We start from the raw sequence: 57,671 nt of genomic DNA on the forward strand, positions 1-57,671 counted from the left end.
CCAGGTCCTGCAGTTCGTGTTCGAGATTGGGGCGGTGACTGCACAGGTTGGTCGCAATGACTTTGACGTTCATCTCCGGTTTCCTCCTATTGCCCGCGGAGCGGAAAACACGGCCCCAGGGCACTGATCCCGATATCCCCAAGGTAGTTCATCGGCCAGGCGTTTAGCAGGGCCACTGGACCCCCCTGGTCCCTCAGGGAGAGGGCTGGAGTGAGGGGATCATTTTCGCCCCTCAACGGCTACTGAAGTACTTGGGGGAGAGGGAGCGAGAAACCATCACTGCGCGAGCTATGGGCTGTGGGAACGGCCCGGAGGGAGCTCCGCCAAGGAGCCGATGCCGCGTTACGGAACTCCTTCCCTAGAGCCCGCCCTTCGGGCCCTTTGGTGGCAAGACGACAGCTCACTCTTCCTGACGGTTCCGGTACGTCTGCTCGAACGCGGCGAACTCGCCGACGTCCACTTGGCCATCACCGTTGCGGTCCGCCTGCTCCCAGTCGGCCTGCATCCGCTCCAAAAGGCGCTGGTGCTCGCGCAACTCTTCCTGGCTGACCAAACCGTCCCCATCACGGTCGATGCCGCGGTAGCCATACTGGCCCATCATGCCCTGCTGGTTCATGCCGGAACCCTGGCCGGGATCGCCCATGCCGCCGCCCATCCCCATCCCTCCGGGGCCGCCCATGCCTGGGCCTCCCATGCCTGGTTCTTGTGACTGTTGAGCCAACACCGATACAGGGGTGGCTGCCACGAAAAGGCCAATCAGAATACTTACAGAAAATCTACGCATGTCTGCCTCTCTTTGCTGCAAAGGGTGAGCTTCCGTCTCCAATCATCTAGCACCGGGAAGCGGAAGCGGCAAGCCAGCCAGCTAGTTTGTCTCGGCGCCCCCTGCCAATGCAGGTGCCTATGCTGAATGAATAGGCAGTGGGGCAGAGGAAAACGGGGAAAAGAGTGACTGGCAACGGAACCGCAGCGAACGCCGCTCAACGCGCAGATCTTCAGGTCGCCGTCTTCGACATGGACGGCGTGGTCACGCGCACCGCCGACCTGCATGCGGCGGCCTGGAAGCAGCTGTTCGACGACTACCTGAGCGAGCGTCAGCATCGGGGCCTCTCCGGCTTTCCACGCTTCCAGCTGGAGCGGGATTACCTCGCCTATGTCGACGGCAAGCCCCGCTATGAAGGGGTTCGATCGTTTCTCGCTGCCCGCAGCCTGGAGCTGCCCGAAGGCGATTCGACGGACGGCCCCGAGCGGGAGACGATCCACGGGCTTGGCAACCGTAAGGATCGATTCTTCGAACAGCGCCTTCATCACGAAGGTGCCTCGGTCTACGGCTCCACGGTTTCACTGATCCGTGAACTGCGGGCGACCGGTACTCGTACCGCCTTGGTGACTTCCAGCCAGCATGGCCGGGAGGTGTTGGCAACGGTCGGAGTGCTCGACCTTTTCGACGCTATTATCGACGGCAATGACGCCGCCGACCTCGGGCTGCGGGGAAAACCAGACCCCGATATCTTCATCAAGGCAGCAGTCCTGACGGGCAGTGACGCGGAGCAGGGCGTCGTGGTCGAGGATGCGGTGGCCGGCGTTGAAGCGGGGCGGCGCGGGCATTTCGGGCTGGTGGTGGGTGTGGACCGGGGCGGCAACCGCCAGGCGCTGGCGGAACACGGGGCCGATGTAGTCGTAGCGGATCTGGCCGAACTGAACGCCGAGGAACTCCAGGCCCGCTTCCGTGAACGTGCGGCGGCCCAGGCTGCAAAGACATTGGCCTCGCGGACGGCCGCGGCGTGGCGCGTCGAGCAGGAAGGTTTCGACCCGGCACGGGAGCACGGGATGGAGAGCCTGTTTACCGTAGGCAACGGCTACCTGGGCCTGCGCGGCGCTCTGGCGACACCGCTCCCCGGTTCCCAGGCGGATCTGTTCGTCGCCGGCATCTACGACCGCAAGCAGCCGAGCCTGCCCTATTCGGAACTGGAGTTCATGACCCAGGAGCGCGGCGATTACGCCTACAGCGAGATCGTGTCGCTGCCGTTCCCGCTGGCCCTGACGGTCAGTGTCGATGGGCAGCCACTCGACCTCGAAAAGGGCCCCTGGCGCGAGCACCGGCGCACGCTGGATCTGGCCAACGGCGTCCTGATCGGCGTTACCGAGTATGCGGACGAACGCGGCCGGCAAACCCGGGTCGAGACGCGGCGCCTCGCCTCCCTGGCCGATCCCCACCTGCTGATGCAGGAGGTGACGGTGACCTGCGCCAACCATGCGGGCCTGGTTCGCATCGAAGCCACGGTGCGGGAGACCCCCCTCAAGGTCAACCATCCGCATCTGCAGCGGCGTGAGCTTCCGGCGAGGGCGGGAGTCGACGTACGGGCCTATACGACGCGCGCCTCCGGCTATACCGTCGCGCTCGCCTCGCGCAGCCGTCTCGAAGACGATGTCGAGGATCGAAGCTACTGGCAGCGCGAGGCGAGCCCGGGGGCGCCCCTGCGGCTGCAACGCTACGTCGGCGTGTTCGACAGCCGCCACAGCGACGACCCGATCGCGGCCGCCGTGGCGCACGTTCAGGACAAGCGGTGGGAGTCGTTCGACCATGAGCGCCGGGACCACGAAGCACGTTTTGCCGAATTCTGGGAGACGGCCGACATCCGCTGCGAATCCAGCCCGGCGACCACCCAGGCGCTGCGCTTCAACGCCTATCACCTGCGCATCGCAGCGGACCACGACCCGTGGGTCTCGGTGGGCGCGCGCACCCTTTCCGGGCGCGCTTACGAGGGCCACGTCTTCTGGGACGTCGAGGTCTTCATACTGCCCTACTATCTGCGCACCGCGCCCGACGTCGCCCGGTCACTGCTGCTGTACCGTTACCACACGCTCAATGGCGCCCGCCAGCATGCACGTGAGCTGGGCTACCGCGGGGCCTGTTATGCCTGGGAGTCGACGGTGACCGGGGCGGACGCAACCCCCCGGCGAATCGTGCTCAAGAGCAGCGGGAAGGAGGTGCCGATCTATACCGGTTATGAACAGGTGCACGTCAGCGCCGATATCGCCTACGGCATCTGGCGCTACTGGCAGGCCACCGGCGATGCGGAATTCCTGCAAATTGCCGGCGCCGAGATCCTGTTGGAGACGGCGCGCTTCTGGGCGAGCCGCTGCGTGGCCGACGGCGGCCGCTACCACATTCGCGGGGTCACCGGGCCCGACGAGTATCACCACACCGTCAACGATAACGCCTACACGAACTGGATGGCGCGCTTCAATCTGGAGAAGGCGCTGTGGGTCAAACAGTGGCTGGCCGAACACCACCCTGAACAATGGGCGTCGCTGCAGGCCTCACTCGCGTTGCCAAACGAAGAGCTTGAGGCCTGGCAGACACTGATCCGGGATCTGTATGTGCCCGGCCCGAATGCAGAGGGCGTCATCGAACAGTTTGAGGGCTTCTTCGACCTGCGGGACCACCACCTGTCGGCCGCTGAACGGTTCCGGCCGCCCTTGCAGCGCCTGTTCGAGGCAGAGGCGACCAATGCCAGCCAGATCATTAAACAGGCCGATGTGCTGATGCTGCCATTTCTGTTTCCCGAGGCCTGTTCCCGCGAGGTGTCGGCCGCCAACTACGACTACTACGAGCCGAGGACCGATCACGGCAGCAGCCTGTCGCCACCGGTCCACGCGGCGTTAGCCGCGCGCCTCGGCCGTCTGGACGATGCGCAGCGCTACTGGCGCGAAAGCCTCTGGCTGGATCTCTCGAACACCATGGGCAACAGCGCACTCGGTGTCCATGCTGCCTCCATGGCGGCCACCTGGCAGGCGCTGGTGTTCGGCTTTCTGGATGTGCGGTTTTCCGAGCAGGGCCCGGTGGTCTCCGCGGAGGCGCCGCGGCGCCTGCTTAACGAGTGGGGTACGTTACACGTAACACTGCTGGACCGGGGGCGTGCCTTTGCCCTGGATATCGAACCCGGGGAGGAGCGGCCATGAAGCCGATCACCGACATCCTGATCCCCCTCGATGGTTCGCGCAGGGCGCTCGAAGGCCTCAGCGTTGCCATCTGGCTCGGCGCGCGTCTCGGCGCCAGATTGCACATCATCAACGCCGGTCCGCGCTGCCCGGTCGATGAGGCGCTGGTCCAGCTCGGCGTGGACGAGCACCAGCGGCTGCAGTTGGAGATTCACCAGATCGAGGAACCGGCAGCCGACGCGATCCTTTCTGCAGTCGAACGTTATCGGATCGGCCTGGTGATCATGACCGCCTTCGGCGAGGGCGGCCCGTCGGATGGCTCCCAGGCGGTCGGGCATGTCACCCGTGAGGTCATCGAGCGAGCAGCGGTCCCGGTCCTGGTCCTCCCACCCAATTACGAACCGGCGTTTCCCTGGCGCTCGACGCTGGTGCCCCTGAGTGGTGAGGCGACCACCGACGAATCCCTGACCACGGCCCTGCAACTCGCCCACCGGCTCGATCTCAACGTGGCCATTGCCCATGTCGCAGGCCCGGCCGGATCCGGGGAGAGCGCGATGCCGGGACGTTACGTCGACCAGGTGCACCACGAGTTCGCCCAGATGCTCAACCAGCTTGTGGCCAGCGCCTGTCCCATGTGTTCCGTCGAAGAGCGGGCCCGCATCGAAGCCTTTCACCTCACCCAGGGTGATGTCGGCGACGAATTGATTCGGTTGGTGGAAGAGAAGGGCGTGGGCCTGCTGGTGCTCGGCTGGCATGGCCGGTTCATGATCGGGCATGCCCAGGTCCTCAAGCGGCTTATGGGGCAGGTCCGCTGCCCGATACTGCTGGTGAAGCCGGCGCCCAAGCCCCGCTTCCGGCTTAAGGTGGGGGAGGAGTTCGAGTGACTCGAACGCCCCCGTCTGCACTATTGGGCATAGCCCCTGCCATGAACGGTGATGTAATCGAAGAGGAGGTCGATCTTGCGGGCGATTTCGTAAAGCTGTTGGTCTGCCGACGACGACCGGAAGCGACCATCGCTGAATAGATAAAGGAGGGTGTTCGTATGTGGGGTTGGGATCACATGAATGGATACGGTGGGTGGGGATTCGGCTGGATATTCATGATCCTGTTTTGGGTGCTCATTATCGTCGCTATCCTCGCCGTCGTCCGTTGGCTGTCGGGGGGTGTCGCGGGAGGATCCGGAGATAAGTCGGCTCTCAGAATTCTGGAAGAGCGCTACGCGCGCGGCGAAATTGGTGAGGACGAGTTTCGCCGGAAAAAGAAGGATCTCTCATCCTGAATCGGGTCCAGGGGGACGCCCTTGCGTACCGAATGCGTTCGGCATTGCTAGTCTGAAAGAGCCGCGCTCGCCTACGAGAGGCGCGTGCTCAGGAGGGGCTCTTACGCGATGTTTCGGCAACGGATATGGCTGTGGACGCTGCTTGCCTTGGTGGCCCTCGGGGCGGGGTCGTACCTGCTGTTCATTCTGTTGCGGCCGGAGCCGCTTCCGCCCGGGATTCTCTACGGCAACGGCTATATCGAAGTCACCGAAGTGGAGGTGAGTGCCGAAGTCACGGGGCGCATCGAGGAGAGCGGCCTGGTGGAAGGGCAACGTGTCGAGAAGGGTGATCTGCTGGTACGGATTCGAAGCGCCGACATTCGAGCCAACCTGGGGGAGGCGCGTGCTCAGGTGGAGGCGACCCGCGCGGCCATGGAGGCTCTCCGGCAGCAGTTGGCCACGGCCCGGCACCATCTGGGGACGGCGGAGTCGGAGGTCGCGCGGTATCGCGAGCTGCGGGGCCAGGGAATCGTGACCCCGGAACAGCTGGATCAGGTGCAGAACCGGTTCGAGGAGGCCCGAGGCCAGGTGCGGTCGCTGGAGGCGCAAATCCGCGAAAGCGAGGCCCGGCTGGAGGCGGCTCGCCGGCGGGTGGAGGGGCTGGAACTCCAACTGCAGAAGACCGAAATCCACGCCCCGATCAGCGGCAGCGTGCTCACCCGCGCCACTGAGGCGGGCGAACTGGCCGCCCCGGGCCGGCTGGTGGCGGTGCTCGGGGACCTCGCCCGGCCCGAACTGCGGGTATTCATCCCCGAGGGGGATATCGCCAAGGTGAAGCTGGGGGAACCGGCCCGGGTGCGGGTGGACGCCTTTCCCCGGCGCTACTTCCCGGCACGGGTGGTGCGCATCGACCAGCAGGCCCAGTTCACGCCCCGGGATATCCACGTACCGGAAGAGCGGGTGCGCATGGTCTTCGGCGTGACGCTGGCCCTGGAGAATCCCGAGGGCCTGCTCAAGCCCGGCATGCCAGCGGACGCCTGGATTCGCTGGCAACAGGACGCGGCCTGGCCCGAGCGCCTGACGGTGCCGGAGTGATCGGGGTGGCCTCCGCTGCAGCCATTCACGCGGAGGGACTGGGCCGGCGGTTTGGCCGCCAGAGCGCCATCGAGAATATCGACCTGACCATCGCCCGGGGCGAGGTGTTGGGGATCGTGGGTCCCGATGGGGCCGGCAAGACCACCCTGATGCAGCTCTTCGCCGCCATTCTGGATCCCAGCGCCGGCCGCTGCACGGTGCTCGGGCGTGACAGCGTGCGGGAGGCGGCCGCCATCAATGCCGAAGTGGGCTATCTCTCCCAGGGCTTTACTCTCTACGACCGGCTCACGGTGGAGGAGAACCTGACCTTTGCCGCCCGCATCCGGGACGTCTCCCCGGCCGCCTATCGCGACCGCCGCGGGGCGCTGCTGGCCATGGCGGACCTGGAGCCCTTCACCGGCCGGCGGGCCGGGCAGCTCTCCGGCGGCATGGCCAAGAAGCTCTCGCTCTGCACTTCCCTCATCCATGAACCGCCGCTGCTGCTGCTTGATGAGCTGAGCCTGGGGGTCGATCCCATCTCGCGCCGGGAGCTGTGGAAACTGTTGTACCGGTTTAGGGAGAGCGGGACCACTGTGGTGCTGACCACCGCCTACATGGACGAGGCCCTGCAGTGCGATCGCATCGCCCTGCTTCAGGAGGGTCGGGCGAGGCAATCCGGGACACCGGGGTCGCTCCTTGGCGAGCTACAGGGGCGGGTGTTCAAGCTGGCGACCGGGCGACCGGGCGACGCGCTGGCGCTCCTGGCGTCGGCGCCGGAGGTGCAACGGACCCATCCGACCGCCTCGGCGATTCGCATCCTGACCCATCCGGGCCGGTCACTGGGCGCGGAGACGGTGGCGAGCCTGGAAGCGATGGGGAAGGTGACGCCCGCCGTGCCGACGCTGGAGGATGTCTTCGTGGCGGGGCGGGGCGAGGCGCCGGCACCCCGGCCGCCGTTCGACCTGCCGGCGCCCTCGGGCATTTCCCGGCCGGCGGTGGAAACGGTCGGCGTCACCGTCCGCTTTGGGGCCTTTACGGCGGTCGACGGCGTGTCGCTTCGTGTCGAACCCGGTGAGGTGGTGGGGCTGCTCGGGCCCAATGGCGCAGGCAAGACCACGCTCATGCGGGTGTTGTGCGCGCTGCAGCCCGTCAGCGCGGGGCAAGCCCGGGTGGCGGGCCTGGACGTGACCGAGGCGCCGTATGCACTTCGCCAGCGTATCGGATACGTCTCCCAGCGGTTTTCGCTCTACCCGGAACTCACCACTGCGGAGAACCTCGCCTTCTTTGCCAGCGCCTACGGGTTGTTTGGCCGGGCCCGGCGCGAGGCGGTGGCCTGGGCGGCGGGGCAGACCGGGCTGACCGGCCGGGAGGGGGCCCTGACGGCGTCGCTTTCCGGGGCGCAGCGGCAGCGGCTGGCCCTGGCCTGCGCCATCCTCCACCGGCCGCCGCTGCTGTTCCTGGACGAGCCCACCTCCGGCGTCGACCCCCTTGCCCGGCAGCGCTTCTGGTCGCTCATCCTGGCGCTGGCGCGAAGCGGCATGGCGGTGCTGGTATCGACCCACTACCTGGAGGAGGCGAACTACTGCCACAAGCTGGCCCTGATGCATCAAGGGGCGCTGGTGGCCTACGGTAGCATCCCGGATCTGCGGGCCGCGCTCGCGATGCCCGCCGACGCCCCGGTGGAGGCGCTGTTTGTCGCCTATATCCAACGGGTCGGGAAGGGCGCGGCATGAAGGGCCATCGGATCGGGGCGGTGATCACCAAAGAGCGGCATGAAATCCTCCGCGACCCGGTGGCGTTGCTGGTGGCCCTGCTGCTGCCCATGGTGCTGCTGTTTCTGTTTGGTTACGCGATTTCGCTCGACGTAAAGAATGTCGACATGGGCGTTCTGGATCGCGACCGTTCCGCCGCCAGCCGTTCGCTGGTCGAGAGCTTCACCGCCAGCGGCTACTTCCGGCTGGAGCGCCGCTTCGCCGGCGACCGCGACCTGAACCGGGCCCTGCAAAGCGGCGAGGTGCGACTGGCCCTGGTGATCCCCCCGGACTTCCGGCGCCGACTGACGCGGCAGGCACCCGCCGAAGTACAGGTGCTGGTAGACGGCACCTATTCGGCCACGGCGCTGGTGGTGGCCAATTACGCCCAAAGCATCCTCGCCGCCTTCGGCGCGACGCCGTCGCCCCGTACCGTCCGTGCCGAGATGCGGGTCTGGTACAACCCATCGCTGCGCAGCGTGAACACCATTGTTCCCGGGCTTTATGCGGTAATCCTGATGGCGTTCCCGCCGCTGCTGACCACGCTGGCCATTGTGCGCGAGAAGGAGCGGGGAACGGTCCAGCAGATCTATGCCTCGCCCCTGACCTCGGCCGAGTTCATCATCGGCAAGCTGATCCCGTACGGCCTGATCGCCTTCCTCCAGATCGGCCTGGTGATGCTGGCCGGCTACTTCTGGTTCCGGGTGCCGCTGGAGGGGGCGGCGAGCTTCCTGCTGGCCACGGCACTGATCTACGTCTTCTGTACCGTCGGCATCGGCCTGCTGATCTCCACGGTGACCCGCACCCAACTCTCCGCTGTGCTGCTGGCGCTCATTTTCACGCTGATGCCGTCGTTTCTCTTCTCGGGATTCCTTTTTCCCATCTTCACCATGCCCTATGTGTTTGAACTCTACACTGCGCTGTTCCCGGCCCGGTACTTCGTGGTGCTCTCCCGGGGCGTGAGCCTCAAGGGCGCGGGCATCGGCGTGTTGTGGTTCAACACGGCACTGCTGGCGGCCTACACGCTGGCGGTCTTCGCCCTGGCGGCATGGCGCCTGAAAAAGAAGGTGGCCTGATGCGTTTTGCGAGCCTGCTGCTCAAGGAGTTGATCCAGTTCTTTCGCGACCGGGTGATCCTGCTGCTCATCCTCTGGCTCTACACGGCCGAGGTGATCATCTGCGCCTTCGCGCTCTCCTTTGACGTCAAAGACCTGCCTCTCGCGGTGCTCGACCTCGATCGCACGGTGGTGAGCCGTACGCTCATTCAGCAGTTCACCTCCACGGAGGCGTTTCGTCCCGTCGGGCGGCCGCGGAGCATGGCGACCGTCGGCGACTGGCTCGAATCGGGGCGCGCCCACATCGTGTTGATCGTCCCCAAGGGTTTCGGTGCCGACATCCGGCGCAATACGGCGAGCAACGTTCAGATTTTACTGGACGGCTCCAACTCCAACGTGGCGGCTACCGCCAGGGGCTATGCCGAGCGCATTATCCATGCCTTTCAGAATCGGGTAACCCAGGGGGCAGCGCCGCCCATGCAGGTGACCCCGGTTCTTCGCATCTGGTACAACCCGCGCCAGAGCTTCACGCCGTTCGTGGTGCTCTCCATGATCGCGCTGGCCGCGCTGATGGTGGGGGTGATCCACCCGGCCGCCTCGATCGTGCGGGAGAAGGAGGTGGGCACCATCGAACAGCTCCGGGTGACGCCAATCCGCACCAGTGAGCTGTTCGTCGCCAAGACCCTGCCTACCCTCCTTATGGGGCTGCTGTCGATCTTTCCCAGCTTGCTCATCGTCCGCGGGTTCGACGTGCCGCTCCGTGGCAGTCTGTTCCTGTTCATGGCCCTGAGCGCGCTGTTTCTCGTCAGCGCCATCGGGATCGGCGTGCTGGTAGCGACCATCTGCAAGACCCTGCAGCAGGCGTTGCTGCTCTCTTTTTTCGGACTGGTGCCGCTGATGTTTCTGTCGGGGACGCTGGTTCCGGTGGAAAGCATGCCCGAACCCTTGCAGGTGCTGTCGCTGGCCAGCCCCTTGCGTCACTACATGACCATCACCCTCGGTATCTTTCTCAAGGGCGCCGACATGACCGTGCTTTGGCCTGAAACCCTGGCGCTGGCGGTGATCGGTGCCTGCCTGTTCGGCGCCGCCGCCGTCATCTTCCGCGTGCAGTCCGGCGTCCCGCGGCGTTGAAGTGTTCAGGTCTGGAAACGGTTTTTCTCCTGGACGATCTGTGCCTGCCGCGCCGCAGCTCCGATGACGAAAGATCCTCCAAGGGAGAATCTCCCTGGACTTCGAATGTATTGGCTTGTTCCCCGTGCCTCGGGTCTCAACATGGGGCTACATTTTGCAAAAGAGGGTGGCTGCACGTCCGGTCAAATCCTTTGTAGGGCGTGCGTAACTGAACACTGGGCTGTGAGTCGTAGCGAAATGGTGGATCATCCCAAAGCCGGGTTCAGCCGGCGTAGGCTGTTGCAGGCTGGAGTCGCAGGGGCACTCGGACTGGGGCTTCAGCGGCTGCCAGGGGCTGAACCGAGCCAGGCGCAGGAAACGAAATCCTTCCGGCAAGTGCAACTGGTGGCCCGAGAAGGTGAAATCGAGCCGGCCCCCGGGCAGGTCTCGCGAACCTGGATTTACAACGACGCTTTTCCCGGGCCCGAGATCCGTCTCAAGGAGGGAGAGCGGCTTCGTGCCACGGTCGAGAACCTTCTGCCTTCCGGAACCACCATCCACTGGCACGGTATTCCGGTTCCGAACCCCATGGATGGCGTGCCGGGGTTAACACAAGAGCCTGTCGCACCGGGCGCGCGTTTCGAGTACGCCTTTCGGGCCGCACCGGCCGGCAGCTATCTCTATCACTCTCACGTCCACCTGCAATTGGATCGCGGACTGCACGGTCCCTTGGTGGTAGAGGAGACCACTCCACATGTCACTTACGATCGGGAGTCCAATCTGATCCTCGACGACTATCTGCCCGAGGCACCGCTCCCTTTAGAGCTCCTGGCGGAGCGTCAGCAGGGAAATGGTCGCGGGGGCATGATGGGACCCGGGATGATGGGGCGGGGCATGGGACCCGGGATGATGGGACCGGGAATGATGATGGGTGGGTTCCTGGTCCCTCCCTATGCCGGTTTGCTCATTAACGGCCGCCTGCCTTCCGCCCCCGCCGAGTTCGCTATTCGCCGCGGCGAACGACTGCGGTTGCGGCTGTTCAATCCCGCCTCTGCAACCACATTCAGGGTTGCCGTCGGAGGGCATCGGCTTACGGTCACGCACGCCGACGGCCGCCCCGTGGAGCCGGTGACTGTCGATGCATTGTTTATCAGCATGGGTGAGCGCTATGACGTGCTCATCGAGGGCGGGCGGCCGGGCCTTTGGCCGATTGTGGCGGCCACCGTTGAGGGGAACAGCCCCCCGGCAGTGGCGCTGCTGCGCTATGCGGGGGTGCGTGGTAACACGCCGGAGGGCTTCCCGCCCGTCGCGGGGCGCGTGCTGCGACTGGCCGACCTGCGCGCGCTGTCGCCCCTGCCGCCGGGCAGCCCGGACCGTGTTTTCGACCTGGTACTGTCGGGACGGTCGGCGAGCGAGTGGACCATCAACGGTGAAATCTGGCCCGACGCTGAACCGCTGCAGATAGGTGCCGGGGAGCGGATCAGATTCCGCCTTTTCAATCGCAGCTTCATGCTCCATCCGATGCACCTGCATGGTCACTTCTTCCAGGTCGGGGCGGCAGTGAAAGACACCGTTATCGTTCCCCCGCACATGGGTCGAATCGAATTCGACTTCATCGCCGATAATCCGGGCCGGTGGCTCTTCCACTGCCACAACCTCTATCACCTCGAAGCCGGAATGGCCCGGGAGGTTCGCTACATTTGAGCGTGAGCGGAAACAAACCGACGGGCAATATGCGCTGCAGGCGTACCGGATCTGGCCGCCGTGACTGTATTGCGCAGGAGGTTGTTGATGACGTGGTGCAGTATCAAGCGGTCACCCTAGATCGAGGTAGTGCGCCTCGTCTCAGAGCGCTTCGAGCGCCTGTGCCGGCGACTGGGGCTGAAGCATCGGCTGACCAAGCCGTACAGCCCCCGGACCAATGGCAAGGCCGAACGGTTTATTCAAACCGCTCTGCACGAGTGGGCCTGTGCGCGCTCGTACAAGAACTCAATGCAGAGAGCCGGGCAGCTTCCGGTTTGGCTACATAAATACAACTGGCACCGCCCCCATGCCAGTCTGGATTACAAGCCTCCGGTCAGCCGGTTGGGACTTTCCGTGAACAACCTAATGGGTTTACACAACCAGCGGTTGACGCCTCACTGGGCTCGATGCTGCAGCTCTCGGCAGACATCGGCGCCATGGCCGATCGCATCGGGGAAATGGCAGATCGAATTCTCGTAATGGCCGACAACATTGGAACAATGGCCGATCGGATCCTGCTGACCCAGGTCATCCAGAACGGCAATATCGAACTGGTCTTGAACGCAACCCTTGTTACTCAGCAGAATCTTCTGACTCTCGCCAACGACTACAATCTATAAGTAATCCACTGACGGTGGTGATAGCTGAAGAGGGAATATTCAGTTGTCATCGCCTCGTTCAAAACGAGAAAAGCTTCACGGAGACCACCTGAACAGTTTGTTGACCGAGAGGTGAAAACTACGACGCAGTTGTGGTGAGGTGTGCACCGGTACAGGAGTACACAGCAGTTCATGTGACTCGAGTTCGCCGGCGTTTACCAGGAATACTGTCCTCCTAATTTTCCGTTTCCAAAGATAATTCCACAAGCTAGGGCGAGCAGCGGAAGCAAGGCTTCGTGGCTGTACGTGGGCAAAAATGGATGTTCGCTTACGTCATTGGAGCGATCATCGGTACAGGCAGCTTCGACGGGCTGCTCAGGGTCGGCTTCCACCGGGAGGCCGCTCTGTGTGGACATTAGCTAAAGCATCGGTCTGGAACCTTCCCAGTGGATACACCGCTTTCCCAGGAAAAGGGGCGGGAGTCTCTGATGATCAACAACATGTGAGACCTGCCCCGATTTTCTACCATTAAGGCGTGGTTGCTGTCGTCGGAGCTTTTCGTCGACCCGTATTAAGAATGAAGGAGGCCCGAAACGTGGCTAGCGAAGCTCAATGCCCTGTTATGCAGACCCGCCGTAGCCTGACCAATCGCGACTGGTGGCCGAACCAGGTTGACTTGGACATCCTTCACCAGCACAGCCCGGCATCCAATCCGCTTGGGACCGATTTCGACTACGCCGAAGCGTTCCGCAAGCTCGACCTGAAGTCGGTAAAGGAAGACCTCTACAAGGTAATGAATGACTCCCAGCCTTGGTGGCCGGCCGACTACGGCCATTACGGGCCGTTCATCATCCGCATGGCTTGGCATAGTGCCGGTACCTACCGTATCGCCGACGGACGCGGTGGCGGTTCCTCGGGTGCGCAGCGGTTCGCGCCGCTCAACAGCTGGCCGGACAACGCCAACCTCGACAAGGCGCGCCGCCTGCTCTGGCCGGTCAAGCAGAAGTATGGCAAACAGATCTCCTGGGCCGATCTGATGATCCTTGCGGGCAATTGTGCCTTGGAGTCGATGGGCTTCAAGACTTTTGGGTTCGGCGGCGGCCGATACGACATCTGGGAACCGCAGAAGGACATCTATTGGGGCACCGAAGAGGAGTGGCTCGGCGATCGGCGCTACAGCGAGGGCCGTGCCCTGGAGACCCCCCTCGCTGCCGTGCAGATGGGCCTGATCTACGTCAATCCCGAGGGGCCCAATGGCATACCGGATCCGGCCGCGGCCGCGATCGATGTTCGTGAAACCTTCGCCCGTATGGCGATGACCGACTACGAGACCGTCGCCCTGATCGCCGGCGGCCACACCTTCGGCAAGTGCCACGGTGCCGGCGATCCGGCGCTGATTGGCTCGCCACCGGAAGGCGAGGACGTTGCCGCCCAGGGCTTCGGCTGGACCAGCCGTCACGGCAGCGGCGTGGGTGGACACGCCATCACCAGCGGCCTGGAAGGCCCGTGGACCCCCACGCCGATCAAATGGGACATGAGCTTCTTCGATATGCTCTTCGACTATGAGTACGAGCTGGTCAAGAGTCCTGCCGGCGCTTGGCAGTGGACCCCCAAAGAAGCACCCGAGAGCGGCCAGGCCCCGGCCGCCGATGATCCATCGAAGAAAGTCTCGACCATCATGTTGACGACCGACCTTGCGCTCAAGGTCGACCCGGCATACGAAAAGATCGCGCGCCGCTTCCATCAGAATCCGGACGAGTTTGCCGATGCGTTCGCCCGCGCCTGGTTCAAGCTGACCCATCGCGACATGGGTCCCAAGTCGCGCTATATCGGCCCGGAGGTACCCGACGAGGATCTGATCTGGCAGGACCCGATTCCTCCCGTCGATCACGAACTGGTCGACGTGTCCGACGTCGCCGAGCTCAAGAAGAGCGTTCTCGCCACCGGACTGCCGGTGGCGGATCTCGTCTACGTCGCCTGGTCATCGGCGGCGACCTATCGGAATAGCGACAAGCGCGGCGGCGCCAACGGGGCGCGCATCCGGCTCGCACCCCAGAAGGACTGGGAGGTGAATGAAGCGGAGAGGCTGGAAAAGGTGCTGAAGGCGCTCGAGCAGGTCCGGGCCGACTTCAACGACCAGCAGACCGGCGGCAAAAAGGTCTCGCTTGCCGACCTGATCGTGCTTGCCGGTTCCGCAGCCGTCGAGAAGGCGGCCGGGGACGCCGGCTTTGATGTGAGCGTGCCGTTTACCCCGGGCCGTATGGATGCCTCCCAGGAGCAGACGGATGTGGACTCGTTCATGCCGCTCGAGCCGCGCGCGGATGGCTTTCGTAACTATGTGCATGCGGACATGACCGTGCCGGTCGAACAGATTCTTGTGGACCGTGCCCAACTGCTGGCGCTTTCCGCCCCGGAAATGACGGTGCTGGTCGGCGGCCTGCGGGTACTGGATGCCAACTATGCCGGTGCCGCACATGGCGTGTTCACCGACCGCCCCGGACAGCTCTCCAACGATTTTTTCGTCAACCTGCTCGACATGTGTACGGCGTGGAAGGCTGCGCCGGACAACGAACATCTGTTCGAGGGCCACGATCGCGCGAGCGGCCAGACCAGGTGGACCGCCAGCCGGGTCGACCTTGTGTTCGGGGCGAACTCCCAGCTGCGCGCTCTTTGCGAGGTCTACGCACAGAACGATTCCAGGGAAAAGTTCGTCAACGACTTCGTCGCGGCCTGGACGAAGGTGATGAACCTGGATCGCTTCGATCTTGACCGAGCAGGATGAGGAAGGGGCCAAGAGCGGTCAGTTACCCCAAACCGGTTGGTGAACAACTCGCGAATCAGAGGTGGGCTTTGCAGGCGAGAAATTTTACTACGACCCCATGTATTCCGATTACATCTACATCGGTGGCCATGCAAAGCCCCTTCCGTTCAGTGCGTTTGCCTCGCAGTCGCTAGCTGCCTTGTGCCGTTCTCGCGCGCGGCTTGCGCATCGACCGCCTCGGCGGCCCGCGCGGCGCCCATCCGGGTGTGATATCGCCCGGGCCAAACGTCTTCAGCCTCGCGGTACGCTTCGAGTGCCTCGGCGGGACGGTCGAGTTCCATAAAAAGGTCGCCCAGTGCCTCATAAGGCGGCAGCAAGGCGCCGGGGCTCACCGGATGCTTTTCGACGGTCGTTTCCAGTTCGGCGGCCGAACGGGTAAGCGTCAAGGCCTCCTGACCGTCGCCCTGCGCGTGCGCTATCCGGCCGTCCAGCACCAGTCGGTCGATTTCTATATAGGTTGCAATGTCATCATCGCCAGCGGCCCTGGCATTTTCACGGAGGTCTCGAAGACGCGCCTCGGCCTCCCGCGCGAGCTCCAAATCTCCGGTGTGGACGGCACCGAGTCCCCGTGCGTACCAGGTCTGGCCTTCCGCCCAGGGCGATTCATCCCAGGGCAGATAGTCGAGCGAACGCGGCTTCAGGTTTACCGCTTTCTCCCAGTTACGCCGCTCCACGGCGAGCCGGGCCGGCATGGAGGCGGCGTGGAAGGCGGTGATGAAGTTCCGCTGGTAGGGCCCCTTGGCCAGTGCCTCTTCAACAACGGCCTCAGCCCGGTCCCAATTGCCGCGCTGCAGGTGCGCATAGACGAGGTAATCAGCAGCATGGATGTAATGGAGGGAGACGGCGCCGTTCACCGGCCGGTCGAGCGCCGCATCCGCCGATTCCCGGTTCCATTCGATCACCTTCGGCCACTCTCCAAGGCGGACATAGATATGCGAAGGCATGTGCATCGCATGGGGAACCTCCGGGGCGATTTTACGATAGGCTTCGACGATATCGAGCGCATTCTCCGCACGACCATCCGCGTCGGTGACATGGATGGTGTAGTGAATCGCGCCGGGATGTCTGGGGTGCTGTTCATGAATCTGCCGAAGGATGGTCTCCGCTTCGTCGAAAAGCGGATCACTGTCATCGACCCGCTGTGCGAGCGTAAGCCGGGAGAGGGCATACAGGGAGGCGATATCCGGATCATCAGGGTAGGCCTCGTATGGATCTTTCATTGCCTCGACCCAGCGGCGAAGCCGGGTGGGGAATTCCGCCGTACCCGGTTCACGGAAAAATGCGCCACTGGCTTCGATCAAGAGCGCTTCACGGCGCGAATCGGCCCTGGTCCGGGCCTGCTCGATCAGGCGCCAACCGCTTTGAACCTCTTCATCCGTCGGGCGGGTGGCCCAAAGCGGCTGAAACAGAGTGGTAGCTGCGCCCCAGTACGCCATCGCACAGGCCGGGTCTGCCTCGATGATTGCTTCGAACCGCTCCCGGGCCTCCTGGTACATCATGTGATGCATTAATCCCAAGGCATGGTTGAAATCAGGCTGGACGGACTCATCGCAGGCGGTTTCGAAATCCACTTCGCCGATGGCGGCCTGCTCGTTCGCGATTGCAGAAAGAGGCGATATGAGTCCCATTATCAAGATAATGGCCGCGATCTTCTTCACACCGAAGTTATCCCGAAGCATCTTTTAACCTCTCCTTTCCTTGTCGGGCCAGGCGGTCTCTCGTGCTCGTAAAAACATCACTTGCGTCGGAAGATAGACGGGGTGTTCACTCGGCACTATGCGTATTTTCCGGGACCGGAACGCACAATCGGACGACGACGAATTCAAAGTCGACTATGTCGGCTTGCCGTGGTGGTGCTCAGGAGCGTGTTGCGGTTGGGCGGTAGCCATCAGTGTTGGCGGCCGGCAAAGAATTCTCGCAGTTCATGTTCGCTAGGTTGGCCGCGGAAAATCACTTCGTCGTCGACGACCAGGTTGGGGGAGTGGCGGATGCCGTACTTCTCAATGACCTCCGGGTGCTCCTCCGCGATGACGAGTTCATAGTCAATCTCCAGGTCCTGCAGTTCGTGTTCGAGATTGGGGCGGTGACTGCACAGGTTGGTCGCAATGACTTTGACGTTCATCTCCGGTTTCCTCCTATTTGCCCGCAGAGCGGAACACGGCCCCAGGGCACTGGCTTACTGCCTCAGGGAGCGGGCTGTGTTTTCCGCCCCGTAACGGCTACTGAAGTCCTAGAGGCTTTGGTGGCAAGACGCCAGCTCACTCTTCCTGCCGGTTCCGGTACGTCTGCTCGAACGCGGCGAACTCACCGACGTCCACTTGGCCATCACCGTTGCGGTCCGCCTGCTCCCAGTCGGCCTGCATCCGCTCCAAAAGGCGCTGGTGCTCGCGCACCTCTTCCTGGCTGACCAAACCGTCCCCATCACGGTCGATGCCGCGGTAGCCATACTGGCCCATCATGCCCTGCTGGTTCATGCCGGAACCCTGGTCGGGATTGCCGCCGCCCATTCCCATCCCTCCGGGACCGCCCATGCCCGGACCTCCCATGCCGGGATTTTGTGACTGTTGAGCTAACACCGATACAGGGGTGGCTGCCACGAACAGACCAATCAGAACACTTACAGAGAATCTACGCATCTCTGCCTCTCTTTGCTGTGAAGGGGGAGCTTCCGTCTCCAATCATCGCCTGCACCTTTGTAGTGTAGCGACACGCGTTGTCCGCCCTGGTGGGTTGGTCGGCCGTGCTTCGGATTCGCCCCGAATCAATGAGGAACTCTTAGTCGTCATTGCGAACCGTACCCGCCGCTGCGCGGCCCCGAATCAATGACGAACTCTTAGCCGTCATTGCGAGGAGCCCCAGCGACGCGGCAATCCGGGGGTTTTGGGAGCAGGAGATTACTTCCTCGCCGGGGCTCGGCTTTGGCATCCTGCGTCGCTCTCCCACCTACATCCATGTAGGCGTCCTCGTAATGACAGCAGGGAAAGGCAAGTTCATCAGGAGGAGCCCCAGCGACGCGGCAATCTCGAGATTGGGAGTAGAGATTACTTCGTCGCCGAGGCTCATCGTAATGACAGCAGAGGCAAGTTCTTAAGGAGGAACCTCGGCGACACGGCAATCTTGGGATCAAAAGTAGAATCGGCCTAGCAGAAAATCTTGCAGGCCGGGCATATTCCACGGTAGCGGGGAATATGCGAACCCCCGCCATTGCTTTGCTCTAGCCGGCCAGCTCCTTGGTATCTTGGCCTTGCGCCATCGGCTACCGTCTCGGTCGCACGATCGGGAGGCAAGCAGTTCCGAATCGGCGGCGCATCCACTCGATGGATGCGCCGCCGCGTAAGCGCCTATTTCGAGGCGATCACCATCTTCATCGAGTGTGACTCGCCGGCCTTGAGCGCATAGGCGTTATCCAGGGCATTGGCCGCCTCGACACAGACCATGTGCGCGTACTGGTCGTCGGGCATGTCGGCAAAACCCCTGGCCCCTTCCGGGCCCGGATTCCACACCACCGTGCTGGCGCTGTTGACCTTCTCCATCACGATCTTGCGCTGGTTGGCACTGTCGTCGAGCACGACCGTGCCCTGCTGGTCTAGATAGATGCGCTCCATCGGCAGCTCCAGGTGCAATGGGTCTTCCTGAGTAAAGCGCTGACCATCACGGTCCTTGTCGACATAGGTGGCGTTCTCCAGGCCTTCGATGACCAGGTTCTCCGCCTGTCCGACCCGGAAATAGGTATGAAACGCCTCGGAGACCATCCAGTCGCGCTCGCTGCAGTTCTTCCCGACCAGTTCCATGGTCAGCTTCTCGCCCAGCGTGACGATGAGCTTCAGCTCGAACGGCAACGGCCAGGCCTGGCGAATCGAATCGTTGGGCTCCAGTTGCAGCACCACCTCGGTTGCATCGCCGACACTGCGTGCCGAAGCGACCTGCCAGAATTCATAGCGCGCCACGCCGTGGCCCTTCTTCGCCGCATCGCTTGGGTCTGCGCCCAGTGCCTGCGGGTCGTACGGGCCGAACCACGGCCAACAGACGGGCACACCGCCGCGCACCGGCTTGCTGCCGTCATACAGGGCCGTTTCGCTGACCCAGATCACCTCGTCGCCACCGGCGGGTATATAGCTGAGCAGGGTACCGCCGTGGTTGGTCAGGGTGGTCGAGCCGTATCGGTTGTTCAGCTCGATCATGAGCAGCTGATCTTTTTGGTGGAAGCGGACATCGGGGTGGGAAAAGCGTTGCTTGAGTTCGTCCAGCATGGAAAGAAACTCCCGGGTATTAATAGGCGTGCGGGTATCCTGCGCTGTTTCTCGCGCGAAAAAGAACTCGGGATTGTAGAAAAAACGAGGCACCGGGTCACTTCAGGCCACGCCTCGCCCGCCGTCTTTCACAAGACAGTCGGTGGATCTGTTTCAGTGAAAACCTGGCGCGAAACGCCGCCGTGACCGACTGTAACCCGGCGGGCAACAACGCCTCGACCTTTTTTGTTGTGGTCCATAAGTGGCCCACCAGTGTCCCATCAGGCGGAGGAGCATAGTCGAGGGTAGGGCGGAGAGGAACGTACTGAAAAGAGTGTGCCGAGGGTCGGACTCGAACCGACACTGGGTTGCCCCAACCAGATTTTGAGTCTGGCGCGTCTACCAATTTCGCCACCCCGGCATGAACCGCCACATTATAGGGATTAGCGCGGCGCAAACAAGGGCGAGTGGTCATTGAATCTGGTAATATCCTCCGCCCATGCAGCGTACTGACTTTCATTTCGACCTTCCCGGGGAGCTGATCGCCCAGCGTCCCGCCGAGCAGCGGACCGGCAGCCGGTTGCTGCTGCTCGATGGTCGGGACGGGCGTCTGGAGGATCGGTACTTCCCGGATATCGAGGCGCTCCTCTCTCCCGGGGACCTGCTGGTATTCAATGATACGCGGGTGATCCCGGCGCGGCTGTTTGGCCGCAAGGCCTCCGGCGGTCGGGTCGAGGTACTGGTGGAGCGGGTCGTTGACGATCGCCGGGTATTTGCCCACGTGCGCTCCAGCAAGTCGCCCAGGCCGGGCTCGATGCTGCGGCTGGAGGAGGCCGTGGATGTGACGGTCACCGGGCGTGACGGGGCGCTGTTCGAGCTGAGCTTTCCGGAATCGGCCCTGGCGGTTCTGGAGACCTACGGCCGCATGCCGCTGCCACCCTACATCGAGCGGGAGGCGGGGGAGGCCGATGCCGAGCGCTATCAGACCGTGTTTGCCCGGAAGAAGGGTGCGGTTGCGGCGCCGACCGCGGGGCTGCATTTTGACGAACCCCTGCTGGAGCGCCTGCGTAGTAAAGGTATCGAATTCGCTCATGTGACGCTGCACGTGGGCGCCGGCACCTTTCAGCCGGTGCGCGTGGACAATATCCACGAACACCACATGCACTCCGAGTACCTGGAGGTGCCTGAAAGTGTGTGCCGGGCGGTTGCCCGTACCCGGGAGCGCGGCGGCCGGGTGGTTGCCGTGGGAACCACGGTGGTGCGCAGCCTGGAATCGGCCGCCCGCGATGGGCTGGCACCCTTTACGGGGGAGACGGATATCTTCATCTACCCGGGATACCGTTTTCGGGTGGTGGATGCCCTGCTGACCAATTTCCATCTGCCCGAATCGACCCTGCTGATGCTGGTATCGGCCTTCGCCGGCCGTGACCAGGTGCTGGCCGCCTACCGGCATGCGGTGGAAGAGCGCTACCGCTTCTTCAGCTACGGCGATGCCATGTTCATCCTGCCCCAAAGGGATTGAACCACAGAGTGCACAGAGGTCACAGAGGGAATTCAGTATGGTACCGAATGTAGATCGTATCCCGCTGTGCGGGCGTAGAGGACTAGTTGTCATACAGCAACAAGTTTTCTCTGTGCCCTCTGTGGTTAATGTATGAAATTCGACTTACTAAAGACAGATGGTCCGGCCCGGCGCGGGCGGATGTACTTCGAGCGCGGTACGGTGGAGACCCCGGCCTTCATGCCGGTGGGCACCTATGGCACCGTGAAGGCGATGACGCCTGAGGAGCTGCAGGGGATCGGTGCCGAAATCATTCTCGGCAACACCTTTCATCTGATGCTCCGGCCGGGCACCGAGGTCATCGCCGCCCATGGCGATCTGCATGATTTCATGCACTGGGAGGGCCCGATTCTGACCGATTCGGGGGGCTTCCAGGTCTTTTCACTCGGAAAGATGAGGAAGATCACCGAGGAGGGCGTTCGCTTCCAGTCGCCGGTCGACGGTTCGCGGGTGTTCCTGGGCCCGGAGGAGTCGATGGCGGTGCAGCGCGAGCTGGGCTCGGACATCGTCATGATCTTTGATGAGTGCACCCCCTATCCGGCCGACGAGCGCCAGTCGCGCGCCTCCATGGAGCTCTCCCTGCGCTGGGCCAGGCGCAGCAAGGAGGCGCACGGGGAGAATCCCAATGCCCTGTTCGGCATCGTCCAGGGTGGCATGTACCCGCACCTGCGTGATGAGTCACTTGCAGGATTGACCGAAATCGGCTTCGACGGCTACGCCATCGGGGGGCTTTCGGTGGGCGAGCCCAAGGAGGAGATGCTGGCGATCCTGGACCACACCGGGCCGGGGATGCCGGAGGATCGACCCCGCTATCTGATGGGGGTGGGCCGGCCCGAGGACATTGTGGAGGCGGTGCTTCGCGGCATCGACATGTTCGACTGCGTAATGCCGACCCGAAACGCCCGCAACGGTCACCTGTTCACCCGCCGGGGCGTGATTCGCATCAGAAACGCACGCTATGAGAAGGATACGCGCCCGCTGGACTTGGAGTGCGGATGCTATACCTGCCAGAATTACAGCCGCGCCTATCTGCGCCATCTCCACCGGACCAACGAGATCCTGGGGGCGCGCCTGAATACGATTCACAACCTGTTTCATTATCAGGCGCTGATGAAGAGGCTTCGGGAGGCGATAGCTGCCGGTCGGCTGAAGGCCTTTGTGAGCGAGTTCTATTCCCGGCTGGCGGAAGGTGTTGCCTAGACGGGCAATGACGCGTGTCGGTATGTCATAATGGCGGTAGGGCACTTCTGATAATCCAACGCGGATTCTGTTGGCCCCAAAATCGCCGAGGCCAAGGCGCGCTGTGCAGGCAAGGGTGGTTCCCTTTTCAAGCAGCGCACAAATCCGCCGGGATCGGCGATTTTGGGGCCAACCTTCGGGCTGGGGCCGTTTTGTCCGCTGGACCGCGTTGCAGCTTGCTTATGTGGAACAACCACACATCGCTCGCTGCACCTTGCCAGCGAACAAAACGGCCGCGAGCAGAACCGTGTTGGATTATTAGAAGTGCTCTTTAGATCGGCGACGAATAAAACCAACCTAAAAGAAGGAAACCTTTATGAGCTTTTTCATCTCTGATGCCTTTGCTCAGGCAGCCGACGGCGCCCAGCCCAGCATTCTGGAGGCGCTGTTTCCTTTTATTATTCTCTTTGTGGTGTTTTACTTCCTGCTCATTCGGCCGCAGTCCAAACGGGCCAAAGAGCACAAGAAACTGGTTCAGGAGCTCTCCAAGGGCGATGAGGTGGTAACCCAGGGTGGCGTACTCGGCAAGATTGCCGAGGTCGATGAGAACTTCATCGTGCTTGAAGTTGCGGATAACGTGCAGATCAAGCTGCAGCGCCAGTCGGTCGCCAGTCTGATGCCCAAGGGCACTATTAAAAGTATCTAATTCATTCTGAAAATGCCCGACTGCGGCCCGGGCCGAAGGTCTGTGAATCCCCTGTGATTACTGAAACCTTCGTGCCAGGGCCACGCGCGGTGCGTTCTGCCTGAGATGTCCCATGAATCGATATCCGCTCTGGAAATACCTTTTGATCGTCGCCGTGCTGGTGTTCGGGGTGATCTACGCCCTGCCCAACCTGTACGGCGACGATCCGGCCCTCCAGATATCCGGTACCCGCATGGCGGAGGTCACTACCTCCACTTCCCGCCAGGTGGCCACCGTCCTTGAAGACAACGGGATTGCCTATCAGGACATCGAGTACGAGGAGGAAAACCTCCTGGTCCGTTTCGCTGACACCGATGCCCAGCTCAAGGCCTACGACCTGGTTCGTGCGGAGCTGCCCGAGTATGCGGTTGCCCTTAACCTGGCTCCGGCAACGCCCGACTGGCTGAGGAGCTTCAATGCGGCGCCCATGTATCTCGGGCTGGATCTGCGTGGTGGCGTGCATTTTCTGATGCAGGTCGATATGGATGCAGCGCTTACTCAGGCGGTCGAGCGCTACGTCAGCGATATTCGCACCCTGCTGCGCGAAGATCGAGTGCGCTACCTGAGCATCAATGCCGAAGATGGCCGGGTGGCGGTGAAATTCCGCGATGCCGCCGAGCGCGACAAGGCGGAACAGGCGGTGGCCGAGGAGTATCGCACGCTGGCCCTCGATACAGCGGAGCAGGGCGGTACGCCCTATCTGTTTGCCAGCCTGGACGATGCTGAAGCCGAGGAAGTGCGCAAGTTTGCCATCAAGCAAAACATCACCACCTTGCGGAATCGGGTGAACGAGCTCGGCGTTGCCGAGCCGGTGATCCAGCAGCAGGGCGAAGAGCGCATCGTGGTTCAGCTGCCGGGTATCCAGGATACGGCCCGCGCCAAGGACATCCTCGGGGCCACCGCGACCCTGGAGTATCGCATGGTGGATGAGGAGCACGACGTCGAGGCGGCGCTGCAGGGCCGGGTGCCTCCTGAGTCGCGCCTCTACAAGGAGCGCGACGGCCGGCCGATCCTGCTTCTGAAGCGAGTCATCATCACCGGTGACCAGATCATCGATGCGGCCTCGGGCATCGACTCCCAAAGCGGGAGTCCGATGGTGACCGTAACCCTTGATGGGCAGGGTGCGCGCAAGATGGCCGACAACACCCAGGCCAACGTCGGCAAGCGCATGGCGGTGGTTTTCATTGAAAATCGCCCCGAGATCCGCATCGTCGACGGCGAGCCGGAACAGGTCACCCAGCGGGTCGAAGAGGTGATCAGTGTCGCCGTGATCCGCGAGCCCTTCGGGAAACGCTTCCAGACCACAGGGCTGGACAGTACCGAAGAGGCCCGTAACCTGGCGCTGCTGCTACGTGCCGGCGCCCTTGCTGCCCCGATGAATATCGTGGAGGAGCGGACCGTCGGGCCGAGCCTGGGTCAGGATAATATCGATCAGGGCTTTGCCTCGGTGTTGATCGGCTTCGTACTGGTGCTGGCATTCATGGTGCTCTGGTACAAGGGCTTCGGCCTGGTGGCAAACCTCGCCCTGGCAGCCAACCTGGTGCTTATCGTTGCACTGCTTTCGATGTTGCAGGCCACGCTGACTCTGCCGGGTATCGCCGGTATCGTGCTGACGGTCGGTATGGCGGTGGATGCCAACGTGCTGATCTTCGAGCGTATTCGCGAGGAGCTGCGGGTGGGCAATACGCCGCATGCGAGTATCAAGGCGGGTTACGAGAAGGCCCTTTCCACCATCGCCGACGCCAATGTCACCACATTGATTGCCGCGGTAGTACTGTTCAGTTTCGGTACCGGGCCGATCAAGGGCTTCGCCATCACCCTGTCACTGGGCATCATCACCTCGATGTTTACCGCCATCATGGGGACCCGTGCCGTCATCAATCTGGCCGTCGGCAGCAAGCGGCTGAAGAAACTGTCGATCTGAGGAGTGCACCATGGAGATTTTTACGCAGACCAATGTCGACTTCATGCGGTTACGGAAGGGGGCCGTCGCCCTCTCGCTGTTCCTTATTGTGGTCGCGCTGGGCTCCCTGCTGGTGCGAGGTCTGAACTTCGGGATCGACTTCACAGGCGGTACCCTGCTGGAGGTCAGCTATGAGCAGCCCGCGGAGCTGTCGTCGATCCGCAGCACCCTCGAAGAGGCCGGTTACGAAGGGGCCGTGGTTCAGCACGTCGGTACCTCCCGTGACGTCCTCATTCGGCTGGCGCCGCGCGAGGGGATCAGTACTGCACAGCTCAGCGAGAAGGTCATGGTCGCGCTGCGCGCCTCCGATGAACAGCTGCAGATGCGCCGTCAGGAGTTCGTCGGGCCACAGGTGGGCGACGAGCTGGTGGAGCGGGGCGGTCTGGCCCTCCTCTACGCACTGCTCGGGATCCTCGTGTATGTGGCACTGCGCTTTGAGAAGCGCTTCGCCGTCGGTTCCGTCGCGGCACTGGTGCATGATGTCATTCTGACGCTCGGCTTCTTCTCGGTGCTGCAACTGGAATTCGATCTGACCATCCTGGCGGCGATTCTGGCAGTGATCGGCTACTCCCTGAACGACACCATCGTCGTCTTCGATCGCATCCGCGAGAACTTCCGCAAGATGCGCAAGGGGAGTTCGGCCGACGTGGTGAACGCATCCCTAAACCAGACGCTGTCGCGGACGGTGCTAACCTCCGGCACCACAGCATTGGTTCTTCTGGCGCTGTTTTTCCTGGGGGGTGAATTGATCCACGGATTCGCCACCGCCCTGCTGGTCGGCGTCGTGGTCGGTACCTACTCCTCGATCTACATCGCCAGCCCTGTCCTGCTTGCCCTGGGGGTCTCCCGCGAAGACCTGCTGCCGGTGGAAAAGGAGGGAGTGGAGCAGGAAGAGCCGCTGCCGTAAGCGTCCCCTCGACCCGCCGGGGATCTGGCTTCGTTCGTCACTCGGTAGGAGGGCCGCCCTCGGCGCGATGGTTGTTGCGAAATCGCCGCGGGGGCGCGCCTCCTACCGGGGATCGGCTTTTGCTCCTTCCGGGGTAGGAGGGCCGCCCTCGGCGCGATGATCCTGACGTCAATCGCCGCGGGGGCGCGCCTCCTACCGGGATCGGCTTTCGCTCTTTCCGGGGCAGGAGGGCCGCCCTCGGCACGATGATCCTGACGTCAATCACCGCGGGGGCGCGCCTCCTACCGGGGATCGGCTTTCGCACTTTCCGGGGCAGGAGGGCCGCCCTCGGCGCGATGGTCGATCTGACGTCAATCGCCGCGGGGGCGCGCCTCCTACCGGGGATCGGCTTGCGCTCTTTCCGGGGCAGGAGGGCCGCCCTCGGCGCGATGATCCTGACGTCAATCGCCGCGGGGGCGCGCCTCCTACCGGGGATCGGCTTTTGCTCTTTCCGGGGTAGGAGGGCCGCCCTCGGTGCGATGGTCCGGGCTATCGGCGCGCTTCTTCCGGAAGCTGGGGGCGAATCTTGCGCAGGATGACCGGGTGAAGCTTGATATTGCCTGCGATCACATTGCCGCTTTCCAGGTAATTGTCGCCACCGGCGAAGTCGGTGATCACGCCGCCGGCTTCCTGAATGAGCAGTGATCCGGCAGCCATGTCCCAGGGCGAGAGTCCGAATTCCCAGAATCCGTCCAGACGGCCCGCAGCGACATAGGCCAGGTCCAGGGCGGCGGAGCCGGCTCTTCGGATATCCGCCACCTCGCCGAACAGGATCTTGAAGGTATTCAGGTAGGTATCGAGGCGCTGCTCCTCGCGAAAGGGAAAGCCGGTACCAAGCAGCGCGCCCTCCAGATGCCGGCGCTGGGCGACCCGTATGCGGCGTCCGTTCAGCTGCGCACCGGAACCGCGGCTGGCCGTGTAAAGCTCCTGGGAAATCGGGTTATAGACCACCGCCTGTTCGGTGCGACCCTTGTGCTGGAGGGCGATCGAGACGGCAAACTGGGGGAAGCCGTGCAGGAAGTTGGTGGTTCCGTCCAGTGGGTCGATGACCCACTGGTACTCTGCGCCGGCTTTCTGGCGACCGCTCTCCTCGGCGAGGATGGCGTGGTCCGGGTAGGCCTTGTGAATGACCTGGATGATCTCCTGTTCGGCGACACGGTCGACCTCGGTAACGAAGTCGTTATGTGCCTTGCTCTCGATCGTGAACCGATCCACATGTTCGGCCGAACGGGCGATGAAGTTGCCGGCCTGCCGTGCAGCTCGCACGGCAATGTTGAGCATGGGATGCATGAGGAAATCTCCAGGTTTTAAAGAACGTTAAGCGTCTGCCCCGCCGACAGCGTCGTCTCGGGTTAGCTCCCCATTTTAACAGCCATGGGCTGATAAGTTGAGCCTTTGATGGGGCGATATCCAAAAAACTTGAGTAAAAGCGTTGACTTGTTGTTGTCAGGCGGTAACTTGCTCGCCCATGAAATTTCCCAAGCTGCGCATTGTAATGGTCGGGACCAGCCACCCTGGAAATATCGGGGCGGCCGCCCGGGCCATGAAAAACATGGGGATCGGGCGACTCTACCTGGTGGAGCCCCGCGAATTTCCCAGTCCCGAAGCGAGTGCACGCGCCTCCGGAGCGGACGATATCCTCGCCACCGCTACGGTCTGCGACACTCTCGATGAGGCCCTGACCGGCTGTTCCCTGGTATTCGGGGCCAGCGCCCGACTGCGAACTATTCCCTGGCCCCTGCTGAATGCCCGCCAGTGCGGCGAGGAGGCGGTAGCCCATCCGGGCGAGGTGGCGATTGTATTCGGGCGGGAGCACTCGGGGTTGAGCAACGAGGAGTTGGAGCGCTGTAATTACCTCGTGCATATCCCGACCGACGAGGCGTTCAGCTCGCTCAACGTGGCGGCTGCCATCCAGGTCGTCAGCTACGAGGTGATGATGGCGTCGGGCTCCGCTCCGGTCGAGGCCACACAGCGGGATGAACCGGCTTCGGCGGAGGATGTGGAGCGGCTTTACGCTCACCTCGAGGAGACGCTGGTAGAGCTGGATTTTCTCGATCCGGATCACCCGCGCAAGCTCATGCGCCGTCTGCGGCGCCTGTTCAATCGGAGTGCCCTGGAGGCCACTGAGGTCAACATCCTCAGGGGCATCCTCACGGCGGCCCAGAAGGCGGCCCGCTCCGACTAGGAGCCTGTCCGAGAAAGCGGCCGCAGTAGGTCAGTCTATTCCCGGACAGGCTCCCAGGTGTCGGCGACGCCTTGAATCCCCCTGTTACGCCCTCACGTTGTATGCCAGAATATGGCCTATCAGAAATGTCAGGAATTAAACGGTAACGTAATGTTCAAAAGGCTGCGAGAGGATATCGATTGCGTCTTTGAGCGCGATCCGGCGGCCCGAAATGTCTTCGAGATCGTCACCACCTATCCGGGTATCCACGCCGTCATCCTGCATCGGATGAGTCATTCGCTGTGGAATCGCGGATGGAAATGGCTGGCGCGGATGCTCTCGGTGTTCTCCCGCTGGCTCACCGGCATCGAGATCCATCCCGGAGCCAGTATCGGTCGGCGTTTTTTTATCGATCACGGCATGGGTGTGGTGATTGGTGAGACGGCGGTCATCGGTGATGACTGCACTCTTTATCACGGAGTCACCCTGGGCGGCACAAGCTGGGACAAGGGCAAGCGCCATCCCACACTCGGCAATGACGTGGTGGTAGGGGCGGGGGCCAAGGTGCTGGGCCCAATCACGGTCAAGGATGGTGGGCGCATCGGCTCCAATGCGGTGGTCGTCAAGGACGTTCCGGCGGGGGCGACGATGGTCGGCATTCCCGGGCGGCTGGTGCAGCCCAAGCGCAGCACCAAGGACCAGCAGCGCGCCGCCATCGCCAAAAAGATCGGTTTCGATGCCTATGGCACTGCCGAGGAGATGCCCGACCCGGTCGCCAACGCCATCGACTGCATGCTCGATCATATTCATGCCATGGACAGCAAAATGGAGGAGATGTGCAAGGCGATGCGCAGTATGGGTGCGGAACTTCCCGAAAAGGAGTTGCCGGAACTGAAGAGCTGTGAGATCGGGAACGGCGAAACGGAGGCGGAGAATTCTGCTGAGCGTACCCGGGAGCCCAAAGCGGGCGAAATTAATAGTTGACTAAAATGCTAGGTATTGCTAATTTAGGTGGCAATTGTCGTTAAACACGATATCTGGGGATCAAAGGCAATGAGACTAACGACCAAAGGCCGCTATGCGGTGACCGCGATGCTGGATCTCGCGCTGCACTACACCAACGGTCCGATAACTCTCGCGGACATTTCCAAGCGGCAGGGTATTTCGCTGTCCTATCTGGAACAGCTCTTCTCCCGACTGCGCAAAAACGGTCTCGTGGATAGCGCCCGCGGTCCGGGTGGCGGCTACAAGCTGAGTCGTCCCGCCGGCGAGGTCTGTATTGCCGACGTGATTACCGCCGTTGATGAAAAGGTCGATGCCATGCGCTGTGGCGGGAAGGGCGATTGCCAGGACGGCGGTTCGTGTCTTACCCATGAACTTTGGTGTGAGCTGAGTAATCAGATTTACGACTTCCTCAAGAGCATCACCCTGGGCGACCTGGTGGAGCGCAAGGAAGTTCGCGATGTGGCGGCCCGTCAGGACCGACAATCGCAAATCATTCAAGAGAAGAAGACAGCCTCAATATAACGAGGGTAATCCGGTGCCAGCCTATCTCGACCACAATGCCACGACACCGCTGGACGAGCGGGTGTTCGAGGCGATGCTCCCGCACCTTCGGGACGGCTTTGGCAATGCTTCGAGCCTGCACGCCTTCGGCCGTTCGGCGCGCAGTGCGCTGGACACCGCCCGGGAGCAGGTGGCCGAGTTGGTCGGAGCACATCCCTCCCAAGTGGTATTCACGAACGGTGGTACAGAGGCTAACAATGCGGCCCTCAAAGGTGCCGCGTTTCGGCGGATGCCGGGTGGCCTGGCGATCAGCCCGGTGGAACACGCCTCGGTGCGGGAGCCGGTGGAGGCTTTGGCGCGTCACGGCTGGCGGCACGAGCGTCTGCCCGTGGACAGTGAAGGACGCGTCGAAACGGAGGCGGTACGCCGCAGCAGCGCCACTCTCGTTTCGGTGATGTGGGCCAACAACGAAACCGGTGTCTTGCAGGACATTTCGGCTCTGGCCCGGGCGGTACGCGAGCGGGGTGCAGTGCTGCACACCGATGCGGTCCAGGCCGCCGGCAAGGTGCCGATCGATTTTAGCGCGGCGGGCGCACACCTGATGAGCCTGTCCGCCCACAAGCTCTATGGCCCAAAAGGCACGGGTGCACTGATCGTGGACAAGTCGATCGATATCGAGCCCCTCGTGCACGGCGGCGGCCAGGAGCGGGGGCGTCGCGGCGGGACCGAAAATGTCGCCGCTATCGTCGGTTTCGGCAAGGCCGCCGAATTGGCCCACGGCGAATTGCAGAGCCGCGCTTCCCGACTGGAGCAGTTGAGAGAGCGGTTCGAGGCCGGGTTGAGAGAGCGGGTGCCGGATGCAGTGGTGTTTGGAGCGGGCGCGAAGCGCTTGCCGAATACCAGCTTCTTTGCGCTCCCCGGCATTGAGGGCGGCACACTGGTGCTGACGCTCGACCGGCAGGGGCTGGCACTCTCCAGTGGCTCGGCCTGCGGTAGTCGGAATGACGAACCGAGCCCGGTATTGCGGGCGATGGCAGTACCTTCGGATTTGGCAAGTTGCGCGGTGCGGGCGAGTTTCGGCACCGGTAATACGGAAGCGGACGTGGATGCCCTGGTGGGTGCGTTGGCAGCGGAAGCTGCCTTGTTGCGGAAGATGGCGAGCAGCGCCTGGGCATGAAACAGGCCGCAACAGACTCACCGCCGGGGGTTCAGGAGCGTTCTTTGGTAAAGGCAGGCTGCTGGCGTGGAGTAATGGCAAAGCTGCAGGATAACTATGTACTGGTTGCTTTGCGCTCTTTGCGTCCCGGCGGTGAATTATCCGGGTTAACTTCGGAGTCGACAGAACATGAGTAAACCGATTTATTTCGACTATTCGGCCACCACCCCGGTGGATCCGCGTGTCGCCGACCAAATGTGTAAATATCTGCGGCCCGACGATAGCCTCTTCGGCAATCCGGCTTCCCGTTCGCACAAGTACGGGTGGGACGCCGAGGAGGCGGTTGACAAGGCGCGCCGGGATGTGGCGGCCCTGGTCAATTGCGACCCCAAGGAAATCGTCTGGACCTCCGGTGCGACCGAATCCGATAACCTGGCGCTGAAGGGCGCTGCCCATTTTTATGCCAAAAAGGGCAAGCACATCATCACCTCCAAGACCGAGCACAAGGCGGTGCTGGACACCTGCCGTCAGCTCGAACGGGAAGGTTTTGAGGTCACTTACCTGGATCCCGAGCCGAACGGCCTGATCTCGCTGAAGAGCCTCGAAGAGGCGATCCGGGAAGACACCATTCTGGTCTCGATCATGCACGTAAATAACGAGATTGGTGTCATCCAGGACATCGCCGCCATTGGTGAGTTGATGCGGGAGCGGAAGATCCTGTTCCACGTCGATGCCGCCCAGAGCGCCGGTAAGGTGCCTATCGATCTGAAGAACATGAAGGTCGATCTGATGTCCTTCTCGGCCCACAAGATTTACGGTCCCAAGGGGATGGGTGCGCTCTACGTGCGTCGCAAACCACGCGTGCGCCTCGAGGCGCAGATGCACGGTGGCGGTCATGAACGGGGCATGCGTTCCGGGACACTACCCACCCACCAGATTGTCGGTATGGGTGAGGCGTTCCGCCTGGCTCGCGAGGAGATGGCGAGTGAAAACGAACGAATTCGTGCACTCCGCGATCGGCTGCTCAAGGGCATCGAGGACATCGAAGAGGTCTTTGTCAACGGTGACCTGGAGCATCGGGTCCCCCATAACCTGAACATCAGTTTCGCCTATGTGGAAGGCGAATCGTTGATGATGGCGCTGTCGGACCTGGCAGTCTCCAGTGGTTCGGCCTGCACCTCGTCCAGTCTTGAACCGTCCTACGTGCTGCGCGCACTGGGACGCTCCGATGAACTGGCGCACAGCTCTCTCCGGTTCAGTTTCGGCCGCTTCACCACGGAGGCCGAAATCGATCGGGCTATCGAAATGATTCACGGCAAGATCGCCAAATTACGCGCTCTGTCACCGTTGTGGGAAATGTACAAGGAAGGCATTGATCTCGATTCGGTGCAGTGGAGTGCTCATTGATTTACCATAACCGGCCCTCAGCAGAGAGGTACAGACGATGGCATATAGCGACAAGGTAATTGACCATTACGAGAATCCGCGCAACGTGGGTTCATTCGAAAAAGACGAGAGCGAAGTGGGCACCGGAATGGTAGGCGCACCCGCTTGCGGCGATGTCATGCGTCTGCAGATCAAGGTGAATGACGAAGGCGTGATCGAAGATGCCTGTTTCAAGACTTACGGCTGCGGTTCGGCCATCGCTTCCAGCTCCCTTGTGACCGAATGGGTAAAGGGTAAATCCCTGGCGGACGCCCTGACCATCAAAAACAAGGACATTGCTGAAGAGTTGGCCCTGCCACCGGTGAAAATTCACTGTTCGGTTCTGGCCGAGGATGCGATTCGGGCGGCGATCGACGACTACAAGTCGAAGCGCGGTGAAAAGTCCGGAGCGGATGCCTCGGCCGGTACCGAAGCCAACAGCGCTTAAGAGGCTATAGAGATGGCAATTACCATGACCGAGGCCGCGGCGGAGCGGGTCAAGACATTCCTCGCAAATCGCGGCAAGGGCGTTGGCCTGAGGCTGGGGGTGAAAACCTCCGGCTGCTCGGGCATGGCCTATGTGATCGAATTCGCCGATGTGATCGACGATGACGATGAGATCTTCGAAGGGTATGGGGTGAAGGTGATCGTCGACAAGAAAAGTCTTGTCTATCTCGACGGCACCGAGCTCGATTTCGCCAGAGAGGGGCTGAACGAAGGGTTTCAGTTCAATAACCCGAACGTGAAGGACGCCTGCGGCTGTGGCGAAAGCTTCAACATCTGACGCTGACACCAATGCAGACGAACCTCTCTCAAAACTTCTTCGAGCTGTTCGACCTGCCCGTGGATTTTCAGGTGGATACCGAGGCGCTGGCACTTCGCTATCGGGAGTTGCAGCGCACGACGCATCCGGATCGTTTCGCCAATGCCGCTGAACAGGAGCGGCGCCTGGCGGTACAGCAGGCCGCTCATGTGAATGAGGCCTATCGAACCTTGAAGGACCCCATGGCCCGGGCGCGATATCTGCTCGAGCTGCGGGGCGCCCCTATCGATGAGACCGATACGTCGATGGACCCGGGCTTTCTTATGGAGCAGATGGAATTGCGGGAGTCGCTGGAAGGGGTCCGCGGCAGTGAAGAGCCGTTTGACACGCTGGATCGCATTCGTAGCGATATCGAACATAGGGAGCGCGCCTTGGTCGAAGACCTCGGCATCGCCCTTGGCCATGGTGAAGGCGATGTCCTTGAGCGGGCCAAGGATTCTGTCCGCAAACTCCAGTTCATGCGCCGGCTTCTCAGCGAGACCGAGGAGCTTGAAGAGGCGCTGACCCACGAGCTCTGAACCGACCGAGTACATATGGCACTACTGCAGATCAGTGAACCCGGACAATCCGATGCCCCTCACCAACACCGGTTGGCGGCAGGTATCGATCTGGGCACCACCAATTCCCTGGTGGCGACCGTACGTTCTGGCATGGCCGAAACCCTGCCGGATGAACAGGGCAATCATCTATTGCCGTCCGTCGTGCGCTACCTGGAGGGCGGCGAAACCGTAGTGGGAGAGGCCGCCAAGGGACAGGCCGCGCTTGATCCGCTCAATACCGTAGCTTCCGTCAAGCGCTTCATGGGGCGCGGTGTCGCGGATGTGAAGAGCCTGGGCTCACGCTTGCCCTATGAGTTCGTGGAGAGTGAAGCCTCTGCCATGCCGCGTCTGCGAACCGCCGGCGGTGATGTCAGTCCGGTGGAGGTCTCTGCGGAGATCCTCAAGGCGCTACGAGAACGGGCGGAAAAATCCCTGGGCGGCGAGTTGACCGGGGTGGTGATTACCGTGCCCGCCTACTTTGATGACGCCCAGCGTCAGGCCTCCAAGGACGCCGCCAAGTTGGCGGGGCTCAATGTGCTGCGACTGCTGAGTGAGCCGACTGCCGCGGCGGTCGCGTATGGTCTGGATCGCGGTTCGGAAGGGGTTATCGGCGTCTATGACCTGGGCGGCGGTACCTTCGATATCTCCATTTTGCGGCTCAACAAGGGGGGTTTCGAGGTGCTGGCCACTGCCGGCGACTCCGCCCTGGGCGGCGACGACATGGATCGGCTGGTGGCGGAATGGATCATGCAGCAGGCCGGCATTGCCGATGATGCCGATCACAAGCAGTTGCGCCGCCTGATGCGCGACGCATGCGCCGCCAAGGAGGCGCTTACCCAGAGCGAAACGGCCGAGATCCGGCTGGAGCTTGCGGATGGCACCCACTGGGAAGGCCAACTGGACCGCAAGCAGTTCAACAGGATTATCGACCCGCTGGTCCGGAAAACCCTGGCCCCATGCCGTCGCGCACTGCGGGATGCGGGTGTCGGGCCCGAAGAGATCAAGGATGTGGTCATGGTCGGCGGCTCCACCCGTGTGCCGCGTGTGCGTGAAAAGGTCGGGGAATTTTTCAATACCGAGCCCCTGGTAGACATCGACCCGGACCGGGTCGTCGCGATCGGGGCCGCCATGCAGGCGGATGTGCTTGCCGGCAACAAGCCGGATGACGAAATGCTGTTGCTCGACGTCACGCCGCTGTCTCTGGGCCTGGAAACCATGGGCGGTCTGGTGGAGAAGGTTATCCCCCGGAACACCACGATTCCCGTGGCCCGCGCCCAGGACTTTACCACCTACAAGGATGGTCAGACCGCCATGGCGGTTCACGTGGTGCAGGGGGAGCGCGAACTGGTTTCCGACTGTCGCTCCCTGGCTCGCTTTGAGTTGCGGGGGATACCTCCTCTGGCGGCGGGAGCGGCCCGTATTCGCGTCACCTTCCAGGTGGATGCCGACGGTCTGCTGTCGGTTACGGCCCGGGAGCAGACCACCGGATTGGAATCGAGCATACAGGTGAAGCCGTCCTACGGCCTGACCGACTCGGAAATCGAGGAGATGTTGCGGGATTCCATGGACCATGCCCGTGAGGACATGGATGCCCGTAATCTGCGTGAACAGCAGGTGGAGGCCGAGCGCATTCTCGAGGCGCTGGAGCATGCGCTCGAAGTGGACGGGGATCGCCTGCTCTCCAGCGAGGAGCGCGAGGCGCTGGAGCGGAGCATGGGTATCGTCCGGGAGGCCATCGGCGAGAACGACTACTCTCTGCTCAAACGCCGTACCGACGAGCTTAACCGACTTTCCGCGGAGTTCGCCGCCCGCCGGATGAATGCCTCAATCCAGGAGGCGCTGTCCGGTCAGAGCGTGGACGAATTTGAAAAGTAGAGCCGTTTATTTTCTTAACCGCAAAGGCGCAAAGAGCGCAAAGGAAAGCCATAAAGTATACAGAGCGGGCGTGCACTGCCCCTCGAGCGCCTCAATCGCGAGTTAGGAGCCCGGCCTCAGGCACGGGAATTGCGGCGCGGGTTAATGCCCCGCATGGGGTTGTGCCGCTCCTCCTACGGCAGCACCTCTGTTTCTCGATGCTTTGTCCGCGGGTCTTGGTGTCCTTTGCGTCTTTGCGGTGAGATCCTTAGTAGGAGTTTAAGAATGCCCCAGATCATCGTTTTACCCCATGAAGAACTCTGCCCCGAGGGAGCGGTTTTCGAAGCCGAGCCCGGTACCGTGCTGATCGAGGCGGCCCTGGCCAATGGTATCGAGATCGAGCATGCGTGTGAGAAGTCCTGCGCCTGTACTACCTGCCACATCGTCGTTCGCGAGGGTTTCGACTCGCTGAACGAAGCGGAGGAAACTGAAGAAGACATGCTCGATAAAGCCTGGGGTCTCGAACCGGAGTCCCGTCTCTCCTGTCAGGCGGTCGTGGGCGAGGAAGACCTGACTGTGGAGATCCCGAAATACACGATCAACATGGTTTCGGAAAGCAACTGAACCGAACAGCCGGAAACCACGGGGGACACGGGGCTCACGGGGAACTGCAGTTCAGATAAATGCGGCTTCCCTGTATTCCGCACCAAGTCCGGAAAGCACGAGAGCCCCAGCAAAGAAAATCCCCGTGTCCCCCGTGCTCCCCGTGGTAAAAACAACAGGAGTCGAGAAAATGGGCTTGAGATGGACGGACGTGCAGGATATCGCCATTGAGCTGGATGAGGCCCATCCGGATGTCGACCCCCAATACGTACGGTTTACCGATCTGCACCAGTGGGTATGCGGCATCGACGAGTTCGAGGACGACCCGGAAAGCTCAAGCGAGGGAATCCTCGAGGCCATCCAGATGGCGTGGATTGACGAACGGGACTGACGAAAGAACCACGGGGAGCACGGGGGACACGGGGAGAATGCATTTGGCACTTGCAGTTCCCCGTGCTCCCCGTGTTCCCCGTGGTTGAAGATCTGTGCTGGAACGCCCCCCTAAGCCCGCGTATAATCGCGGGTTTAGCGTATTCGGGGACAGGAAGGAAACTTTCCCGCCGCTGGGGTCACAAATAAAATGACGGGGTTTTTTCCATATGGCAGTTGAGCGCACTCTTTCCATCATCAAGCCGGATGCGGTAGCCAAGAACGTTATCGGTGATATCTACAGCCGTTTCGAAAAGGCAGGCCTGAGCATCGTGGCCGCCAGGATGCTGCAGCTGAGCCGGGAGCAGGCCGAAGGCTTTTATGCAGTCCACAAGGAGCGCCCGTTCTTCAAGGATCTGGTGGAATTCATGATGTCCGGTCCGGTGATGGTGCAGGTGCTCGAAGGTGAAAATGCCATAGCCAAAAACCGCGAAGTCATGGGTGCCACAAACCCCAAGGAAGCCGCACCGGGCACCATCCGGGCCGATTTCGCCTCCAGCATTGGTACCAATGCAGTGCATGGGTCCGACGCCCCGGAGACAGCCAAACAGGAAATCGAATTCTTTTTCAAGCCCGAGGAAATCTGCCCGCGCAGTCGTTGAGAGCGTGAGGTCGATTCCCTTCGTGAGGCGGAGGGTTATGGCAGATAGCCGTGACAAAAAGCAGAACCTCGTCGGGATGCCCCGACGAGAGCTGGAGGCCTTCTTCACCGAAATGGGGGAGAAGGCCTTCCGCGCTTCTCAGGTAATGAAATGGATCTACCACCAGGGGGTGGATCATTTCGACCATATGAGCAACCTGGGCAAGGCATTGCGCACCCGGCTGGCGGAGCGGGCCGGGATCCGTTTGCCTGAAATCAGTTTGGACCAACCCTCCCGTGACGGCACCCGGAAATGGGTGCTGCGTCTGGAAGATGATAATCATGTCGAGATGGTCTTTATCCCCGAAGGGGACCGCGGCACGCTTTGCGTTTCATCGCAGGTGGGCTGCACTCTCGCCTGCAGCTTCTGTTCGACGGCCCGCCAGGGTTTCAACCGCAATCTCAGCGCTGCCGAGATCATCGGGCAGGTGGTGGTTGCAGCCCGCGCATTGGGCCTGCCCGAAAACAAGGGTGAGCGGGTGCTGACCAATATCGTTTTGATGGGCATGGGCGAACCGTTGATGAACTTTGACGAGGTGGTGGCATCAATGGAACTGATGCAGGACGACCTCGCCTTCGGGGTTTCCAAGCGGCGCATCACTCTCAGCACGGCCGGTGTGGTGCCGCGGATTGAACGGCTGCGGGAGGTCAGTGACGTCAGCCTCGCCGTTTCCCTGCATGCTCCGGAGGATGCCTTGCGTGATGAGCTGGTGCCCATCAATCGCAAATACCCGATAGCGCAGCTGATGGCCGCCTGCCGGCACTATGTGGAAGGGAAGCCTCACCGGCGCGTCACCTTCGAGTATGTCATGCTGGAGGGCGTGAATGATTCTCCCGAGCATGCCCGCAAGCTGGTGCGGCTGCTGCGCACGGTGCCGGCCAAGCTGAACCTGATTCCTTTTAACGCTTTCCCGGGGGCCCCCTATCGCTGCTCGAGCCAGGAAAGTATCGATCGGTTCCGCGACATCATCATGGCGGCGGGTATCATCACGGTGACACGCAAGACGCGCGGCGAAGATATCGATGCCGCGTGCGGTCAGCTGGTGGGAAAGGTTCTGGACCGGACCCGCCGCAGTGAACGCCATATCATCTTTCGAGGAGAAGTCGGTCCATGAGACGAGTCGCCGCCATCCTGATCCTGGGAGCAGGCCTCGCGCTGGCGGGCTGTGCCGGTACACCGACACAGCACGCTGAGAAAAGTGCTGAAGTGAACGCGCAGATGGGATTGCGTTACATGCAGCAGGGCAATAACGAGCGCGCAATGGAAAAGCTCCAGCGCGCCCTTTCTTTCGACCAGAGACATGGTGGGGCAAACCACTATCTGGCGATTCTCTATCAGCGGCTGGATCGGCCCGAAGACGCCGAGGTGCATTTTCGCCGAGCCATTCGCGCCCTGCCGGATGATTCGTCGCTGCTGAATAACTTCGGGGCGTTTCTGTGCAGTTCGGGTCAGTATGAGGAGGGCGAAGGGCTCTTCCTGGAAGTACTGGATGATCCCGTTTATCCACAGCGTCCTGCGGTGCATGAAAATCTGGGGCTATGCAAGACCCGCCAGGGGAACCTGCAGGAGGCTGAAACCTATCTGCGCAAGGCCCTTTCGCAGAATCCGAGAATGCACAAATCACTGTTCGGAATGGCCGATCTCAGTTACCAGAAGGGTAACTACCTGTCTGCACGCGCCTATCTTCAGCGCTATCGCGACGTGGCGCGACATACCCCCCAGTCGCTGTGGCTGGGCATCAGGATCGAGAGGGAGTTGGGTGACCGGGATGCCCTCTCCAGCTACGAAATGCATCTGAAGAATCGGTTTCCCGATTCCAGACAGGCACGTCTTCTCCAGGAGTCGGAGCAATAATGAGCGAGTCTGAGAATGAAATTGTGAATGATACCGTCGAGGATCAGCGAACCTCGGAGCAGCAGAATGAAGGGCCGGGTCGCCGTCTGCGTGAGGCGCGTGAGGCCCAGAGCCTCTCCCGTGAGAGCGTGGCGTCGGAGTTGCGGCTGCAGACCCGGATGGTCGCCGCGCTTGAAGAGGATGATGACAGCTCGATGCCTCCTCCTGCGTTCGTGATCGGCTATCTCCGGAGCTATGCACGGAGGCTTGGTCTGCCGGCGGACGAGATTGTCCGGGCCTATGAACAGAACCTGGAAGGACCTCCGCAGGAGATCGTGTCGAGAGTCAGGAAAAGCCAGGTTTCGAGCCGTGATCTTCCGGTTCGCATGGTCACCTGGTTGATCTTTATCGGCCTGGGTGCACTCCTTGTGGTCTGGTGGCTGTCCCAACAGCCTGCCCACGAAGAGCCGGTAACCGAGCCGGAAGTCGCCACGGTGGCCCCCGAAACCACACCGAGTGCTCCGGAGTCACTGGCTTCGCAGCAGCAGGCGCAAAGCTCCGAAAGGCCTGAGCCCGCTGCCGAAGGCGATTCCCAATCGCCCGTGTTCACCGAGTCGGAAGCGTCCGCGTCCGGGGAGCCGACGTTGGTGGCACCGAATACGCTGGACTCGGTACCGGAAACGCAATCGCAGGCGGCGGAGGTCGAAGCCGTATCACAACCGGAACCGGAACCGACCACCACCGCAACCGGCCTCCGTCTGGAGTTCGAGGCGGACAGCTGGACACAGGTGACCAATGCTGACGGTCAGCAACTGGTATCCAGGGTTATCAAGGCGGGTCGTACACTCCGTTTTACTGACAAGCCGCCGTTCCGGGTAATACTGGGCTATGCGCCTGGTGTCACGGTTCACTACCAGGGGGAGCGGTTCGATCCCACCCCCTATGTACGAAGGGATGTCGCCCGCTTCAGCATCGGTGCGTCGGACGACCAGAACGGGGAGAACTGAGCGATGACCTTTACTCCCATTCAACGCCGCAAGACCCGGCAGATTCACGTGGGTTCGGTGCCCGTCGGTGGTGATGCGCCGATTTCAGTCCAGAGCATGACCAACACCGATACCCACGACGTAGCCGCCACGGTGGCTCAGGTGAAGGCGCTGGAAGCGGTGGGGGCGGATCTCGTGCGCGTGTCGGTGCCGACGATGGATGCCGCGGAGGCGTTCGGAAAGATTCGCCGGCAGGTGAATGTGCCGCTGATTGCAGATATTCATTTCGACTACCGCATCGCGCTTCGTGTGCTGGAGCTGGGCGTCGACTGCCTGCGCATCAATCCGGGCAATATCGGCCGCGAAGATCGCGTGAGATCGCTGGTGGAGGCGGCGCGCGATACGCAGGTCCCCATCCGCATCGGCGTGAATGCCGGCTCGTTGGAGAAGGACCTGCAGAAGAAATACGGCGAGCCAACCGCCGATGCCTTGGTTGAATCGGCGCTCAAGCACATCGATATTCTCGACCGACTGGACTTTCCCGATTTCAAGGTCAGCCTCAAGGCTTCCGAGATCTTCATGACGGTGGAGGCCTACCGCAAACTGGCCGCACAAATCGAGCAGCCCCTGCACCTGGGGATTACCGAGGCGGGGGGGCTGCGCTCCGGCACCGTAAAATCGGCCATCGGCATGGGAATGCTGCTTTCGGAAGGGATTGGCGACACCCTGCGGGTCTCCCTCGCGGCGGATCCGGTGGAGGAGATCAAGGTCGGCTTCGACATGCTGAAGAGCCTGCACCTGCGCAGCAAGGGCATTAACCTTATTGCCTGTCCCTCCTGTTCACGGCAGAACTTTGACGTCATCAGCACCGTCAATGAACTGGAGGCGCGTCTGGAAGACATTCTGGAGCCGCTGGATGTGGCAGTGATAGGCTGTGTCGTCAATGGGCCCGGTGAGGCCCGCGAGGCCAATCTGGGTATCGTCGGCGGTGAGCCCAACCTGCTCTATGTGGGGGGGAAGCCGGACCACAAAGTGGATAACAAGACTCTGGTGGACGAGCTCGAAAGCAATATTCGCGCCGAAATCGAACGCCGGCGTGAAGAAGAGGGCTAACCGTAAAGACGCAAAGAGCGCAAAGGATTCTCTTTCTTTGATCCCGCGTTTCTTTGCGACCTTGGCGCCTTTGCGGTGAATTGATTTTTTAGGGGAGTTCAGTTGGGTAAGAACATTCAGGCGATCCGGGGGATGAACGACATCCTGCCGGACGAGACGCCGCGTTGGCAGTTTCTCGAGGAGACGATCTATCAGCTGCTGGCCCGCTACGGGTACAGCGAGATCCGCATGCCTATCGTCGAGAAAACGGAACTATTCAAACGCTCCATCGGTGCGGTAACCGACATCGTCGAGAAGGAGATGTATACCTTCGAGGATCGCAACGGCGACAGTCTGACCTTGCGACCGGAGGGAACCGCGGGGTGTGTGCGCGCTGCCATCCAGAACGGGCTGCTGCACAATCAGACGCAGAAGCTCTGGTACAAAGGACCGATGTTTCGTCACGAGCGGCCCCAGAAGGGGCGCTATCGTCAGTTCCAGCAGGTTGGGGTGGAGGTGTTTGGTCTGACCGGGCCGGATGTCGATGCCGAACTGATCCTGATGACCGCACGCTTATGGAAGGAATTAGGCCTGGCGGATGCGGTCAAACTACAGGTGAATTCACTGGGCAGCAGTGAGGCTCGCGCAGCCTATCGTGAACGCCTGGTGGTCTATCTCGAGCAAAACATCAACGCCCTGGACGAAGATAGCCGGCGCCGCCTGGAGAGCAATCCGCTACGAATCCTCGATAGCAAAAATCCCGACATGGCGGAGGTCATTGCTGCGGCACCCAAGCTTACCGAGCATCTGGACGAGGAGTCGCGCATTCACTTCGATGAGTTGCTCGCGATTCTGGACCAGGTAGGTATCGAGTATGAGATCAACCCCTGTCTGGTCCGGGGGCTGGACTACTACGGCAAGACCGTGTTCGAGTGGGTGACCGACAGACTGGGGGCCCAGGGGACGGTATGTGCCGGAGGACGTTTCGATGGACTGGTGGAACAGCTGGGCGGCAAACCGACGCCAGCCGTCGGTTACGCCATGGGTATCGAACGGCTGGTCGCCCTGCTGGACGAGGTCGAGGTTTCGCTGGATCGGTACCGGCCGCATGCCTATCTGGTGGTCGCCGCTGGTGTCGAGGCCCGAATGGCGTTGGGCATCTCGGAGCGGCTGCGTAGTGCGGTTGGGGCCCTGCGTCTGGAGATGCACTGTGGCGGCGGCAGTTTCAAGAGCCAGTTCAAAAAAGCCGACAAGAGTGGTGCCCGGCTGGCGCTGGTCGTCGGGGAAGAGGAGGCCGCAAACGGCACGATTACGGTCAAGTTCTTGCGTGAAGACGCAGAGCAGAAAACGCTTGCCCTCGATGAGATCGAGGAGTTTCTGTCGAAAGATACGGTGGAACATCCCTAGCAGGGTTTAGAGGAGTAGCGAATGGAAGTCTACAGCACAGAAGAAGAGCAGATCGAAGCGCTACGGCGCTGGTGGAAGGAAAACGGTCGTCTGGTGCTGATTGCGTTGGCACTCGTCCTGCTGGCCGTTTTCGGTTGGCGGACCTGGAGTGCGAATCAGGCCGGCCGCGCTGAGGCGGCATCCGTCCAGTATGAACAGATGATGAATGCGCTGGATACACAGCCCCAGCAGGCGATGGAGATTGGTCGTTCCATCGTTGGGGAATATCCCTCCACGAGCTACGCGGATTTCGCTTCGCTGGCCATGGCGCGCATCGCCGTTGAAGAGGACGACCTGGAGCAGGCGGAAGCCCACCTGCGGCGTGTGATGGGTAGCACCTCACAGCCGGAGCTCGAGGAGCTGGCGCGGCTGCGGCTCGGGCATGTTCTGTTGAGCAGGGGTGATATGGAAACGGCGCTTTCGTTGGCTGAGCAGGGTGGCGCCAGTTATCGGGCGGCTTTCGATGAACTGCGCGGCGATATCTACCTGGAGCAGGGGAACCGTGAGGCCGCCCGCACGGCTTACAGCGATGCCCTGGCCGCCTATCAGGCCCCGGGCAAGCAACAGGTGGTCAGCATGAAGCTCCAGAATCTGGCCGATACGAAGGATGCTGAAGAGTGAAGCGTATTCTTGGGCTGATGCTAACCGCTTGGGTCGCTACCGGTTGCAGTAGCGGTGGTGGGCTGCCGGTGACAGAATCGCCGGCGGAGCTGACCGACTTCGAAGCCAGACTCGAATTGCAAGAACTCTGGTCTGCGGACGCAGGGGGCGGGGTTGGCGATCACTATCTGGAAATGGGTCCGCTGGTCGCCGACGATGCCATCTACACAGCCGATGTCGAGGGGCGGGTCAGTGCCTTTGAGCGCGACAGCGGCAAGCGCTTGTGGACAACCTCGCTCGAAGCAGGACTGAGCGGTGGCCCCGGTGACGGTGGCGACAGGATTCTCCTGGGTGGTGATGCCGAGGTATTCGCCGTCTCGAAGACGGATGGCAGCCGCCTCTGGCGGGCCGATGTCAGTAGCGAAGTTCTGGCGCCTCCGGTTCGAAGGGACGATATCATCCTGGTGCGCACCGTCGACGGGAATCTTTTCGGCCTCGACGCCGCCAGCGGCGAGCAGCGCTGGAGCTATAACCAGCCGGTACCGACGCTAAGCCTGCGTGGTGTGGGAGCCCCGGCCTTTTTTGACGGGCATGCCGTGGCCGGTTTCGCCAATGGACGCCTGGTGGCAGTGAACGTGCAAACCGGCACTCCGGTTTGGGGGGCTACGGTATCCGTGCCCCGCGGCCGCACTGAGCTGGAGCGCATGGTGGATGTTGATGCCGCTCCGGTGATCCGCGAAGGCGTTGCCCATGTGGCGGCCTATCAGGGGCGCATAGCCACTGTGGCGCTTCGCAACGGACAGCTGCTGTGGACGCGGGATATTCCCTCCCACAAAGCGGTCGGGGTGACCCGTGAAGCAGTTCTGGTGATCGATGACAGCAGCGATGTCTGGGCCCTGGCGCGCTATAACGGCGGCACGCTCTGGCGCAGTGACAAGCTCCATGCGCGACGTCTGACCGCACCGGTTCCGCAAGGCGACTTTCTGGTAGTCGGTGACCTGGACGGCTATCTGCATTGGCTGTCGCAGGCAGACGGGAGCATTGTGGCGCGTGACAAGGTCGGCAGCGCTCCGGTCCTGGCGGCTCCTGTCGTCGATGGCGATCAGGTCTTTGTGATCGATGCCGACGGTCGGTTGGCCGCCTTCCGCGTCCAACCGAACTAGCTACGCGGATGTTTCATCAATTCACCACAAAGACGCCGGTGGCGTCGGAAATTATTGTGGCCTGTGGAGGTGCAGTCGCGATCGGTAGCGGATTGCGGCGGGCGCGAAACACCTCTGACTTTCGTGCGCTCCTTTGCGGTGAAGATTTCGAGTTGGAAACATGAAACCGGTGATAGCTTTGGTGGGTCGCCCCAATGTGGGCAAATCCACCCTGTTCAATTGTCTGACGCGTTCCCGCGACGCCCTTGTGGCGGATTTCCCCGGCCTCACCCGTGACCGTAAATACGGTACCGGGCAATTGGGCGAACGCCCCTACCTGGTCGTGGATACGGGTGGTCTCTCCGGAGAAAAGGAGGGGATCGACAGCATTATGGCTCGTCAGGCGCGACTCGCCATCGACGAGTCCGATGCCGTTGTCTTCCTGGTCGACGGTCGCGCCGGTCTTAATGCCGCGGATCAGGTGATCGCCGACTTTCTGCGTCAGTGTGGCAAGCCGGTCTACCTGGCTGTCAACAAGGTCGATGGCATCGACCCGGATGTGGCTGCCAGCGACTTCCACGCGCTCGGGATAGGGGAGCCGTATCAGATCGCGGCGGCTCACGGTCGCGGTGTACGATCGATGATGAACCGGGTTCTGGAGACATTTCCGACACCGGAGGAAGGTGAGGCCGACGCGGAGGAGGGGATCCGTGTCGCGATCATCGGTCGGCCCAATGTAGGCAAGTCGACGCTGGTCAACCGCATCATGGGTGAGGAGCGGGTGATCGTGTTCGACATGCCCGGTACCACCCGCGACAGCATTCGAGTTCCCTTTGCACGTGACGGCCAGCCCTATCTTTTGATTGATACGGCCGGAGTGCGTCGTCGCGGTCGGGTCAGGGAGGCGATCGAGAAGTTCAGTATCATCAAGACCCTTCAGGCCATTTCCGACGCCCACGTGGTGATCATGGTGCTGGACGCGCGCGACGGAATTACCGAACAGGATGCGCACCTGCTCGGCTTCGCCCTGGATTCTGGACGGGCGCTGGTGGTGGCCGTCAACAAATGGGACGGTCTGGACCAGTACCAGAAGGAGAAGGTACGCCGTGATATCGACAGGAAACTGCCGTTTCTCGACTTCGCGCCGCTGCACTATATCTCGGCCCTGCACGGCACCGGGGTCGGCAATCTGTTCGGCTCGGTCAACCGCGCCTATCGGGCCGCGAACAGCGACATCCCCACTCCGAAGCTGACCAAGCTGCTGGAGACCGCCGTTGCAAACCACCAGCCTCCACTGGTTCAGGGTTCCCGTATCAAGTTGCGCTATGCCCATCAGGGGGGGCGCAATCCGCCGACCATCATCATTCACGGTAGCCGTACCGATTCGGTACCCGGTAGCTATAGCCGCTACCTGGAAAAGTTTTTCCGGGAGCAGTTGAAGCTCCACGGCACCCCGGTACGCATTGAATACCGCTCCGGCGACAACCCCTATGCCGGTCGCAAGAATGAGCTGACCGAGCGTCAGAAAGGTCGTAAGCGGCGCTTGATGCAGCACGTGAAAAAGAAAGAGAAAAAGAGCAAGCGTCGATAGGGACAGTGGCTAGTGGCGAGTTGCTAGTTGCGGGCCTAGGATGCGGGTATGGAACGCGATTTCTTCGCCACGGATATCGGCCGTACGATCTGGGACTCCAAGTACCGCCAGCCGGGTGAGGCTTCCATTGCCGATACCTGGAGACGTGTCGCACGCTCGCTGTCGGCCTCGGAAGTGGAACCTCTGAAATGGGAGGAGCGCTTCTACGGCATCCTCGAGGATTTCCGGTTTCTGCCCGGTGGGCGAATTCTCGCGGGCACCGGAACACAAAAGCAGGTGACCCTCTTCAACTGCTTTGTCATGGGTATCATCGAGGATTCGATGGACGGGATCTTCGAGGCGCTCAAGGAAGGGGCCCTCACCATGCAGCAGGGAGGCGGTGTCGGCTACGACTTTTCCACCCTGCGGCCGCGCGGTACCCCCGCCCATCACAGTGGCACCATCGCCTCGGGCCCGGTTTCCTTTATGCGCATCTGGGACAGCATGTGCGCGACCATCCTCTCCACCGGGGCCCGGCGCGGCGCCATGATGGCAACGCTGCGCATTGACCATCCCGATATCGAAGAATTCATTGATGCCAAACGCAGAAGCGGCGAACTGACCCGTTTCAACCTTTCCATTCAGGTCTCCGACGCCTTCATGGAAGCGGTACAGGCGGATCTCGAATGGCCGCTGCTGTTTCCGGCCGAGGCGCTGGACGAGGCGGCCGGCGATCTGCTGGAGCGTGAGTGGCCGGGTTATGACCAACCGGTTCCCTGCCGGGTTCTCCGGCGTGTTTCTGCCCGCCAGCTCTGGAATCGGATCATGCGCGCCACCTTCGATAACGCCGAGCCGGGCGTGCTGTTTGTGGATCGGGTGAACCGTACCAACAATCTCTGGTACCGCGAGCGGATCACTGCCACCAACCCCTGTGGAGAGATCCCGTTACCGCCCTATGGCGCCTGCGATCTGGGTTCGATCAACCTCACCCGGTTCGTTCGCGACCCGTTCCGGCCTACGGCACATCTGGATCTGGAGGGTATCGGTCAGACCACCGGCGTGGCGGTGCGGTTGCTGGACAACGTCATCGAAACTTCACGCTTTCCGCTGGCGGCCCAGGCCGAACAGGTTCGCGGCAGTCGTCGCATCGGTCTGGGGATTACCGGTCTGGCCGATACGCTGATCATGTTGGGCCTCAGGTACGACTCGGAAGGGGCCCGGCAGCTTGCCGAATCGGCCATGGCTACCGTCTGCCATTCGGCCTATCGCACCTCTGTTGGACTGGCGAAGGAGAAGGGCGTGTTCCCCTCGTTCGAACGTGACAGGTATCTGGCAGGTGAGTTTATCGGCGCTCTGCCGCCGGATATTCGTGCGGAGATTGCCCGCTACGGTATCCGTAACAGCCATCTCACCGCCATCGCCCCGACTGGCACCATCAGTCTGCTGGCGGACAACGTCTCCTCGGGTCTTGAACCGGTATTTCGTTACTGGTTTCAGCGACATGTGCTGGAGCGTAACGGCCGTCGCTCGACCCACGCGGTCACCGATTATGCCTGGCGTATCTGGAAAGAGCAGCATGGTGACGCCCCTCTTTCCCCTGCGTTCATTCAGGTGGATGAGGTCAATCCCGAGGCGCACCTGGCCATGCAGGCCGCTCTGCAGCCCTACGTCGATAGTGCCATCTCGAAGACCATCAACGTGCCGCAGGACTTCCCCTTCGAGCGGTTCAAGGAGATCTACCGGCGCGCCCATGACCTCGACCTCAAAGGTTGCACCACCTTCCGTCCCAACCCGGTGACCGGCGCCATTCTGGAGGCGAGTGAAAGTGCTGCACCTTGCTGCGGGATCGAACGGGAAAGCGATTGAGCGGCTCAGATCCCGTCCAGTGACGCCACGCTGTCACCCGAAAGAAACAGGGCCGGATCGACGCGGGCGTCGTTCAGGCTCACCGTCCAGTGCAGATGCGGCCCGGTCACGCGGCCGGTCGCCCCGACCTCGCCCACGATCTGTCCCGGCTCCAGGATGTCGTTCACTGCCACATCGATGCTATCCATGTGGCAGAACATCGTGATCAGCCCCTGCCCGTGGTCGATGAATACCACCTTGCCGTTGAAGAAATAGTCCCCGACTTCGACCACCCGGCCGGCCGCGGGTGACTGGACGGGCGTACCGGTCGGGGCCGCGAGATCGAGCCCGCTGTGGGGCCGACGCGGCTGTTTGTTGAAGAAGCGGCGCTTGCCGAAGGTGCCCGTGACGACACCGTCGACAGGCAGTAGGAACCGGCTTGTTGCCACTTCCTGCTCGGTCCAGGTGGCAAACGCCTTACGGGAGCGGGTCTGTTCATCGCGAATGCGCTTCAGGTCGTCCTTGTAGGGGTTGACCTGACGTTTGTTCTTTAGCGTGATGTACTGCGATTCATACTGTTTGTCGCGTACGCGAAAGCCGACGGTCGCGGTAGCGCCGTCACGCTTGATCGTGACGACATGTCGTCCCGGTTTGGCCGAGAGACCGATGCCGATCACTGCCGTCCAGCGGCCGTTATCGGGCACCACCATCACCTTACGATCCTTGTAGGTGACTTCCGGCTTTCCGCTATCGCTGGAAGCCAGCGGGATGACCGCGACCCCCCCGGGAACCAGATCGGCACGGGGCAGGGCCACTGCCGCCAGTGGTGCGGCCATGAGGGTCAGCAAGATGAACCGGATAATACGGCTAGTCGTCATAGGTCTCCTCCACACGGCAGACCAGGCGCCCCTCATGCAGGCGGGCGATAATCCGGTCACCGGTTCTGACGTCGGTAGTTCGGTGGACAACGGTGTGGTCTTCACGGCTTACAATGGCATAACCACGGGACAGGGTGGATAGCGGACTCACTGAATTCAGTGCCCGGGCAGCGGCTGCCAGCCGCTGTGCCGCGCGTTCACGGCGGTGTTCGGTGGCCACGTGCAGGCGCCTTTCCAATTCGCAGCGATGTGCTTCCAGGCGCTGCAGTCGGTGAACCGGGGCCACCCGGGCCAGATGAGCACGGGTCTGATCCAGGCGGGCCGCCAGGTGTCGTAGATGCCCGCGCTGGGCGCGCCGCATCCGCTGTTCCGTCTCATCCAGCCTTTGTGCAATCTCCATGAGTCGGCGTCCCGGATGCTTGAGTCGCTTTTCCAGCCAGTGCAGGCGCTGACCACTCTGCTGCAACCGTGAATCCATGCAGCGCCGCAGCCGGACCTTTCTGGTGCTCACTCGCTCCAGCCATTCGATGCGATCGGGGCTGACGACCTCTGCCGCCGCAGAGGGTGTCGGGGCACGCAGGTCCGCCGCAAAGTCGGCGATGGTAAAGTCGATTTCATGCCCTACGGCACTGACGACCGGGATCGGGCTATTACGGATGGCTCGGGCCAGCACCTCATCGTTGAAGGCCCAGAGGTCCTCCAGAGAGCCGCCGCCGCGGGTGACGATGAGTACATCGCATTCGTTGCGTTCACCCGCCCTGGCGAGCATCCTGGCGATCTCCCGGCCCGCTCCGGCACCCTGGACCGGTACCGGGTAGATGATGACCGGAATGGCGGGGAAACGTCGCCGCAAAACCGTCAGGATATCGCGCACAGCGGCCCCGGTCGGGGAGGTAACGATGCCGATTTGCCGGGGCAGGTCGGGCAGGGGCCGTTTTGCCGATGCGTCGAACAGTCCCTCCTGGGCCAGCCGGGCCTTGAGCGCTTCGAACTGGCGGCGAAGGGCGCCGTCACCGGCCTCCTCCATGTGTTCGATGATTAGTTGATACTCGCCGCGTGCTTCGTAGAGTCCCACGCGCGCCCGTACCAGTACATGGGTGCCATTTTCAGGACGGAAACGAAGGTGCATATTGCGCGTGCGGAACATGGCGCAGCGCACCTGGGCGTTCTCGTCCTTCAGTGAAAAATAGAGGTGCCCGGAGCCGGGCCGGGCCAGGTTGGACAGTTCACCCTCGAGCCAGATCAGCGGCAGGCTCAGCTCGAGCAGCGAGCGCACCTCTCGATTGAGGCGCGAGACGGTGAAAACCTCCCGGTCGGGAGGGAATTGGGATTGGGGCTGGTATGCCATGGCGACAGTCTAACCCACACGCCCTTCGGGAAGGGCCTGGTTCGGGGCGATCAGGACGAATCCGGATGGTTTCTTTCAAAAATGCGGCGGGGCCGGCCAAAGCGGGCCCCGCTACACGTTCCAGGCTACGGATCGATTACCTGCTGGACTCGATCTGCCACTGCTTGTAAGCGAGTTCACCCTGCGATTCGGCCTGTTCCGCGAGCGCCATGGCTTCGTCGTACTTGCCTTCTTCCATCAGGGAACGGGCGTTATCGATGAGTTTGCCCGTGTCGCGCCACTCATGGCCGACTGAGGCTGCCTGCTTGCGAGCCGCTTCAGCGGCCTCTACGGCGGCCGAGACATCCTTCGCCGTCGCCGGTTCCATCGGTTCTTCTGCAGGTGAGGACACGCAGGCGGTGACCAGTAGCGATGCAGCCGCGAGGCTAACAAGCGTTTTCATAGGGGACATCCTCCTCATTTCTGTGGGTCATATTTATTTTTCGTCACCGGATTTTTCCGGCTGGCGTCGGGATTGCCGACCGCTTCCCATCTGGAAATACCACCAGGTTCGCTCTGGCGATGTGCTTCAGGGGGCGGCAAAACGGCTTGTCCACGACTACCAAACATCATAGATGCTATTGGTGGATTGTGGCTACCGTTTACTAAGACACAGTCAAAGAGTAATATGGAATGTTTATTCAATCGCCAACGCTTCTGGATTGAACCTATGCGCATTGCTCAGGAAGCTCTGACCTTCGACGACGTTTTACTGATTCCGGCCCACTCGAATATCCTTCCAAAGGATGTGGACTTGAGGACCAAGCTGACCCGCAACATCACCTTGAATATCCCACTGGTCTCCGCGGCCATGGATACGGTGACCGAGGGCCGCCTGGCCATCGCTATTGCCCAGGAAGGCGGAGTCGGCATCATTCACAAAAACATGACTGTGGAACAGCAGGCCAGCGAGGTTCGCAAGGTCAAGAAATACGAAACCGGTGTCATCAAGGACCCGATTACGATCTCGCCGGACACCTCGATTCGGGACGTCCTGGAGTTGACCCGCGCCAATAACATCTCCGGTGTGCCGGTAGTCGACGGCGACCGGCTGGTCGGCATCGTTACCAACCGCGACCTGCGTTTCGAGACCCATTTCGATGCCCCGGTCTCCACCATCATGACCGGCAAGGAGAAGCTGGTGACGGTGAAGGAGGGGGCCGAGCCGAACGAAATCCTCGAGCTGTTTCACAAGCACCGGGTCGAGAAGGTGCTGGTCGTTGATGATGATTTTCACCTGCGTGGCCTGGTCACCGTGAAGGACATCCAGAAGGCGACCGACAAGCCCTACGCCTGCAAGGATGATCAGGGGCGTTTGCGCTGCGGCGCGGCCGTGAGCGTTGGCGCCGGCACTGACGAGCGGGTGGCAGCGCTGGTTGCCGCGGGCGTTGACGTGCTGGTGATCGACACCGCCCATGGCCACTCGCAGGGTGTGCTGGATCGGGTCGCCTGGGTCAAGAAGCTCTACCCCGACGTCCAGGTCATCGGCGGAAATATCGCCACCGGTGCCGCCGCCAGGGCTCTGGTCGAGGCCGGCGCCGACGGCGTCAAGGTCGGTATCGGTCCGGGTTCCATCTGTACCACCCGTATCGTTGCCGGTGTGGGTGTACCGCAGATCACCGCTATTGATAACGTCGCCAGCGCCCTCGAAGGCACCGGGGTTCCGATTATCGCCGATGGTGGTATCCGCTACTCCGGGGATATGTCCAAGGCGATTGTGGCCGGCGCTGACTGCGTAATGATGGGTTCGATGTTTGCCGGTACCGAGGAGGCTCCGGGAGAAGTTGAGCTGTTCCAGGGTCGCTCCTACAAGTCCTACCGCGGCATGGGCTCTATGGGAGCCATGGGCGGCTCGCAGGGCTCGTCGGACCGCTACTTCCAGGAGGGATCCGAGGCCGACAAACTGGTGCCTGAAGGGATCGAAGGGCGCGTTCCCTACAAGGGTCCGCTGCAGCCGGTAATCCACCAGTTGCTCGGCGGTTTGCGCTCTTCCATGGGCTATACCGGCTGCTGCACCATCGAAGAGATGCGCACCAGGCCCGAATTCGTTCGGGTCACCGGCGCCGGCATGCGCGAAAGCCATGTCCACGACGTGCAGATCACCAAGGAAGCCCCCAACTACCGGGTCTGACCCTGCGCCCGTTAGGTAAACCGCCGAAGAACGAGAGACACCGGGGCGACCGGGAGCGTGGCTGAGGGAAGTCCCCTGCAGCACCTTCTGATCGACCTTCGGTGTCTTGTCGTTTGCGGCTTCGGGTCAAAGGTCGCCAATCACCACGGCCCGAACGGGTGCCGGGTGTCCCTCCACGGTTCGCTTCGGGTTTCCCGGCTCAAGGAAGTGGGGCAGGGAGTGGAATGTCATCCATTCGGTGGGACGCTGCTCCTCAACCGTGGTTGGCGTGACATCTACGGTATGGACGTCCCGAAGACCCGCCTCGCGCATCCAGCCCTCCAGCGTGGCGACCGAAGGGATATTCCAGACATTGCGCATCTTTGCGTAGCGGCCTTCCGGTACCAGTACGGAATTCGTTTCGCCCTCGATAACCAGCGTCTCCAGCACCAGTTGCCCATCCTTGCCCAGATGGGCCTTCAGTTGCGCCAAATGTTCCAGCGGGTTGCGGCGATGATAGAGCACCCCCATTGAGAATACGGTGTCGAAGCCGCCGTTGCCCTCGGGCAGGTCTTCGAGCCTGAGCGGCAGGACGTAATTCGCGAGGGGTCCGACAAAGCGGGTGAGGGCCGCATACTGCATCACGAACCGGAGGGTCGGATCGACCCCGACCACCAGGTCGGCACCGTCGCCGAGCATGCGCCAGCCGTAATAGCCGTTGCCGCACCCCACATCGAGGATGCGTTTTCCCTTGAGGTCCAGGGTGTCCCGGAGTCGATTCCACTTCCAGTCGGAGCGCCATTCGGTATCGAGGTGAATACCGAACAGGCAGAACGGACCCTTGCGCCAGGGATGAAACGCCTTGAGTTGCCCGACGAGACGTTCACGTTCCTCGGATGATAATTGGTTGGAGTCGCCAATACGTGGGCAGTCGGCAGTCAAGTCGACCGAGGACGGTGTGATCCCCGGAAGGTCCCCGAGGACGGTTTGCCAGGCCCGGAGATTGCCGTGCCTTGCCGGGTCGAGCGCAACCTCGACCTTGCTGCGCAACCGGTTCGGCCAGTGGGACAATGGCGTCTTGGCGAGGGCGCTGTAGAGCGCTTCATAGTCGGGATCGGACATGGCAGGGATTTTACCACCCCATGTTGCCGGAGCGCAGCGAGCACCGGCATCCGGTCGGATTGGCCCTGCTTTTAACCCTGCGCGCCATAGGGGGGTTGCATATGTTAGTGGTTTAGCATATGCTGATATCGAGTCTTGATATACATCAACGAGGAGCTCGCCATGATCACCGTCGGAATCCTTACCGCCGTTCCCGCCATCCTGTTTGCACTGGTCAGTTTGGCCGCTGCAGCGCTCATCTATCCCTATGCCCGCTGCTTCTTGAAGCGCGGCATCGGCGGTGACTGCCATACCTGATTGGCAGAGATATACAGTGGCCTGTCGGACTTGCTTTTTGCGCAGTCCGACAGGCTCCTGGTTGCCTATTGCTGTCCTCGTTCCGTGGCGGCGACCTGCTCCTTGACGCGAATGAAGCTGTCCGGGTTGACCGAGATCGAATCGATCCCGGATTCCACCAGGAACCGGGCGAATTCGGGGTGATCACTGGGCGCCTGCCCGCACAGGCCGACCTTGCAATCGTGTCGATGGGCACGTTCGATGACCTGACTGATCAGTACCTTGACCGCCTCATCCTGTTCATCGAACAGGCCGGATAGCCGGTCGGAATCCCGGTCGACACCAAGCGTGAGCTGGGTAAGGTCATTGCTGCCGATGGAGAAGCCGTCGAAACGCTGGGCAAACTGTTCGGCCAGGATCACATTGGAGGGGATCTCGCACATTACATAGATCGCGAGACCTGACTGGCCTCGTACCAGGCCGTGTCCGGCCATGCTCTCCAGCACCCGATCGGCCTCCTTCAAGGTCCTGCAGAACGGGATCATCACCAAAATGTTCGACAGGCCCAGTTCTTCCCGGGCCATTTTGATGGCGCGGCACTCCAGTGCGAAGCCCTTCTCGTAGCCTTCGTGGTAATAGCGGCTGGCGCCCCGCCAGCCGAGCATGGGATTCTCCTCTTTGGGCTCAAAGGCCCTTCCCCCCAGCAATTCCGCGTACTCGTTGGTCTTGAAATCGCTCATGCGGACGATCACCGGATTCGGCCAGCGCGAAGCGGCGATCATGCTGATCCCTCGTGCCAGGGTCTCGACGAAGTAGTCGGTAGGTTCGTCGAAGGCGCGAGTCAATTCGGCGATCTTCTGTCGGTCCGAATCGTCCGCCACCCGATTGGGTTCGACCAATGCCATCGGATGGACTTTGATCAGGTTGTTGATGATGAATTCCATGCGTGCAAGGCCCACCCCGTCGGCAGGTAACCGCCACCACTGGAGAGCCGCAGAGGGATTGGCCAGATTCAGCATCACCGCGGTTTTGGTCTCGGGAACGTTTTCCAGTGCAAGGTCACGAGCCTCGAAATCGACCGTTCCTTCGTAGATGAAACCTTCATCCCCCTCGGCACAGGAGACGGTCACTTCCTGCCCCGACTTCAGTACCGAGGACGCATTTCCGGTCCCTACCACCGCGGGCACGCCCAGCTCCCGACTGACGATGGCGGCATGGGAGGTGCGCCCGCCGTGATCGGTGACAATCGCCGCGGCCTTTTTCATGACCGGAACCCAATCGGGGTCGGTCATGGGTGTGACGAGAATCGCCCCATCTTCAAACTGGCCAATCTCATCGGGACTGGCGAGCTGGCAAACCTTTCCCGAGGCAATCGCATCACCGACCGAGAGTCCGCGCACCAGCTCCTTGCCTTTGTTTTTCAGCGTATAGCTCTTTAGCATTTGGGTGCCGCGTTGCGACTGGACAGTTTCGGGACGCGCCTGAACCACCCAGAGCTTCCCTGTCTCCCCGTCTTTGGCCCATTCGATATCCATAGGACGATCATAATGGCGCTCGATGATCACCGCCCACTGTGCCAGCTGCATGGCCTCTGTATCCGTGAGCACGAACGCGTTGCGCTCACTTTCGTCGGTAGGTATTTTCCGGGTGGGCTCATCCCCGCCTCCGGCGTAGATCATCTTGTTGCTCTTGTTGCCGAGTCGCCGTTCCAGTACCGGCCGGAATTGTGGCTGATCCAGCAGGGGTTTGAAGACCCGGTACTCATCGGGATCGACCGAACCCTGAACCACCAGCTCGCCCAGCCCCCAGGAGGCATTAATCAGTACCGCCTCGGAGAAGCCGGTTTCGGTATCAATGGAGAACATGACACCGGCGCCTCCGAGGTCGGAACGGACCATGTGCTGAATGCCAATCGAGAGGGCAACTTCGAGATGGTCGAAGCCCTGGTTTTCGCGATAGCTGATGGCGCGAGCGGTGAACAGCGAGGCGTAGCATTTCCGGCAGGCATCCAGCAGCGCCTCTTCACCGCGGATATTCAGGAAGCTCTCCTGCTGGCCGGCGAACGAGGCGGCTGGGAGATCTTCGGCTGTCGCACTCGAACGCACCGCAACCGAGATCTCTTCACCATCGCCCAATTGCCGGTAACCCTCCCGGATCTCCTGTTCCAGGCGCGGCGGAAATTTCGCCTTGTCGAACATGTGTCGAATTTTTTTTCCGGACTCCGACAGGTTGTCGCTGTTTCTGGCGCCGACCACATCGGCTATTGCACCGTCCAGATGGTTGTGTCGAAGAAACTCGCGATAGGCATGAGCCGTTGTGGCGAATCCGTCGGGGACGGTAATGCCGGTTTCCTTGAGAGAGGCGATCATCTCTCCAAGTGAAGCGTTCTTGCCACCGACGATGGCAGTGTCGGTGGAGCGCAACTCGGAAAACGGCAGCGTCAGGGCATTTTCGTCAGCCATGTTGATCTCCTTGGTTCTTTCGTGAGCCAGGGCGTTCGGCCCCACCGGACCGGCAGGACGGTGCGGTACCTCTATCCATCGCCGCGGATGCTGGACAGCTCAGGCCCGCCACTGTTCGGAAGCATCTGAATCCATGGTCACTCGGCGCCGCAGATCGGCGAGCGAAAGAGTGCCGCGCAAGATGCCGTGTTCGACAATCATCAGCAGTTGATCACCGCGGCGGCTCATCGCCGACAGGGCGCTCTCCGCATCGGAATCCGGTGTCAGTGAATCCTCCACCGGACAGCCGTGGGCGTAGTCCATCACCGTGTGTTCATTCCATTCCGACCGCGGGACCCGTTTAGCGAGATTCGCATCGACACAACCCACCAGGCGATCCTCTTCGACCACCGGAAACATCGTGTGTGGATAGCCCTGTGAAAAACGGTTCACAAGATCGGAAAGAGAGGTGTTCGACGGAACCCGGACCGGATAGCGATCCATCAGGGACTGTACCGGTACACCTTTGAGGCGCTCCTTGATTTTCATCTGGCGATAGCTGCCGTAAGCAGCTGTTCTCAGGAACAGTCCAATGAGAATCCACCAGACGCCTCCTACCGGGTTGCCGTTGAATAACGCCCAGATTCCCAATGCCACCAGCACCCATCCAAAGCCCGCTCCAATCTGTACTGCAACGCGGGTAGCCCAATCCAGATCCTTGCGTATCCCCCACAGAATGGAGCGCAGGATCCGTCCCCCGTCGAGGGGGAAGGCCGGTATGACGTTGAACGCGGCCAGCAAAAAGTTCAAATAGGCGAGATAGAGGATTACACCGGCAACCGTTGGTGGCAGGCTCATGGCGCCGCTGAATGTATAGAGCTGGAAAAAGCCCCACGCCAACATAGCACTGGCAATCGGACCGGCCACCGCCATCATGAATTCCGCTTTCGCACTCGGTGGTTCATCCTCCATCTCCGCTACACCGCCAAAGATGAACAGGGTGATGCCGTCGATGGGCATTCCATAACGGCGTGCCACGATCGAGTGAGAGAATTCGTGCAGAACGATGGAGACCAGCAGGCCGACGACACCGGCGACTGCCATGCTCCAGTACTGTGTCAGGGTCAGTTCGGGAACCAGGAAAGGAAACAGACCGTAGGCGAGAGACCATGCGACGAGCAGACCTAGAAAAAGCCAGCTCAGGTCGATACGTACTTCGAAACCGAGCAGTCGAAACAGCTTGATACGTTTCCCGAACATTGGCCTCATCCTGTGCGGCTATGAGCCCCCGGCTCTTATCGCAGAGTGTAGTGGAGTCCTCGAACCGGCAAGTTCCGCTTTTACTGATATCTTTAGGGGAGGAGCGTCTAAGGAGCAGGGCTTTGAACCCATTTGGTGGAGCCATTAACGGGTTCGCTGTAGCGTATCTGGCTTTCTGGTTGATTGTGGCGTGGTTTAGCGCCTATGCCAAACATACTCGGGAGACAGCACGAATACTGGATTATAAGCTGAGCCCTGAGCTACCGAAAGGTGTCAGTCTGCATCTGCGGGCACCCTGGTATGCCCGCTTGGGCATTGTCGAAAACATCCTCACTGTGAGCGTCCTCGGCTACGGTCTGGCGGTTCTTGACTGGCGATGGGTTCTGGGTGGTTTCGGGTTCTTCCTTTTGATTCTGCTTCCGGCTGCCACACAGCTGCTGACGCCGCACCCGGGCTCCTGGCATTACGTGAAGATCCTGCGGCAGGGATTGCGGAACCAAATGGCGGAGAGCGAGCAGAAAGGCGACCAGGAGCGGGCGCAAGTCTACCGCATTGCATTGCAGCG

At 61.6% G+C, this 57,671-nt stretch carries 52 protein-coding genes, 1 tRNA gene and 1 pseudogene (1 of these 54 cut by a window edge); 41 read left to right on the plus strand and 13 right to left on the minus strand.

Annotation, left to right across the window (positions count from 1 at the left end; translation table 11 throughout):
- Positions 1-400 precede the first annotated feature (400 nt).
- A complete protein-coding gene (locus BLP65_RS05465) occupies positions 401-784 on the minus strand; it encodes an EF-hand domain-containing protein (RefSeq protein ID WP_139181427.1) in 384 nt (127 codons plus the stop codon).
- A 164-nt stretch (positions 785-948) separates the two neighbouring features.
- Here BLP65_RS05465 and BLP65_RS05470 point away from each other — a divergent pair, with 164 nt between their 5' ends.
- The 12 genes and pseudogenes from BLP65_RS05470 to katG all read left to right on the plus strand — a co-directional run bounded on the left by BLP65_RS05470 (position 949) and on the right by katG (position 15,316).
- Positions 949-3,966: an HAD-IA family hydrolase gene (locus tag BLP65_RS05470; RefSeq protein ID WP_139181428.1), complete on the plus strand. Its 3,018-nt coding sequence runs from the start codon at positions 949-951 to the stop codon at positions 3,964-3,966.
- Positions 3,963-4,829, plus strand: coding sequence for a universal stress protein (locus BLP65_RS05475; protein WP_092993671.1), 867 nt, complete (start codon positions 3,963-3,965; stop codon positions 4,827-4,829). The genes BLP65_RS05470 and BLP65_RS05475 overlap by 4 nt, the downstream gene beginning before the upstream one ends.
- Complete coding sequence (locus tag BLP65_RS16865) at positions 4,826-4,969, plus strand: hypothetical protein (protein WP_175452456.1); 144 nt, start codon at positions 4,826-4,828, stop codon at positions 4,967-4,969. The genes BLP65_RS05475 and BLP65_RS16865 overlap by 4 nt, the downstream gene beginning before the upstream one ends.
- 18 nt (positions 4,970-4,987) lie before the next feature.
- Positions 4,988-5,224 carry an SHOCT domain-containing protein gene (locus BLP65_RS05480; protein WP_092993674.1) on the plus strand — a complete coding sequence of 79 codons (237 nt, stop codon included), beginning with the start codon at positions 4,988-4,990 and terminating at the stop codon, positions 5,222-5,224.
- A gap of 108 nt (positions 5,225-5,332) precedes the next feature.
- Positions 5,333-6,298, plus strand: a complete 966-nt coding sequence (locus BLP65_RS05485; protein ID WP_092993677.1) for an HlyD family secretion protein — start codon at positions 5,333-5,335, stop codon at positions 6,296-6,298.
- Positions 6,295-8,010, plus strand: a complete 1,716-nt coding sequence (locus BLP65_RS05490) for an ATP-binding cassette domain-containing protein (protein ID WP_217631909.1) — start codon at positions 6,295-6,297, stop codon at positions 8,008-8,010. The genes BLP65_RS05485 and BLP65_RS05490 overlap by 4 nt, the downstream gene beginning before the upstream one ends.
- Complete coding sequence (locus BLP65_RS05495; protein WP_092993680.1) at positions 8,007-9,104, plus strand: ABC transporter permease; 1,098 nt, start codon at positions 8,007-8,009, stop codon at positions 9,102-9,104. Before BLP65_RS05490 ends, BLP65_RS05495 begins: the two co-directional genes overlap by 4 nt.
- Complete coding sequence (locus BLP65_RS05500; protein ID WP_092993683.1) at positions 9,104-10,213, plus strand: ABC transporter permease; 1,110 nt, start codon at positions 9,104-9,106, stop codon at positions 10,211-10,213. The genes BLP65_RS05495 and BLP65_RS05500 overlap by 1 nt, the downstream gene beginning before the upstream one ends.
- 222 nt (positions 10,214-10,435) lie before the next feature.
- The gene (locus tag BLP65_RS05505; RefSeq protein ID WP_217631910.1) at positions 10,436-11,896 is read left to right on the plus strand and encodes a multicopper oxidase family protein; all 1,461 of its coding nucleotides are present in this window, start codon (positions 10,436-10,438) and stop codon (positions 11,894-11,896) included.
- 141 nt (positions 11,897-12,037) lie between these two features.
- Positions 12,038-12,316 (plus strand): annotated as a pseudogene (locus tag BLP65_RS05510) (integrase core domain-containing protein); the annotation flags it as partial.
- A gap of 98 nt (positions 12,317-12,414) precedes the next feature.
- Positions 12,415-12,555: a hypothetical protein gene (locus BLP65_RS16870; RefSeq protein ID WP_175452457.1), complete on the plus strand. Its 141-nt coding sequence runs from the start codon at positions 12,415-12,417 to the stop codon at positions 12,553-12,555.
- A gap of 556 nt (positions 12,556-13,111) precedes the next feature.
- Positions 13,112-15,316, plus strand: coding sequence for a catalase/peroxidase HPI (katG, locus tag BLP65_RS05520; RefSeq protein ID WP_092993692.1), 2,205 nt, complete (start codon positions 13,112-13,114; stop codon positions 15,314-15,316).
- 146 nt (positions 15,317-15,462) lie between these two features.
- On the opposite strand, the gene BLP65_RS05525 is transcribed toward katG, so the two are convergent.
- From BLP65_RS05525 to BLP65_RS05550, 5 genes are all read right to left on the minus strand, one after another.
- Positions 15,463-17,034, minus strand: coding sequence for a tetratricopeptide repeat protein (locus BLP65_RS05525; RefSeq protein ID WP_092993695.1), 1,572 nt, complete (start codon positions 17,032-17,034; stop codon positions 15,463-15,465).
- 209 nt (positions 17,035-17,243) lie between these two features.
- Positions 17,244-17,477: a thioredoxin family protein gene (locus BLP65_RS05530; RefSeq protein ID WP_092993698.1), complete on the minus strand. Its 234-nt coding sequence runs from the start codon at positions 17,475-17,477 to the stop codon at positions 17,244-17,246.
- Positions 17,478-17,613: 136 nt separating this feature from the next.
- The gene (locus BLP65_RS05535; RefSeq protein ID WP_139181429.1) at positions 17,614-17,991 is read right to left on the minus strand and encodes an EF-hand domain-containing protein; all 378 of its coding nucleotides are present in this window, start codon (positions 17,989-17,991) and stop codon (positions 17,614-17,616) included.
- Between the two features lie 705 nt (positions 17,992-18,696).
- Complete coding sequence (locus BLP65_RS05545) at positions 18,697-19,605, minus strand: D-hexose-6-phosphate mutarotase (RefSeq protein WP_092993706.1); 909 nt, start codon at positions 19,603-19,605, stop codon at positions 18,697-18,699.
- Positions 19,606-19,921: 316 nt separating this feature from the next.
- Positions 19,922-20,005, minus strand: a tRNA-Leu gene (locus BLP65_RS05550).
- 78 nt (positions 20,006-20,083) lie between these two features.
- On the opposite strand from BLP65_RS05550, the gene queA reads away from it, so the two are divergent.
- The 5 genes from queA (at position 20,084) to secF (ending at position 25,939) form a co-directional block, all read left to right on the plus strand.
- Complete coding sequence (queA, locus tag BLP65_RS05555) at positions 20,084-21,106, plus strand: tRNA preQ1(34) S-adenosylmethionine ribosyltransferase-isomerase QueA (protein ID WP_092993708.1); 1,023 nt, start codon at positions 20,084-20,086, stop codon at positions 21,104-21,106.
- A 132-nt stretch (positions 21,107-21,238) separates the two neighbouring features.
- Entirely contained in the window at positions 21,239-22,345 is a 1,107-nt protein-coding gene (gene tgt / locus BLP65_RS05560; protein WP_092993711.1) for a tRNA guanosine(34) transglycosylase Tgt, read from the plus strand.
- Positions 22,346-22,700: 355 nt separating this feature from the next.
- Positions 22,701-23,030, plus strand: a complete 330-nt coding sequence (yajC, locus tag BLP65_RS05565) for a preprotein translocase subunit YajC (protein ID WP_092993714.1) — start codon at positions 22,701-22,703, stop codon at positions 23,028-23,030.
- Positions 23,031-23,142: 112 nt separating this feature from the next.
- Positions 23,143-24,993: a protein translocase subunit SecD gene (gene secD / locus BLP65_RS05570; RefSeq protein WP_092993717.1), complete on the plus strand. Its 1,851-nt coding sequence runs from the start codon at positions 23,143-23,145 to the stop codon at positions 24,991-24,993.
- Positions 24,994-25,003: 10 nt separating this feature from the next.
- Positions 25,004-25,939, plus strand: coding sequence for a protein translocase subunit SecF (gene secF, locus BLP65_RS05575; protein WP_092993720.1), 936 nt, complete (start codon positions 25,004-25,006; stop codon positions 25,937-25,939).
- A gap of 528 nt (positions 25,940-26,467) precedes the next feature.
- Here the strand turns inward: secF and suhB are convergent.
- Entirely contained in the window at positions 26,468-27,268 is an 801-nt protein-coding gene (gene suhB, locus BLP65_RS05585) for an inositol-1-monophosphatase (protein WP_092993726.1), read from the minus strand.
- A gap of 178 nt (positions 27,269-27,446) precedes the next feature.
- Between suhB and BLP65_RS05590 the strand changes: the two genes are divergently transcribed.
- From BLP65_RS05590 to BLP65_RS05690, 21 genes are all read left to right on the plus strand, one after another.
- Positions 27,447-28,163: an RNA methyltransferase gene (locus tag BLP65_RS05590; protein ID WP_092993729.1), complete on the plus strand. Its 717-nt coding sequence runs from the start codon at positions 27,447-27,449 to the stop codon at positions 28,161-28,163.
- A 150-nt stretch (positions 28,164-28,313) separates the two neighbouring features.
- Entirely contained in the window at positions 28,314-29,126 is an 813-nt protein-coding gene (gene cysE / locus BLP65_RS05595) for a serine O-acetyltransferase (protein WP_092993732.1), read from the plus strand.
- Between the two features lie 69 nt (positions 29,127-29,195).
- Entirely contained in the window at positions 29,196-29,669 is a 474-nt protein-coding gene (gene iscR / locus BLP65_RS05600) for a Fe-S cluster assembly transcriptional regulator IscR (protein WP_092993735.1), read from the plus strand.
- A gap of 13 nt (positions 29,670-29,682) precedes the next feature.
- Positions 29,683-30,825: a cysteine desulfurase family protein gene (locus BLP65_RS05605; RefSeq protein WP_092993738.1), complete on the plus strand. Its 1,143-nt coding sequence runs from the start codon at positions 29,683-29,685 to the stop codon at positions 30,823-30,825.
- Positions 30,826-30,993: 168 nt separating this feature from the next.
- Positions 30,994-32,211 carry an IscS subfamily cysteine desulfurase gene (locus tag BLP65_RS05610; protein ID WP_092993741.1) on the plus strand — a complete coding sequence of 406 codons (1,218 nt, stop codon included), beginning with the start codon at positions 30,994-30,996 and terminating at the stop codon, positions 32,209-32,211.
- 37 nt (positions 32,212-32,248) lie between these two features.
- Complete coding sequence (iscU, locus tag BLP65_RS05615) at positions 32,249-32,677, plus strand: Fe-S cluster assembly scaffold IscU (RefSeq protein WP_092993744.1); 429 nt, start codon at positions 32,249-32,251, stop codon at positions 32,675-32,677.
- Positions 32,678-32,689: 12 nt separating this feature from the next.
- Positions 32,690-33,013 carry an iron-sulfur cluster assembly protein IscA gene (iscA, locus tag BLP65_RS05620; RefSeq protein ID WP_092993747.1) on the plus strand — a complete coding sequence of 108 codons (324 nt, stop codon included), beginning with the start codon at positions 32,690-32,692 and terminating at the stop codon, positions 33,011-33,013.
- A gap of 11 nt (positions 33,014-33,024) precedes the next feature.
- A complete protein-coding gene (hscB, locus tag BLP65_RS05625; RefSeq protein WP_245688242.1) occupies positions 33,025-33,570 on the plus strand; it encodes a Fe-S protein assembly co-chaperone HscB in 546 nt (181 codons plus the stop codon).
- Between the two features lie 15 nt (positions 33,571-33,585).
- Positions 33,586-35,466, plus strand: a complete 1,881-nt coding sequence (gene hscA, locus BLP65_RS05630) for a Fe-S protein assembly chaperone HscA (RefSeq protein ID WP_092993753.1) — start codon at positions 33,586-33,588, stop codon at positions 35,464-35,466.
- A gap of 264 nt (positions 35,467-35,730) precedes the next feature.
- Positions 35,731-36,069, plus strand: a complete 339-nt coding sequence (fdx, locus tag BLP65_RS05635; protein ID WP_092993756.1) for an ISC system 2Fe-2S type ferredoxin — start codon at positions 35,731-35,733, stop codon at positions 36,067-36,069.
- A gap of 169 nt (positions 36,070-36,238) precedes the next feature.
- The gene (gene iscX / locus BLP65_RS05640) at positions 36,239-36,439 is read left to right on the plus strand and encodes a Fe-S cluster assembly protein IscX (protein WP_092993759.1); all 201 of its coding nucleotides are present in this window, start codon (positions 36,239-36,241) and stop codon (positions 36,437-36,439) included.
- Between the two features lie 208 nt (positions 36,440-36,647).
- A complete protein-coding gene (ndk, locus tag BLP65_RS05645; protein WP_092993762.1) occupies positions 36,648-37,079 on the plus strand; it encodes a nucleoside-diphosphate kinase in 432 nt (143 codons plus the stop codon).
- Positions 37,080-37,116: 37 nt separating this feature from the next.
- Positions 37,117-38,232 carry a dual-specificity RNA methyltransferase RlmN gene (gene rlmN / locus BLP65_RS05650; protein ID WP_092993765.1) on the plus strand — a complete coding sequence of 372 codons (1,116 nt, stop codon included), beginning with the start codon at positions 37,117-37,119 and terminating at the stop codon, positions 38,230-38,232.
- Positions 38,229-38,972, plus strand: coding sequence for a type IV pilus biogenesis/stability protein PilW (gene pilW / locus BLP65_RS05655; RefSeq protein ID WP_092993768.1), 744 nt, complete (start codon positions 38,229-38,231; stop codon positions 38,970-38,972). The genes rlmN and pilW overlap by 4 nt, the downstream gene beginning before the upstream one ends.
- Complete coding sequence (locus BLP65_RS05660; RefSeq protein WP_092993771.1) at positions 38,972-39,958, plus strand: RodZ domain-containing protein; 987 nt, start codon at positions 38,972-38,974, stop codon at positions 39,956-39,958. The genes pilW and BLP65_RS05660 overlap by 1 nt, the downstream gene beginning before the upstream one ends.
- Before the next feature lie 3 nt (positions 39,959-39,961).
- Entirely contained in the window at positions 39,962-41,050 is a 1,089-nt protein-coding gene (gene ispG / locus BLP65_RS05665) for a flavodoxin-dependent (E)-4-hydroxy-3-methylbut-2-enyl-diphosphate synthase (protein ID WP_092993773.1), read from the plus strand.
- 102 nt (positions 41,051-41,152) lie between these two features.
- A complete protein-coding gene (gene hisS, locus BLP65_RS05670) occupies positions 41,153-42,436 on the plus strand; it encodes a histidine--tRNA ligase (protein ID WP_092993776.1) in 1,284 nt (427 codons plus the stop codon).
- A gap of 21 nt (positions 42,437-42,457) precedes the next feature.
- Positions 42,458-43,096 carry a YfgM family protein gene (locus tag BLP65_RS05675; RefSeq protein WP_092993779.1) on the plus strand — a complete coding sequence of 213 codons (639 nt, stop codon included), beginning with the start codon at positions 42,458-42,460 and terminating at the stop codon, positions 43,094-43,096.
- Positions 43,093-44,238, plus strand: coding sequence for an outer membrane protein assembly factor BamB (gene bamB / locus BLP65_RS05680; protein WP_092993782.1), 1,146 nt, complete (start codon positions 43,093-43,095; stop codon positions 44,236-44,238). Before BLP65_RS05675 ends, bamB begins: the two co-directional genes overlap by 4 nt.
- 160 nt (positions 44,239-44,398) lie before the next feature.
- Positions 44,399-45,808, plus strand: coding sequence for a ribosome biogenesis GTPase Der (gene der, locus BLP65_RS05685; RefSeq protein WP_092993785.1), 1,410 nt, complete (start codon positions 44,399-44,401; stop codon positions 45,806-45,808).
- 48 nt (positions 45,809-45,856) lie between these two features.
- Complete coding sequence (locus BLP65_RS05690; RefSeq protein WP_092993788.1) at positions 45,857-47,653, plus strand: adenosylcobalamin-dependent ribonucleoside-diphosphate reductase; 1,797 nt, start codon at positions 45,857-45,859, stop codon at positions 47,651-47,653.
- A gap of 5 nt (positions 47,654-47,658) precedes the next feature.
- Here BLP65_RS05690 and BLP65_RS05695 read toward each other — a convergent pair whose 3' ends face one another.
- The 3 genes from BLP65_RS05695 to BLP65_RS05705 form a co-directional block, all read right to left on the minus strand.
- Positions 47,659-48,510 (minus strand): peptidoglycan DD-metalloendopeptidase family protein, encoded by an 852-nt coding sequence (locus BLP65_RS05695; protein WP_092993791.1) that lies wholly within the window; start codon positions 48,508-48,510, stop codon positions 47,659-47,661.
- Positions 48,500-49,858, minus strand: coding sequence for an exodeoxyribonuclease VII large subunit (gene xseA, locus BLP65_RS05700; RefSeq protein WP_092993794.1), 1,359 nt, complete (start codon positions 49,856-49,858; stop codon positions 48,500-48,502). The genes BLP65_RS05695 and xseA overlap by 11 nt, the downstream gene beginning before the upstream one ends.
- Before the next feature lie 136 nt (positions 49,859-49,994).
- Positions 49,995-50,300, minus strand: a complete 306-nt coding sequence (locus BLP65_RS05705) for a hypothetical protein (protein WP_092993797.1) — start codon at positions 50,298-50,300, stop codon at positions 49,995-49,997.
- A 267-nt stretch (positions 50,301-50,567) separates the two neighbouring features.
- Here BLP65_RS05705 and guaB point away from each other — a divergent pair, with 267 nt between their 5' ends.
- Positions 50,568-52,028, plus strand: a complete 1,461-nt coding sequence (gene guaB, locus BLP65_RS05710; protein ID WP_092993800.1) for an IMP dehydrogenase — start codon at positions 50,568-50,570, stop codon at positions 52,026-52,028.
- Between the two features lie 126 nt (positions 52,029-52,154).
- Here the strand turns inward: guaB and cmoB are convergent, their stop codons facing one another.
- Positions 52,155-53,129 (minus strand): tRNA 5-methoxyuridine(34)/uridine 5-oxyacetic acid(34) synthase CmoB, encoded by a 975-nt coding sequence (gene cmoB, locus BLP65_RS05715; RefSeq protein WP_092993803.1) that lies wholly within the window; start codon positions 53,127-53,129, stop codon positions 52,155-52,157.
- 162 nt (positions 53,130-53,291) lie between these two features.
- Between cmoB and BLP65_RS17290 the strand changes: the two genes are divergently transcribed.
- Positions 53,292-53,426: a hypothetical protein gene (locus BLP65_RS17290; RefSeq protein WP_281180169.1), complete on the plus strand. Its 135-nt coding sequence runs from the start codon at positions 53,292-53,294 to the stop codon at positions 53,424-53,426.
- Positions 53,427-53,491: 65 nt separating this feature from the next.
- On the opposite strand, the gene ppsA is transcribed toward BLP65_RS17290, so the two are convergent.
- Positions 53,492-55,867, minus strand: coding sequence for a phosphoenolpyruvate synthase (gene ppsA, locus BLP65_RS05720; RefSeq protein ID WP_092993806.1), 2,376 nt, complete (start codon positions 55,865-55,867; stop codon positions 53,492-53,494).
- Positions 55,868-55,966: 99 nt separating this feature from the next.
- A complete protein-coding gene (locus BLP65_RS05725) occupies positions 55,967-57,106 on the minus strand; it encodes a site-2 protease family protein (RefSeq protein WP_092993809.1) in 1,140 nt (379 codons plus the stop codon).
- Between the two features lie 122 nt (positions 57,107-57,228).
- Between BLP65_RS05725 and BLP65_RS05730 the strand changes: the two genes are divergently transcribed.
- Positions 57,229-57,671 carry the 5' portion of a hypothetical protein gene (locus tag BLP65_RS05730; RefSeq protein ID WP_092993812.1) on the plus strand. Its footprint extends 19 nt past the window's final position, so 443 of the gene's 462 nt are visible here — the first part of the coding sequence; its start codon is at positions 57,229-57,231; its stop codon lies beyond the right edge, outside the window.

The sequence above is a fragment of the Thiohalomonas denitrificans genome (assembly GCF_900102855.1).
GTDB lineage: Bacteria > Pseudomonadota > Gammaproteobacteria > Thiohalomonadales > Thiohalomonadaceae > Thiohalomonas > Thiohalomonas denitrificans.

What these genes read in the sequence shown, in the direction of transcription:
- BLP65_RS05465 (WP_139181427.1), bottom strand. Translation starts at nt 784, where the DNA reads ATGCGTAGATTTTCTGTAAGTATTCTGATTGGCCTTTTCGTGGCAGCC.
- BLP65_RS05475 (WP_092993671.1), top strand. Translation starts at nt 3,963, where the DNA reads ATGAAGCCGATCACCGACATCCTGATCCCCCTCGATGGTTCGCGCAGG.
- BLP65_RS05480 (WP_092993674.1), top strand. Translation starts at nt 4,988, where the DNA reads ATGTGGGGTTGGGATCACATGAATGGATACGGTGGGTGGGGATTCGGC.
- BLP65_RS05485 (WP_092993677.1), top strand. Translation starts at nt 5,333, where the DNA reads ATGTTTCGGCAACGGATATGGCTGTGGACGCTGCTTGCCTTGGTGGCC.
- BLP65_RS05495 (WP_092993680.1), top strand. Translation starts at nt 8,007, where the DNA reads ATGAAGGGCCATCGGATCGGGGCGGTGATCACCAAAGAGCGGCATGAA.
- BLP65_RS05500 (WP_092993683.1), top strand. Translation starts at nt 9,104, where the DNA reads ATGCGTTTTGCGAGCCTGCTGCTCAAGGAGTTGATCCAGTTCTTTCGC.
- BLP65_RS16870 (WP_175452457.1), top strand. Translation starts at nt 12,415, where the DNA reads ATGGCCGACAACATTGGAACAATGGCCGATCGGATCCTGCTGACCCAG.
- katG (WP_092993692.1), top strand. Translation starts at nt 13,112, where the DNA reads ATGAAGGAGGCCCGAAACGTGGCTAGCGAAGCTCAATGCCCTGTTATG.
- BLP65_RS05525 (WP_092993695.1), bottom strand. Translation starts at nt 17,034, where the DNA reads ATGCTTCGGGATAACTTCGGTGTGAAGAAGATCGCGGCCATTATCTTG.
- BLP65_RS05530 (WP_092993698.1), bottom strand. Translation starts at nt 17,477, where the DNA reads ATGAACGTCAAAGTCATTGCGACCAACCTGTGCAGTCACCGCCCCAAT.
- BLP65_RS05535 (WP_139181429.1), bottom strand. Translation starts at nt 17,991, where the DNA reads ATGCGTAGATTCTCTGTAAGTGTTCTGATTGGTCTGTTCGTGGCAGCC.
- BLP65_RS05545 (WP_092993706.1), bottom strand. Translation starts at nt 19,605, where the DNA reads ATGCTGGACGAACTCAAGCAACGCTTTTCCCACCCCGATGTCCGCTTC.
- queA (WP_092993708.1), top strand. Translation starts at nt 20,084, where the DNA reads ATGCAGCGTACTGACTTTCATTTCGACCTTCCCGGGGAGCTGATCGCC.
- tgt (WP_092993711.1), top strand. Translation starts at nt 21,239, where the DNA reads ATGAAATTCGACTTACTAAAGACAGATGGTCCGGCCCGGCGCGGGCGG.
- yajC (WP_092993714.1), top strand. Translation starts at nt 22,701, where the DNA reads ATGAGCTTTTTCATCTCTGATGCCTTTGCTCAGGCAGCCGACGGCGCC.
- secD (WP_092993717.1), top strand. Translation starts at nt 23,143, where the DNA reads ATGAATCGATATCCGCTCTGGAAATACCTTTTGATCGTCGCCGTGCTG.
- secF (WP_092993720.1), top strand. Translation starts at nt 25,004, where the DNA reads ATGGAGATTTTTACGCAGACCAATGTCGACTTCATGCGGTTACGGAAG.
- suhB (WP_092993726.1), bottom strand. Translation starts at nt 27,268, where the DNA reads ATGCATCCCATGCTCAACATTGCCGTGCGAGCTGCACGGCAGGCCGGC.
- BLP65_RS05590 (WP_092993729.1), top strand. Translation starts at nt 27,447, where the DNA reads ATGAAATTTCCCAAGCTGCGCATTGTAATGGTCGGGACCAGCCACCCT.
- cysE (WP_092993732.1), top strand. Translation starts at nt 28,314, where the DNA reads ATGTTCAAAAGGCTGCGAGAGGATATCGATTGCGTCTTTGAGCGCGAT.
- iscR (WP_092993735.1), top strand. Translation starts at nt 29,196, where the DNA reads ATGAGACTAACGACCAAAGGCCGCTATGCGGTGACCGCGATGCTGGAT.
- BLP65_RS05610 (WP_092993741.1), top strand. Translation starts at nt 30,994, where the DNA reads ATGAGTAAACCGATTTATTTCGACTATTCGGCCACCACCCCGGTGGAT.
- iscU (WP_092993744.1), top strand. Translation starts at nt 32,249, where the DNA reads ATGGCATATAGCGACAAGGTAATTGACCATTACGAGAATCCGCGCAAC.
- iscA (WP_092993747.1), top strand. Translation starts at nt 32,690, where the DNA reads ATGGCAATTACCATGACCGAGGCCGCGGCGGAGCGGGTCAAGACATTC.
- hscB (WP_245688242.1), top strand. Translation starts at nt 33,025, where the DNA reads ATGCAGACGAACCTCTCTCAAAACTTCTTCGAGCTGTTCGACCTGCCC.
- hscA (WP_092993753.1), top strand. Translation starts at nt 33,586, where the DNA reads ATGGCACTACTGCAGATCAGTGAACCCGGACAATCCGATGCCCCTCAC.
- fdx (WP_092993756.1), top strand. Translation starts at nt 35,731, where the DNA reads ATGCCCCAGATCATCGTTTTACCCCATGAAGAACTCTGCCCCGAGGGA.
- iscX (WP_092993759.1), top strand. Translation starts at nt 36,239, where the DNA reads ATGGGCTTGAGATGGACGGACGTGCAGGATATCGCCATTGAGCTGGAT.
- ndk (WP_092993762.1), top strand. Translation starts at nt 36,648, where the DNA reads ATGGCAGTTGAGCGCACTCTTTCCATCATCAAGCCGGATGCGGTAGCC.
- rlmN (WP_092993765.1), top strand. Translation starts at nt 37,117, where the DNA reads ATGGCAGATAGCCGTGACAAAAAGCAGAACCTCGTCGGGATGCCCCGA.
- pilW (WP_092993768.1), top strand. Translation starts at nt 38,229, where the DNA reads ATGAGACGAGTCGCCGCCATCCTGATCCTGGGAGCAGGCCTCGCGCTG.
- BLP65_RS05660 (WP_092993771.1), top strand. Translation starts at nt 38,972, where the DNA reads ATGAGCGAGTCTGAGAATGAAATTGTGAATGATACCGTCGAGGATCAG.
- ispG (WP_092993773.1), top strand. Translation starts at nt 39,962, where the DNA reads ATGACCTTTACTCCCATTCAACGCCGCAAGACCCGGCAGATTCACGTG.
- BLP65_RS05675 (WP_092993779.1), top strand. Translation starts at nt 42,458, where the DNA reads ATGGAAGTCTACAGCACAGAAGAAGAGCAGATCGAAGCGCTACGGCGC.
- der (WP_092993785.1), top strand. Translation starts at nt 44,399, where the DNA reads ATGAAACCGGTGATAGCTTTGGTGGGTCGCCCCAATGTGGGCAAATCC.
- BLP65_RS05690 (WP_092993788.1), top strand. Translation starts at nt 45,857, where the DNA reads ATGGAACGCGATTTCTTCGCCACGGATATCGGCCGTACGATCTGGGAC.
- BLP65_RS05695 (WP_092993791.1), bottom strand. Translation starts at nt 48,510, where the DNA reads ATGACGACTAGCCGTATTATCCGGTTCATCTTGCTGACCCTCATGGCC.
- xseA (WP_092993794.1), bottom strand. Translation starts at nt 49,858, where the DNA reads ATGGCATACCAGCCCCAATCCCAATTCCCTCCCGACCGGGAGGTTTTC.
- BLP65_RS05705 (WP_092993797.1), bottom strand. Translation starts at nt 50,300, where the DNA reads ATGAAAACGCTTGTTAGCCTCGCGGCTGCATCGCTACTGGTCACCGCC.
- guaB (WP_092993800.1), top strand. Translation starts at nt 50,568, where the DNA reads ATGCGCATTGCTCAGGAAGCTCTGACCTTCGACGACGTTTTACTGATT.
- cmoB (WP_092993803.1), bottom strand. Translation starts at nt 53,129, where the DNA reads ATGTCCGATCCCGACTATGAAGCGCTCTACAGCGCCCTCGCCAAGACG.
- BLP65_RS17290 (WP_281180169.1), top strand. Translation starts at nt 53,292, where the DNA reads ATGATCACCGTCGGAATCCTTACCGCCGTTCCCGCCATCCTGTTTGCA.
- ppsA (WP_092993806.1), bottom strand. Translation starts at nt 55,867, where the DNA reads ATGGCTGACGAAAATGCCCTGACGCTGCCGTTTTCCGAGTTGCGCTCC.
- BLP65_RS05725 (WP_092993809.1), bottom strand. Translation starts at nt 57,106, where the DNA reads ATGTTCGGGAAACGTATCAAGCTGTTTCGACTGCTCGGTTTCGAAGTA.